Below are 53,740 nucleotides of genomic sequence, written 5' to 3' on the forward strand. Positions count from 1 at the left end.
TCATCAACCCCCTCTCGGGTCAGCGCATGGACAATCTGTTCTCGACCCACCCGGACACGGCCAATCGTATTGCCGCGCTACGTAAGCTTGCAGCTTCGGGCCATGTGGACGATAAGGGCCGCAGGCCTCAGCCTCGCTTTGCCCCGACCAGTACCGGTCGCGACATTGGCGGCGGCTGGCGCGTGCCGACCGTCGGACGGACCGACGAGGATGGCGGACAACGCGGTCCCTGGGGATAGATGCAAGCGTGGCGTACAAACCTGAACCGGCGGGGCTCAAGCTCCGCCTCGTGGCCGCACAGCGGCTGAAATCTGTGCTGGCGGGCGACAATTTCGTCCCCCTGGGGGCTGCCGAGCTTGCCGACGGCCGCGATCGCGCCCTGGCCAACCGGCTGATCACCACCGCCCTGCGGCGCCATGGCCAACTCAATTTCATGCTGCATGCCTTGCTCGACAAGGGCATGCCCGGCAAGTCCGGCACCTTCGAAGCCGTGCTGCGCCTGAGCCTGGCGCAGCTGGTCTTCCTGCCTGACCTGGGCGCCCACAGCGCCCTGTTCCTGGCCGTCGAAGCCACCAAGCGCGATCCCAAGGCGCGTCACCTGTCGGGCCTGATGAACGCCGTGCTGCGCAATGCCCAGGCCAATTCGGCCAAGTTCGGCATGCTCAGCGATGATCTGCTGATCCCCGAAACCTTTGGCGATACCTGGCTGCAGGCCTATGGCGAAGACGCCATCGATGCCTTTTCCGATGCCCTTCTGGCCGGTGCCGCCCTCGATCTCACACTCAAGCACAATGACGCCGGGCTGATTGATTCGCTGGGCGCCGAGCCCGTCATGGCCGACACCGTGCGCATCGAGCAGCGCGACCGCCCGGTCGAAGCCCTGCCCGGCTTTGCCGAGGGCAGCTGGTGGGTGCAGGACGCCGCTTCCGCCATTCCCGCGCGACTGCTTGGCCTTGAGCCGGGAGCACGCGTGCTTGACCTCTGCGCCGCCCCGGGCGGCAAGACGGCCCAGCTGGTCAAGGCCGGCTATGCCGTCACCGCGCTCGATGCCGATGCCAAGCGCATGGAACGCCTCAAGGAAAACCTGGCGCGCCTCGACTACACCGCCGAAACCATCGTCGGCGATGCCGGCAAGTTTGTCCCGGAAGCACCTTTTCAGGGCGTGCTGCTGGACGCGCCCTGTTCGGCCACGGGCACGTTCCGCCGCCATCCCGAAGTCATCTGGCATCGCTCGGTGGGCGACGTGGCCGGACGTGTGCGCCTGCAGCGCGCCTTGCTGACCAACGCCTTTCGCTGCCTTGATCGGGACGGCGTCCTCATCTATTGCGTGTGTTCGCTTGAGCCGGCCGAGGGAGAGGAACAGGTCGACTGGGCATTGCAGACCTTGTCCGGGATAAGCCTTTGGCCAGTGACCGGCGACGAGATGGCGGGGCTGGAAGCCGCCGTTTCGCCGCGCGGTCTGGTCCGCACTCATCCGGGCATGTTGCCTGGTGGCAAGGCCGGCGGCATGGATGGTTTCTTCGTGGCACGCTTTCGCCGCAGCCAGATAGGATGATCGACGGGCGCTGCGGGGGCAAGGCGCCAAACTAGGGACGTGTCATTGACGGGCAGACATTCAGCGACGCAGGCCATGGCCGCGGCGGACGGCAGCAACACCGTGCGGTCCCGGCTGGGTTTCGCCATGCGGCGCCTGGCCTTCGGCCTGGCTGACACCATCGTGACCCTGCCCATCCTGCGCTGGACCTGGTGGGGCCTGGCCGATGATGCCTTTGCCGGTGAACTGCACGAGTTCCGCCCCGCTGACCGGGAGGCCGTGCGCGACATGATGGCAGGGCGCTATCTGCTGGCCAGCAAGCTGATCGAAACCCATGGCCTGTCGCCCTTTGCCATCCCCGTCAACCATGCCGACTGGTGGTTCAACCTGCATGGCTTTTCCTGGCTGCGCCATTTCCGCGATGTGCAGGATAGCGGCGAGCGCCATTTTGCCCGCACCCTAGTGCTCGACTGGATCGGCCGGGAGGGTCGTTTCGGCCGGGAAACCTGGGCCCCGGCCCTGACCGCCCAGCGCGTGCTCAACTGGTTGCGGCATCTGCCCCTCCTGCTCGATGGCGCAACACCCGAGCAGGCCAGGACCATCCAGCGCGTGCTGGGTGCGCAGATCCAGAGCCTCAAGCTGCGCGGTCGTCTTGCCGCCGACCCCGGCGACGCCCTGTTTGCCGCCATTGCCCTCGTGGGCGCGCAATATTGCGAGCAGGGCGAACGGCCCAATATCGGTCCGCGCCTCGAGCGCCTCAATCGCATTCTGGCCGCCCAGCTCGACACCGATGGTCTACATCGCTCCCGCAACCCCAAGCTGCAATTGCAGCTGCTGGTCGAGCTGGTCAGTGTGCGTCGCGTCGCCGGCCAGCTCAAGTCCGATGCTTCCCTTGAATTGGCGGCCCAGATTGACCGCATGCATGAAAGCCTCGATGCCCTGACCCTGTCGAGCGGCGAGCCGGCCTATTTCAACGGCGGCGGTCATCTGCCCCATGACGTGCTGATCGCCATCCAGGCCAATGCTGCCGGTCATCAGCGACGCTCCAAGCTGTTGGGCGGTTACGGCATTCTGCGCGCCGGCGACGCCGTGGTAATCGCCGATTCCGGCCGCATGCCGCCGCCCGGCTTTGCCGAAAACGCCCATGCCAGCGCCCTGTCGCTCGAATTTTCCCATGGCAGCGAGCTGATCCTGGGCAGTTGTGGGCCTGCCCCGGCCGATCTGGCCGCCAGCAAGGCGCTGTTCCGCCAGGGCATCGCCCATTCCGCCCCCACGATCGACTCCGAAAACGCCCCCCCGACGCCGCCAGCCCAGATGACCCTGGCGCCGGCCGACCAGCTGCTATCCATCACCACGGCCGCCTATGCCCGGCGCTTTGGCGTCGATCTGGAACGCCGCATCACCCTGCTCTCGGGCGGCACGACCCTGGTCGGCCAGGACCGCATGATCGCCCACGGTTCCGCCTCGGGCACCATTGCCGTGCGCTTTCACCTCGCACCGGGCGTGCGACTGCAGCGCAATCGCGACGAGAGCATGGTCCGCCTGCACCTGCCCAATGGCGCCATCTGGAGCTTTCTCTGGGAGGGTGCAGCCTGCCGCGACGAGGAAAGTGTGCGCCAGTCGGCCTATGTCGGCCTGCACAAGACGCGCCAGCTGGTGCTCGAAACCAGGGTTGTCGCCGGCAGCGAAATTGCCTGGATCTTAACCCTCGAACAGCCCTAGCCCTTGACCTGCTCTTGGCGTTCCGGCGGCTTCGTGCTAGCGAGCGCGCCAATTCACCACCAAATAGGGCACACACCTCATGGGCAAGACGGTCAAGGTCGGGCGCGCACTGCTTTCGGTATTCGACAAATCCGGCATGGCCGACTTTGCCAGGGGCCTGAGCGCGGCGGGCGTCGAACTCGTTTCCACCGGCGGCACCCACAAGCTGATCAAGGATGCCGGCCTGCCCGTCCGCGAGATCGCCGACCTCACCGGTTTTCCCGAAATGATGGATGGCCGCGTAAAAACGCTGCACCCCAAGGTACATGGCGGCCTGCTGGCAGTGCGCGACAAGCCCGACCATGCCGCATCCATGGCAGAGCACGCTATCAGTGCCATCGACCTGGTCGCGGTCAATCTCTACCCCTTCGAAAAGACCGTCGCCTCGGGCGCCAGCTATGACGAGATCATCGAGAATATCGATATCGGTGGTCCGGCCATGGTCCGCTCGGCGGCCAAGAACCACGCCTTCGTGACGGTTGTCGTCGATCCGGCCGACTATCCCGCCATCCTGGCCGCCATCGCCGAGACCGGCGGCGTGCCCTATCCCCTGCGACAGCAGCTGGCCGCCAAGGCCTATGCCCGGACGGCCGCCTATGACAGCGCCATTTCGACCTGGTTCGCCAGGGCCATTGATTACCCCGAAATTCCCTATCGCAGCTTCGCAGGTACCCTGCGCGAAGTCATGCGCTATGGCGAAAACCCCCATCAATGGGCTGGCTTCTACGCCAATGGCGATACGCGCCCAGGTGTCGCCACCGCCACCCAGGTACAGGGCAAGACGTTGAGCTACAACAATATCAATGACACCGACGCGGCCTTCGAGCTCGTCAGCGAGTTCGATGCCAGCGACGTTGCCGCCGTCGCCATCATCAAGCACGCCAATCCCTGTGGTGTCGGCGTGGCCGGCGACCTGCTGACCGCCTATCAGAACGCCCTGCGCACCGATCCGGTCTCCGCCTTTGGCGGCATTGTCGCCACCAACCGCGAGATTGACGCGGCCACCGCCACCGAAATCGTCAAGGTGTTTACCGAAGTGATCGTGGCGCCGTCGGCGACCCAGGAAGCCCAGGACATCATCGCCGCCAAGAAGAACCTGCGTCTGCTGCTGACCGGTGGCCTGGCCGACCCCAAGGCCGACGGCCTGATGGTCAAGTCGGTGGCCGGGGGCCTGCTGGTGCAGTCGCGCGACAACCGCAATGTCGACGATTGCGAGCTCAGGATCGTGACCAGGCGCCAGCCCACGGCGGCAGAGATGACCGACCTGCGTCTGGCCGCCAAGGTCGCCAAGCACGTCAAGTCCAACGCCATCGTCTATGTCAAGGACGGTGCCACCGTCGGCATCGGCGCCGGCCAGATGTCCAGGGTCGATTCCGCCCTCACCGCCCATCGCAAATCCATCGACGCGGCGCGGGCTGCCGGTCTCGAGGGTGCGCTGACCATGGGCTCTGTAGCTGCTTCGGATGCCTTCTTTCCCTTCGCCGACGGGCTGGAGGCCCTGGTGGCCGCCGGCGCGACCGCCGTCATCCAGCCGGGTGGCTCGATGCGCGATGATGAGGTCATTGCCGCCGCCGATGCCGCCGGCATTGCGATGGTGATGACCGGCATGCGCCACTTCCGCCACTAGGGACGACTGCAACATTACCAAACCGTAATTAGATATGTCCGCGGAAGGTAATGGTTTCTTGAGAATGGCATGACAGATTGCCCGGGCCGCGTTTAAGGCGCGACCCAGAGGCTTTCGATGCGGCTTACCATTCCTTCAGATCTGTCGGCATTGCTCCATGCTGGCCTGTGGCGCGTTATCGGGTCACTGGGTATCAAGGTCGCGACCGCGGGTCTGACCTACCTGACCTATGTCGTGCTCTCGCGCACCATGACGGTGCCGGAATATGGCCATTTTGCCTTTGGCCTGGCTTTGGCCACGGTCCTCGCCATTGCCGCCGGTGTTGGCCAGCCCACCGCCATTCTACGCCTCTGGTCGCAGGAGACGGTGGCCGGCAACCGGGCCGCGGCCACCGCGGCAGTGCAGGCCGGCTCCATGCTCACCATCCTGTCTGGCCTGACCATCGCGCTGGTCCTGTGTCTGGTGGTGTTTCTGTGGGTGCTCCTGCTGCCCCTGCAGGATACGGCCAACCATTTTTATGGCGCCGCCTTCCTGATTCTCCCCATGGCGCTGGCGGAATACAATTCCTCGGCCCTGCGGGCCCAAGGCTCGCTCTGGACCGCCCTGGTGCCGCGCGACATTCTCTGGCGCATCGCCCTGCCCGCCGTGGTTATCGGCCTGTTCAGCGTCGGTATCGTGCTCAGCGGCCCCGACGCGCTTGTGCTCTCCGCCGCGCTGCTGTCGGGCATGCTGGCACTGCAGTTTTGGGGCGCCATCACCCGCCGCTACGTGTTGAGCCCCGTGGTGGGTGTCGTTGGGCCCTACTGGCAGCGCTGGGGCGGCCTCAGCCGCTGGTTCCTGCTCGGCACCCTGATCGAGACGGTCGCTCTCAATGCCGACGTGGTGCTCGTCGGCTTGATGCTCAACCTGGAAAGCTCGGGCCTCTACTTCAACGCCTTCCGCACGGCCGGCCTCATGACGCTGTTCACCTTCGCCATCGAGCTGGTGATCGCGCCGATGATCGCCCAGCATTTCCACGCCGGCGAGATGCGCAAGGCCCAGGCTATTGCGGCCATGGCCTCGCTGGCTGGCTTTGTCTTTTCCCTGCTGGTCTTCGTCGCCTTCTTTGGCTGGGGGGGATGGATCCTGAACCTGTTCGGACCCGCCTATGCCGAAGGCTGGCTGGTGCTGGTGCTGCTGGCCCTCGGGCTGCTGTTTGACGCCGCCACCGGCCCCTCCAAGATCGTCATGATGATGACCGGGCATGAACGCGCCTATGCCATGATATTCGGCGGCATCATGGGCGCCGGCCTGATCGTGCAGATCCTGATCATTCCCACCTATGGGGTGATCGGCGCGGCCGCGGCCAATATGGGCGCCCGTATTCTCGCCCAGCTGTCGATCGCCCTGTGGTGTCGGCTGCGCATCGGCCTCGATACCAGCGTGCTCGGTGTTCTTGCGGTCAGGGGCATCCAGGACCGTCTGCCGCAGTAACTCAAGCGTACCCGCGAGTACGGTAATGCTTGACCCTTCTGCCACTCCGGCTTAGAACCACTCCAAACTTTCCCTGCCGGAATACCGCTATGACCAAGGCCCGTACGCTCTACGACAAGATCTGGGACGACCATCTGGTGCAGAACAACGAGGATGGTACCTCGTTGCTTTATATCGACCGGCACCTGGTGCACGAAGTCACGAGCCCGCAGGCCTTCGAGGGCCTGCGGCTGAACAACCGCAAGGTGCGCCACCCCGAGCGGACCCTGGCCGTGGTGGACCACAACGTCCCCACCACCGACCGCTCGCTGCCCAATCCGGACCCTGAAAGCGCCATCCAGATTGCCACCCTGGCCGAGAATACCGCCGATTTCGGCATCGAGTATTTTGACCCCTTCGACAAGCGGCAGGGCATCGTCCACATCGTCGGGCCCGAACAGGGTTTCACCCTGCCCGGCATGACCATCGTCTGTGGCGACAGCCACACCTCCACCCATGGCGCCTTTGGCGCGCTGGCCCACGGCATCGGCACCTCCGAGGTCGAGCACGTGCTCGCGACCCAGACGCTGATCCAGCAGAAGGCCAAGAACATGCTCGTGCGGGTGGACGGCAAGCTGCCGCCCCATGTCACCGCCAAGGACATCATCCTGGCCATTATCGGGGAAATCGGCACGGCCGGCGGCAATGGCCATGTCATCGAATTTGCCGGCGAGGCCATCCAGGCCCTCTCCATGGAAGGCCGCATGACGGTCTGCAACATGACCATCGAGGGCGGCGCCCGCGCCGGCCTCATCGCCCCCGACCAGACCACCTATGACTACGTCAAGGGCCGCAACCGTGCCCCCACCGGCCAGGCCTGGGACATGGCGCTCGACTACTGGAAGACGCTCTATACCGATGAAGGCGCGGTCTATGACAAGGTCGTGGTGCTCGACGCCGCCAACCTGCCGCCCATCGTGTCCTGGGGTTCATCGCCCGAAGACGTGATCTCGGTAACCGGCGCGGTGCCCGACCCCGATGCAATCGATGATGAAAACAAGCGCGCCTCCAAGTGGCGGGCGCTGGACTATATGGGCCTCAAGCCCGGCACGCCGATCACCGAGATCGGTGTCGACCGCGTCTTCATCGGCTCCTGCACCAATGGCCGCATCGAGGACCTGCGCGCTGCCGCAGCCGTGATCGGCGGCCGCAAGGTGGCCGCCACCGTCAGCGCCATGGTCGTGCCGGGCTCCGGGCTGGTCAAGGACCAGGCCGAAGCCGAGGGCCTCGACGTCATCTTCAAGAATGCCGGCTTTGAATGGCGCGAGCCGGGCTGCTCGATGTGCCTGGCCATGAACCCGGACAAGCTCAAGCCGCAGGAACGTTGCGCCTCGACATCCAACCGCAACTTCGAGGGCCGTCAGGGCTTCAAGGGGCGTACCCACCTGGTCTCTCCCGCCATGGCGGCGGCGGCTGCCATTGCCGGCCACTTCGTCGACATCCGCGAGTGGCAGTGAGCGAGTTCGACTGGGGCGCGCGCTTCGCGCCCACCCTCGACGACATTGAGGCCCTGGCCAGCCGCACGCTGGCGGGCCTGCCCGAGCCGTTCAAGTCGCTCGCCGCCGATGTGACCTGCACCGTCGCCGACTATGCCGAGGACGACGTGCTGGAAGGCTTCGGCATGGAGAGCCCCTTCGAACTGATGGGGCTGTTTTCCGGCGTCGGCCTCACCGAGGACGGCGCCATGCCGCAGACCGGCCAATTGCCCAATACGGTTTTCCTCTACCGCCGCGCCATTCTCGATTACTGGGCCGAGAACGATGACAACACGCTCGGCGACGTTGTTGCTCACGTGCTGATCCACGAACTCGGCCACCATTTTGGCTTGTCTGACAGTGACATGGAAGCCATCGAGGCCGCAGCCGACGCCTCCTGATACCCGGACGTTGCTTGCAATTGATTCAATACTGCATCAAGTCAGCGCGCCCGTTGTTAAGGTAAATATAAAGTAAAGATTGGGATTCCTGTCAATTTGGCTATTACATCACATTAACGTCTGCATGACCCAGATCGGGCCGGCAGATTCAACGATAATGTGGGAAGACCAAATGACCACCCGAGCCAAGATGAACCTGAAGATCGTCCAGCCTGAAATCGAGCAGATGGAAGCCGTGATGCAGGAAGCCGCAAAGCAGACCGCACCCATGGTGCAGCGATTGGCCGCTCACCGCGACCGCATCGACCTGGCCGTCAAGGAACTCGAGAGCGAGCGCTTCGAGCTGCTGTCGCGCCGCGACCTCGTCCGTCGCCAGGCCGAAGCCGTCGAGCAGGGCCTGTCCATGCACATCGCGGACATTGAAGCCACGATGCGCCTGTATGAAGCCGGCCTGAACTCGCTCGCGACGCCTGAGTGAGCCGCCTGACCCCTCTGGAGGCGGCTTCACGCCGCGAGCCGAGCCTGCCTGCTAAAGCCTGATTTGATCTCTGACCAATATCTAGACTTTTTCGACAAACTCGAATTCGGCCTCGCTGCCTCCAGACGGATCATCCGACACCCGCAGGGCAAGATTGTTGGCGTCCAGCGCGTCAAACCATTCGTCCCAGCTGACCAGGTCAAAGCCACCGATCCGGTCCGGACCCTGATTGCCATCGGTATTGATTTCATACTGCCCAAAGGTCAGTTGCAGCAGCGTCCGCGTACCGGTCCCCTCGGGGGTTTCCATCAGCATTGGATTGCCACCCCGCGCTGCGGCCCATTCGCGGATCTCTTCTCGGTCGGTCAGAATCTTGGCCATGGCATGCACTCCTGCTGTAAAACCTATCCGGACAAGCCGTCCGCATCGGGTATGGTTCCGCGACAATTCCCAATCCGGGCATTGCCTGCTAAGAGCACCTTAGACCGCCCGGAGCCGCTATGACCACCCAGAACAGCAATCGCATCCTGCTCGGCCAGATCGGCGCCGCCCATGGCATCAAGGGCGCCGTCCGCATCGCCGCCCATACCCAGGACCCGCTGGCCATTGGCGCCTATGGTCCGCTCGACACCGACCGGCCAGGCCTTGTCATCACCATCGACAAGCTGCGCCTGCACAAGAATGTGGTCGTTGCTCACATCAAGGGCATTGCCGATCGCGACGCCGCCGAAAAGCTCAATGGCGTCAGCCTGTTTGTCGATCGCGACCGGCTGCCCGAACCGGAAGACGAGGACGATTTCTACCATGCCGACCTGATCGGTCTTGAGGCGCGGCTGCAATCGGGTCAGATCATCGGCCAGGTCTCCGCCCTGCCCAATTTCGGCGCCGGCGACCTGATCGAGATCCGCGACCCCCAGAGCGGCGACACCTATCTCTATCCATTCACCCGCGCGGTGGTGCCGGCCATCCGCATTGCCGAAGGCTACCTAGTCATCGAAGTGCCGCTCGAAGCCCCAGAGGGCGAGGAAGAGCCAGATTGAGCTTCTCGGCCTCAATCATCACGCTTTTTCCCGAGCTGTTTCCCGGCCCGCTGGGCGCCTCCGTGCTGGGCCGCGGCCTGGCGGACGGCCTGTGGGCGCTCAACGCCGTGCAATTGCGCAGCTTTGCCACTGATCGCCACCACACCGTCGATGATACCCCATCGGGTGGCGGCGCCGGCATGGTGCTCAAGCCCGACATCCTGGCCCGCGCCATCGACAGCGTGTCACCCCAGGGCGACCACCGCCCACGCATCCTGATGTCGCCGCGCGGCACCCCCCTGACCCAGCAGCGCGCCCGCCAGCTGGCTTTGGGGCCGGGCGCCGTGATCGTATGCGGCCGCTTCGAGGGTATCGACCAGCGGGTCATCGACGCCCGCGGGCTCGAGGAAATTTCGATCGGCGACTATGTGCTGGCCGGCGGCGAAGTCGCCGCCATGGTGCTGCTGGAGGCCGTTGTGCGCCTCATCCCGGGCGTGCTGGGCGGGGCTGACAGCCATGCCGACGAGAGCTTTGAAAACGGCCAGCTCGAATATCCGCAATATACCAGGCCGCAATCCTTCGAGGGTCTCGACATTCCCCCGGTGCTGACATCAGGCGATCACGGCAAGATCGCCAAGTGGCGCGCCGAGCAGAGCCTGGCTCTGACAGAGGCGCGCCGTCCCGATCTTCTGGCGCGCAAGCCACAAAGCACCATCAAACGCTAGACTCTTCGCCCCTTTTCCCCTATAGCCGCGCCACTATCCGCGTGTCGGGCTAATCGGACCTGCCGCGCACCAATAAAAAGACGACCCAACTCCGTTACCAACCAAGACCGGGCGATCGGACCGCAAGGCTCGAATAAACGCTCCTTTGAAAAGATTCAGAACGGAATCGACATGTCCAGCATCATCGAACAGCTCGAAGCCGAGCAGATGGCAGCGGTCGCCGCCAAGCGCACGCTTCCCGAATTTACCCACGGCGACACCGTCAAGGTGTGGGTCCGCATCACCGAAGGCACCAAGGAGCGTCTGCAGGCCTATGAAGGCATTGTGATCGCTTTCAACGGCGGCGGCGTGATGGAATCCTTCACCGTGCGCAAGATCTCCTATGGCGAAGGCGTCGAGCGCGTCTTCCCGCTCTATTCGCCCAACGTGGCGTCGGTGGAAGTGCTCAAGCGCGGCAAGGTCCGTCGCGCCAAGCTGTACTACCTGCGCGATCGTCGCGGCAAATCTGCCCGTATTTTCGAATCGACCAATTCGCGCACCAAGAAGATCGAAGCCACCGAACGCACCGCCGCCGTGGCGGCCAAGGAAGCCCGCGAGGCCGAGAAGGTCGCAGCTGCCCAGGCTTTCGCCGCTGAGCAGGCTGCCAAGGAAGCCGAAGCCGCAGCAGCTGCAAAGGCCGCCGAACAGGCCGCCGCTGCCGAGGCTGAAGCCGCCAGCGCCGAGCCAAAGGCTGAATAATCTGGCCTAAGCCAGCCGCTCCCACCGGAGCGATCACGATCAGAGCCCGGCCCCGCAAGGCGCCGGGCTTTTTCCTGCGCCCTGTCACCGATTCACGTGAAACCCTCCACCGCGACACCGCCATTTCCGGCTTTACCTCGCCTTGCGCCTCCGCGATAAGAGGGGCCCGCAAGCGCAAAGGCCCGTCATGACCGTCTCCATCGTCACCTGGAACATCAATTCGGTACGCCTGCGCCTGCCCATGGTGCTCGATTTCATCGCCCAGTATCACCCCGATGTGCTGATGCTGCAGGAGATCAAGTGCACCAATGACCAGTTCCCGGCCAAGGCCTTTGCCGAGGCCGGCTATCCGCACCAGGCGGTGCATGGTCAGAAGGGCTATCACGGCGTCGCCATCGTCTCGAAATTCCCCCTGACCGATGTCTCGAGCCGCGTGTTCTGCGACATTCCCGAATCGCGCCACGTCTCCGCCCTGACCGATTTCGGCCATGGACCGGTCACGCTGCACGACTTCTATATCCCCGCCGGTGGCGATGAGCCCGACCCGGCCATCAACCCCAAGTTCAGGCACAAGCTGGGCTTTCTGAGCGAGCTGACCAGCTGGTTCAACGAGCCCATCTTCCAGCGGGGCCATCTGATCGCCGGCGATTTCAACATCGCGCCGCATGAAAACGACGTCTGGAGTCACAAGCAGCTGCTCAAGATCGTCAGCCATACCCCGGTCGAAACCGAGGCGCTGGACGCCCTGCTCAATGGCGGCCATGGCTGGATCGATCTGGTGCGCAAGCATGTGCCCTACGACCAGAAACTCTATTCCTGGTGGAGCTATCGCAGCGCTGATTGGGAACTGGCCAATAAGGGTCGTCGGCTCGACCACATCTGGTCGACCGCCGATATTGCGGCGCACTGCATCGGCGCCGAAATCATCAAGCCGGCTCGCGGCTGGACTGACAAGCCGAGCGACCACGTGCCCGTCATTGCCCGCTTCGCCGGCGTCTAGCTCTCGCCAGCCCGCATGCGGCGGCCCACCGGCTCCAGCGCCCCCAGATAATTGCCCAGATCGCGCTCGATCCGCGCGACGGCGCGCTGCGCCAGTTCAGGCGACTGTTGCAGCAGCTTGAGAAAGGCCTGGCGCGGTACGAACAGGGTCTCGCAATCGGTCACCGCCGTGAATGTCACCTGGCGGGGCTTGTCCAGAATCAGCGCCATGGACGACACCACGCTGCCCGGCTCGGAGATCGCATAGGGCTTGCTGGCGCCCTTTCCCTCGGGCTTGGCCTTGAGCGTACCCGAGATCAGCACATGGGCACCCTGCGGCACGCTGCCGGCCTGGTAGAGCACCGCATCGGCGTCGAAATGCCGGCGTTCACCGGCAAACGCCAACATGCGGCGCTGCTCATCGTCGCAGATATCGAAAAATTCGGCTTGCGCCAGTGCGGCGGCCGCCTCGTCCCTGATCATGAGCCCCGTTCCGGATGCACTTTGGCCCTGTCGCAGCAAAGCCATGCCATCCTATAGGGCATTTGACGCGCATTTATACCCGATTTTGTGTTTCCGGGCCGCCGTCCACGGCTTTCACGGCACCAGGCGGTATCCACCCTCCTGAGTCACCAACAGGCGGGCATTGGAGGGGTCGCGTTCGATCTTCTGGCGCAGGCGGTAGATATGGGTTTCCAGCGTATGGGTGGTCACCCGATTGTTGTAACCCCAGACTTCCTTGAGCAGGATATCGCGGGAAATCGTCTTGGGACCCTGGCGATAGAGGTATTTCAGGATCGAGGTTTCCTTGTCGGTCAGCCGCACCTTGATGCCGTCATTGGTCTCGAGCATCTTGACCGATGGCTGGAAACTATAGGGCCCGATGGTGAACACCACATCTTCGCTCTGATCATGCTGGCGCAGTGCCGCATTGATGCGTGCCAGCAGGACGGGAAAGCGGAACGGCTTGGTGAGATAGTCATTGGCGCCCGAATCAAGGCCCAGGATCTGGTCGGCATCGCTGTCATGGCCGGTCAGCATCAGGATGGGGCTGTTATAGCCCTCGGCACGGAGCTGTTTGACGGCCTCGCGACCATCCATATCGGGCAGGCCGACATCGAGAATAGTCAGGTCGATATTGTTTTCGCGCGTCGACTTGAGGGCATCATGGGCCGTGCCCGCCTGAAGAATTTCAAACTCGGGGTGCACTTCGAGCTGCTCGACCAAGGTCTGGCGCAGGTCTGCATCATCGTCCACCAGCAGGATGCGTCGCTTGTTCATTGTTTTCTCCGGTCTTTTCGCATCGACCCGGCCTTGGGCCACACTATTGCAACCAGTTTTTGACCAGCCAATCACAACGGCGTTATACGGAGCAACAACGACGTCCTGCCCCCAGAAGTTGCAGCCATTCCTTCCTGCAATGACTATTTTCCGGTGTGGCGCTTAAGCGGCGGGTGGACGACCGCCGAACAGGGCGGAGCCGAGCCGCACATGGCTTGCCCCCATGCCGATGGCAATTTCGAAGTCGCCGCTCATCCCCATCGATAGTGAGCCCACCCCCGCATCGCGCCCCAGCGCCACCATTTGGGCAAAGTACGGACCCGGGGGCACACCGTCAGGCGGAATGCACATGAGCCCGACAACATTGAGCCCATGCGTGCTGCGGCAGCGCACCACAAAATCCACCGTCTCATCCGGCGCGATGCCGGCTTTTTGCGGCTCCAGCCCGATATTGACCTGCACGAAGCACGGCAATTGCCGCCCGGCTTTGGCCATCTCCTCGGCCAGGACCCCGGCCAGCCGGTCGCGGTCGAGAGTCTCGATCACGTCAAACAGCGCCACCGCTTCGCGTGCCTTGTTGGTCTGCAGCGGCCCGATCAGATGCAGTTGCACATCGGGATAGCGCTCCCGCAGCGCCGGCCACTTCTCCTTGGCCTCCTGCACCCGGTTCTCCCCGAAGACGCGCTGGCCCGCCCTGAGGAACGGCTCGATCGCCTCTGCAGGAAAGGTCTTGGATACGGCCACCAGGGTCACCGTTTCAGATGGCGGGCCAAAGCGCTGCTGCGCCCGGATGATGCGTTCGCGGACGGCGGCGAGTTTGTCGGCGGCACTGACATCCATGCTTTCGCCCTGTTCCTGTTGACCTAGCTTGGTATTTCTGGTGATGGTCCGGTAGACAAAATCCCCCATAAACGCAAGCCGCTCCCCCCTCCCGCGGCGCTTTGCGAGATGCACCCAAGGACGAGCCCAAGTGAGCGTCGAACGCTACAATCCGCGCGAAATGGAACCGAAATGGCAGAAGGTCTGGGACGATGCCCAGAGCTTTGTCACCAGCAATGATGACCCGCGCGAGCCCTATTACGTCCTTGAGATGTTCCCCTACCCGTCGGGCCGCATCCATATGGGCCACGTCCGCAATTATTCCATGGGCGACGTCGTGGCGCGCTATCACCGCGCCAGGGGCAAGAATGTGCTGCACCCCATGGGCTGGGACGCCTTTGGCCTGCCGGCCGAGAACGCCGCTATTGAGCGCAAGACTCATCCCGGCACCTGGACCAGACAGAACATCGCCGCCATGAAGGCGCAGCTGCAGTCCATGGGCCTCGCCATCGACTGGACGCGCGAGATTGCTACCTGCGAGCCGGAATATTACCAGCACCAGCAGGCCATGTTCATCGACATGATGGCGGCGGGACTGGTCACCCGCAAGCAGTCCAAGGTCAACTGGGACCCCATTGACATGACCGTGCTTGCCAACGAGCAGGTCATTGACGGCAAGGGCTGGCGCTCGGGCGCCCCGGTCGAGCAGCGCGAACTGACGCAGTGGTTCTTCAAGATCTCCGATTTCGCCGAAGAACTGCTCGCTGGCCTCGATACGCTGACCGAATGGCCCGAAAAGGTGCGCACCATGCAGCGCAACTGGATCGGCAAATCCGAGGGGCTGCGCCTCCAGTTCGCTCTGATGCCCAATCAGACCGCTGCCACGGCCGTCGAGGTGTTCACCACCAGACCCGACACCATATTCGGCGCCTCCTTTATCGCGCTGTCGGCCGATCATCCGCTGAGCACGCAATTGGCAGCCGACAATGCCGGCCTGGCGAGCTTCATCGCCGAATGCCGGTCGCTGGGCACCGCCACCGAAGCGCTGGAAAAGGCAGAAAAAAAGGGCGTCTTTACCGGGCTTTACGCAAAACACCCGGTTATCGACGGCGCGACTTTGCCCGTCTATGTCGCCAATTTTGTGCTGATGGAATATGGTACCGGGGCGATTTTCGGCTGCCCGGCGCATGACCAGCGCGATCTCGACTTCGCGCGCAAGTATGATTTGCCCGTCAAGCCCGTCGTGCTGCCGGCCGGCGCCGATGCCGTTACCTTTGCCGTGGCTGACGAGGCCTTTACCGATACGGGCACCATTTTCAATTCGGGGTTCCTCGACGGCAAGACCATTGAGGATGCCAAGCACACGATTGCGGCCCATTTTGCCGGGCGTGAGGTCGATGGCCGGGCGCAGGGGACCGTGGAAGTCAACTATCGCCTGCGCGACTGGGGCGTCTCCCGCCAGCGCTATTGGGGCTGCCCGATCCCGGTGATCCATTGCGAGGTCTGTGGCACCCTGCCCGTGCCCAAGAAGGACCTGCCCGTGGTACTGCCCGAGGATGTCAGTTTCGACAGGCCCGGCAATGCGCTCGACCATCACCCGACCTGGAAACACGTCGACTGCCCGCAATGCGGCGGTGCTGCCCGGCGTGAAACCGATACCATGGATACCTTCGTCGATTCGTCCTGGTATTATGCCCGCTTCACCGCGCCGCACGCGGCGACCCCGACCGTGCCCGACATCGCCAACCGCTGGTTGCCGGTCGATCAGTACATTGGCGGCGTCGAGCACGCGATTCTGCACCTGCTCTATTCGCGTTACTTCACCCGCGCCATGAAGGCGACCGGCCATGTCGGTCTCGATGAACCCTTCAAGGGTCTCTTCACCCAGGGCATGGTCACCCATGAAACCTACAAGTCACCCAAGGGCGACTGGGTGGCCCCGGTGGACGTCGTGGTCGAGACCTTCGGCGAGGGCCGCCGCGCACAGCACCTGAAGTCGGGCGAGCCCATCACGATCGGCTCGATCGAAAAGATGAGCAAATCCAAGAAGAACGTCATCGATCCCGACGAGATCGTTGCCACCTACGGGGCCGATACGGCGCGCTGGTTCATGCTCTCCGATTCGCCGCCCGAACGCGACGTGCAGTGGACCGAGGCCGGCGTCGAAGGCGCCAGCCGCTTCCAGCAGCGCGTATGGCGGCTGGTCGGTGAAATCATCGATATCGCGCAACAGTCATCCGGCACTGTTCGTGAAAGTGACGACAGCGAAGCCATCGCGCTGCGCAAGATAGTCCACCGTGCGGTGCACAATGTCGGCAATGACATCGAGGGCCTGCGCTTCAACCGCGCCGTGGCCCAGATCTATGAGCTGACAAATGCCCTGGTCCGCACCGCCGGCATCTGCGCCGTCGCACCTGCTGCACGGCTGGACGCCCTCGAGCTGGGCGTCTCCCACCTGATCCAACTGATCGCCCCGATGATGCCGCACCTGGCCGAAACCTGCTGGGAAGCCCTAGGCAAGCCAGGCCTCGTGGCCGATGCGCTGTGGCCTGAGGTCGATGCAGCGCTGCTGGTTGACGACGAGGTCACCCTGCCCATCCAGGTCAACGGCAAGCGCCGCGGCGAAATCACCCTCGCCAAGGGCACGCCAGCCGCCATAGTGGAACAACTGGTCTTGTCTATGGACGAGATTGTCCGCATGCTCGACGGCAAGGCACCCAAGAAGATCGTCATCGTGCCGGACAGGATCGTCAATGTCGTGGTCTGACGCGCTCCGGCGCACCGTACTGGCAGGGCTGTTGCTCGGCATGGGCGCCACGCTGGGTGCCTGCAGCTTTACCCCGGTCTATAGCGGCGCGCTGGCCAACCAGCCGTCCCTCAACCTCGCCTATGCCAAGCCAACCAGCCGGCTCGAACAGATCATCTACCAGGAGCTATCGCTCCGCTTTGGCAGCTCAACCGCACCCACCGCCCCCTTGGCGACCGTATCGGCCGCCAGCAGCGGGGCAGACATGGTGGTCACCACCACCAGCAACCCGGCCAAGCCCGTCAGCGTCACCGTAACGGCGACGCTGACCATCACTGCCCGCGACGGCAGCGATACCGAGCCCACCGTCCTGGTGCGGACGGCATCGGCAGAATATACCCGGGCTGGCCAGGTTCTGGCTGACAATGCCGCTGCAACTGAGGCGGCTGAACGGGCCGCCCGTGGCGCCGCTGAGTCGCTGAGGCTGGGCGTGCTGGCAGCGCAAAGCCGCTGATGTCGGCGCTCAAGGCCCATGAAGTCGGCCGCTTTGTCACGCGGCCAGACATTGATGAGGGAATTTTCCTCGCCTATGGGCCCGATACCGGGCTGGTCCGAGAGACCGCCCAGCAGCTGATTCGAAAGCTGGCTGGGGATGACCCCGAGGCGGCCAGTATCGTGACCCTGGATGGTGCTGAGGTTGACGCCGACCCCTCCATTCTCGCGGTGGAAGCCAAGACCATTTCCCTGTTTGGCGGCAAGCGCATTGTGCGCGTGCGCGGCGCCGGAAAATCCCTGGTCATGACCCTGACCGAACTGCGTGACGACCTGCAGGGCGCCGCCATCGTGCTCGAAGCCGGCAATCTTACCCCCAAGGATGCCCTGCGGGCCCTGGTGGAGGCCGCCAGGAATGGGCGGGCCCTGCCCTGCTATCCGGACAGCGACGAGGCCCTGCAGGCCCTGATTCGCGAGACCTTCAATCAGCAGGCCATCCGGGTCGACGCCGATGTCGTGGCGACCCTGCGCGAAATCCTCGGCAATGATCGCGAGATCACCCGCCGCGAGCTGGAAAAACTCTGCCTTTATGCCGCCGCCAGCAAGGTGCTGACCCGGGACGACGTATTGTTGTTGTGTGCTGACAATGGCATGCTGGTCATAGACGCTATCGTCGATGCCGCCGCCGGTGGCCACGCCGAGCGTCTGGAACTGGCCCTCAATCGCGCCTTGTCGTCCGCTGTCGATCCACAGCGCCTGCTGGCCATCTGTGCCATGCATTTTGCCAATCTGCGGCGCTGGCGGATCGAGGTTGATGCGGGCAAGTCACCGCGCGCCGTGCTGGATGGCCAGCGGCCAAAGCCGCATTTTTCCCGCGCGAGCGCCCTGGAGCAACAGTTGCGGCTCTGGTCGGACACGGCCCTGGCAGGCGCCAGCGCGCGGTTGCTGCAGACCACGGCAGATACGAGACGCCGTCCCGGTCTGGCCGAAGCCAGCCTGCGCCGGGCCTTGCTGGCCATCTGTATGATGGCCGCCGCCCACTAGCCGCAGCGTTTCACGTGAAACGCGCCTGACCTAGTTGGTACCCGTCAGCTTGAGACAAATCCCGTCAAGCTGTTCGAGCGTCTTGTAGCGGATTTCCAACTTGCCACCGCGATCGCCATGCGCCAACGACACCGACAGGCCCAAGGCGTCCGACAGGCGACGCTCCAGCGCCACGGTGTCGGCATCGCGCTCATTGGCGGAGGCACTGGGCTTCTTGGTGCCGGCAATGTCGCGCTGCTGGCTCATGGCCTCGGCCTCGCGCACCGAGAGACCGCCGGATACGATCTGGCGCGCCAGCGTGGCCGGATCTTCGGCGGTGATCAGCGTGCGCGCATGACCGGCGGTCAGCGTGCCGCTGGCCACCATTTCGCGCACATCTTCAGGCAGGCGCAGCAGGCGCAGCGTATTGGCAACATGCGAGCGGCTCTTGCCGATCACCTGGGCCAAGTCCTGCTGGGTATAGTCGAACTGCTCGATCAGCTGGCCATAGCCCATGGCCTCTTCGAGCGGATTGAGGTCGGCGCGCTGCACGTTCTCGATAATGGCAAGCTCGAGCGCTTCCTTGTCATCCACGTCGCGGATGATAACCGGCACATCATGGAGGCCGGCGCGCTGCGAGGCGCGCCAGCGCCGCTCACCGGCAATCAGCTCGAAGATATTCGGATCATTGCTGGGGCGCACCAGCAGGGGCTGCATGACCCCCTTCTCGCGAATCGAATTGGTCAGCTCCTCGAGCTGCTCGTCATTGAAGGAGCGCCGGGGATTGGAGCGGTTGGCGATGATGAAATCGACCGGCAACCGCTTGATGCCACCCGATTCGGTGACCCGGGCGCCTTCAACCGTAGCCATATCGCCAATCAGCGCGGCCAGCCCGCGACCAAGACGTGTCGGTTTTTCGTTCATGGTCGGGCTCCTATGCCGCGTTGAGCTGCCGCTCGCGGCGGATCACTTCGGTGGCCAGCCGCAGATAGGCCTGGCTGCCGGCACATTTCAAGTCATATAGCAAAGCGGGCTTGCCATAGGATGGCGCCTCCGACAAGCGCACATTGCGCGGGATCACCGTGTCATAGACCAGCGAGCCCATTTCACTGCGCACGTCGGCCAGCACCTGCTCGCTCAGATTGTTGCGCTTGTCGAACATGGTCATGACCACGCCCTGGATCGACAGCCCGGGATTGAGTGTGGAACGGATCTGCTCGATGGTCTGCAACAACTGGCTGAGCCCCTCCAGCGCAAAGAACTCGCACTGCAGCGGCACCAGCACGGCGTCGGCGGCCACCAGAGAGTTGATCGTCAGCAGGTTCAGCGACGGGGGACAATCGATCAGGATATAGCTGACCGGCTTCTCGTTGATCGTCAGATCGCCCAGCTGCTTGAAGGCATTGCGCAGCTTGAACGCACGATCCCCGTGATCGGCTATGGTTAGCTCGACGCCCAGCAGATCCATGGTTGACGGCACGATCGCCACATTGGGCACACTGGTCATGATCGCCGCCTGGGCGACCGTAGCATCGCCCACCAGCAGGTCATAGGACGAGACCTCGCGGTCGTTGCGCGAAATGCCCAGTCCCGTGGAGGCATTGCCCTGCGGGTCGATATCGACAATCAGCACGCGTTCACCGACGGCAGCCAATGCCGTGGCAAGGTTGATGGCCGTCGTGGTTTTGCCCACGCCGCCTTTTTGATTGGCCAGTGTCAGGATACGGGGCGCCACTATCGGCCTCCAGCTCGTTTGCCGCTAACGTACTGTTTTCGCGCTCAGATTCGTGAGCGTGAGCAGAACACCGCTTGGATCGGTGTCGCTGGCTGTTGATACCACGTTAAAGTCCCACCGCGTAACCGTTTCGGCGAGTTCTTCAACATGTTCCCGCCCTTTATGCAGGATCGCCCGTGTGTGGGCGCCAAAGAACGGCGCCATCCACTCACAGAGCTGCGGCAGGCTGGAGAGAGCGCGGCAGGTGATCACGTCGGGCACCGGTGTTTCACGTGAATCAAGCTGATCGCTGCGGCGTCCCTCGACCGCCACCAGCAGGCCCAGCTCGCGCGTTACCGTGCGCAGAAAACTGACCTTGCGGCCATTGGGCTCAACCAGAGTGAACTGTCGATTTGATCCCTTGAGCGCGATCGCCAGAGGCAAGGCGGGGAAACCGCCGCCGCTGCCGATATCCAGAAAGGACTGATCACCCGGCTGCAGCAGACTCAACACCTGCAGGCTGTCGGCAAAGTGTCGTGACCAGACCGCCTCCAGTGTTTCACGTGAAACAAGATTCTGCACCGTCTGCCATTTGACCACCAGGGCAGCATAAGATTCCAGATCGGCGCCAACGGCCGCCAACGGCCGCGTGAAATAGACGGCATAGGGTTCAATGGCAGAATAATCGCTCATCAGCTCGCCTTGCGCAGTTCGCCACGGCGGATAACGGCCAGCAGCAGCGTTACCGCCGCCGGCGTCATGCCATCCATGGCCTGCGCCTGGGCGATGGTTTGTGGACGGTGCTGCGCCAGCTTCTGCCGGAGTTCCATGGAGAGTCCGGGAATGACTGCATAGTCAATCCCGTCCGGAATCGACTTGTGTTCATCGCGGCGGACCGCGGCGATATCATCACGCTGACGCTCGAGATAAACCGCATATTGCGCATCGACCACGAGCTGCTCCATCACCGCTTCCGCTATCGCGGCGATTTCCGGCCAGAGATGCACAACATCAGCCGTGCTCATTTCAGGATAGGACAGCAATTCAAAGGCCGAGCGGGTCTTGCCGTCTTCATTGATGGCAATGCCCGCCTTCCGGGCGGCGCTGGGTGTGGTCGTCAAGCCCGTCAGCATGGCCCTGCCGTGGCTCAAGGCGTCCGCCTTCGCGCCGAACAGTGCTGTACGCTGCGGGCCGACCAGGCCTGTAGCGACGCCCAGCGGCGTCAGTCTCTGGTCGGCATTGTCGGCCCGCAAATGCAGGCGGAACTCGGCCCGTGAGGTGAACATGCGATAGGGCTCGCTGACGCCGCGTGTCACCAAGTCATCGACCATGACACCAAGATAGCTTTCCGTGCGCGACAGCACCAGCGGATCGCGACCCACCGCAGCCAGTGCGGCATTGGCCCCGGCCAGTAGACCCTGCGCCCCCGCCTCTTCATAGCCCGTGGTGCCGTTGATCTGACCGGCCAGATAGAGGCCAGGCTGGCGCTTCACCTCCAGCGTGGGGCGCAGTTCGCGCGGGTCGACATAATCATATTCGATCGCGTAGCCAGGCCGGACAATCCGTACCTGCTCAAGGCCCGGCATAGATCGCAGGAATGCTTCCTGTACGTCAGCTGGCAGCGACGTCGACAGCCCATTGGGATAGATCGTTGTATCATCGAGCCCTTCGGGCTCGAGAAAGATCTGGTGACTGTCGCGATCGGCAAACCGCACCACCTTGTCCTCGATCGACGGACAATAGCGGGGGCCACGGCTGCTGATCTTGCCTGAATACATGGCGGAGCGATGCAGGTTATCGGCGATGATCTTGTGCGTCTCTGCCGTCGTGCGGGTGATATGACAGCTGACCTGCCGCGTGGTAATGGCCGCCGTCAGCGCAGAAAATGGCTCTGGCGGCGTATCACCGGGCTGCTCTTCGAGAACAGAAAAGTCGATGGTGGAACCATCTAGCCGCGCCGGCGTGCCAGTCTTGAGGCGGCCTAAGGCCAGGCCCATGGTCTCCAGGCGCGTCGAAAGGCCGAGCACCGGTGCCTCCCCCATGCGGCCTGCCGGGGTGGTCTCCTCGCCGCGATGAATAAGGCCGCGCAGAAAGGTCCCGGTCGTCAGGACAACTGCTCGGGTCGAGAATTGGCGTCCGTCAAGCAGGCGCACCCCGGACACCAGTCCATCGGTTACCTCGATATCATCGACTTCGCCCTCGATGACTTCAAGGTTTGGCTGGCTGGAAATCGCCGCCTGCATGGCCTGGCGATAGAGCCTGCGATCAGCCTGAGCACGCGGGCCCCGTACGGCCGGACCCTTGCGTCGATTGAGTACGCGGAACTGGATGCCGGCGGCGTCCGCTACATGGCCCATCAGCCCATCAAGCGCATCGATCTCCCGTACCAGGTGACCCTTGCCGAGACCGCCTATGGCGGGGTTGCAGCTCATCTCGCCAATGGTGGCAAAGCGATGCGTCACCAGGGCTGTGGGAACGCCGAGGCGTGCCGAGGCCGCGGCGGCTTCACAGCCGGCATGCCCGCCGCCAACAATGATGACTGCATAGTCGCTCATGGCACTGATCTCCAGATGGGCTCAATAGGCCAATGTTTCACGTGAATCAATTCACGGCTCACGGCAGGTACGGTTCCGTCGGCTGGCACGGCCGCGGCGCAATGTTTCACGTGAATCATTTACCGATACAGAAGCTGGCAAATAGCCGATCCAGCACCCGCTCGGCATCGATCTTGCCGACCAGCCTTTCCAGCGCCTGCGAAGCACTCCGCAGGCTTTCGGCTGCCAGTTCGGGCTGCGCCAGTTGCGCTGCCGTATCGCGCAGCGCGTCCTGCGCACTAAAGAGGGCCAGGCGATCGCGCTCCCGGCTGAGCAGACCGGGCTCGCCACCGATCTTGTTGGCACCAATCGCCGCTATGGCGGCGATCAGTTCGCTCAGTCCCTGCCCGGTCGTCGCCGAGACGTGAAAATCCGCTTGCACCGGTTTTCCCAGGTCGGTCTTCGTGCCGATACGCAGATCGGCCGCAGCTTTCAGCGCCGCGTCATGATCGGCGATCTCAGGTGCTGTTAGCCACAACACGATATCGGCCTGGGCGATCGCGGCGCGCGCTCGCCGTACCCCCTCCGCCTCAGCCTTACTGTCAGCGTCGCGCAGACCAGCAAGATCAAGCAGTATATAAAGCTGTCCGCCAATATCGAGCGGCACTTCGCGCACGTCCCTGGTCGTACCTGCTTCATCAGTGACAATGGCAATGTCTGAGCGCGCGAGGGCGTTGAGCAGGCTCGACTTGCCTGCATTGGGGGCGCCTGCCAGCGCCACTCTTATGCCTTCGCGAATGATGCGACCACTTTCCGCCGCGGCCAGTGCCGCGGCAATGTCGGCCTGCAGTGTCATGATGCTGTCGGCAAAGCTGTCCGGCAGGGCATCGGTAACATCGCCTTCATCAGAAAAATCAAGCCGCGCTTCGATCTCGGCCCGCAAATCGAGCAGCTGATGCCGCCAGTTCGCGACCCGCTGGCTGAGACCTCCTTCGAAGCGGGCCAGTGCCTGGCGCCGTTGATTCTCGGTTTCGGCATCAAGCAGATCGCCCAGCCCTTCGATTTCCACGAGGTCGAGCTTGCCGTTCTCGAAAGCGCGCCGGGTAAACTCGCCCGCCTCGGCCAGACGGGCACCCAATGCTGTGAGCAGCCGCAGGATGGCCCGCACCCCTGCGGGGGAGCCATGCACCTGCAATTCAGCACAATGCTCGCCAGTGAAGCTGTGCGGCGCCGGAAAATAGGCAACCAGGCCGCGATCAAGCAGCGAATCCTGGCCAATGGGGCGGAGGGTCAATCGACGCGGTTCGGGGACCTCGCCCGCGACGGCCCGCAGCAATGCCGGGACCTCGGGTCCGGAAAGGCGGATCACGGCCACGCCGGACGGCGTTGCCCCGGAGGACAACGCCACAATGGTATCGCCCGATCGCATGGCGATCAGGTGGGGCTAGGGGCGTTTGCGAATTGCGACGCGCCCATGCCGGCTAGGTGTTCATCGAATCGAAGAAGTCGGAATTCGTCTTGGTCTGACGGACCTTGTCCATCAGGAATTCCATGGCGTCGATCGTCCCCATCGGATTGAGGATACGGCGCAGCACGTACATCTTCTTGAGGATATCGGGCTCGATCAGCAATTCTTCCTTGCGGGTACCCGACTTGGTAATGTCGAGAGCCGGGAAGATGCGCTTGTCGGCGACCTTACGATCGAGAATGATTTCCGAATTGCCGGTGCCCTTGAATTCTTCAAAGATCACTTCGTCCATGCGCGAACCGGTATCGATCAGCGCCGTTGAAATGATGGTCAGCGAGCCGCCGTCCTCGATATTGCGCGCGGCGCCGAAGAAACGCTTGGGGCGCTGCAGCGCATTGGCGTCAACACCACCGGTCAGCACCTTGCCCGATGACGGAACCACCGTGTTGTAGGCACGGCCCAGGCGGGTGATCGAATCGAGCAGGATGACCACGTCATGCTTGTGCTCGACCAGGCGCTTGGCCTTTTCGATCACCATTTCGGCGACCTGAACGTGGCGGCTGGCGGGCTCGTCAAAGGTCGAGGAGATGACTTCGCCGCGCACCGAGCGCTGCATGTCGGTCACTTCTTCGGGCCGCTCGTCGATCAACAGCACGATCAGATAGCATTCGGGATGGTTGGCAGCAATTGATTGTGCAATATTCTGTAACAGTACCGTCTTACCGGTACGTGGTGGAGCAACAATCAGGGCACGCTGGCCCTTGCCAAGCGGCGCCACCAGGTCCAGCAGGCGCGCCGACCGATCCTTGATGGTCGGATCGGGCATCTCCATGCGGAGACGCTCCTCGGGATAAAGTGGCGTCAGATTGTCGAAGTTGACCTTATGGCGCACCGCCTCGGGATCTTCGAAATTGATGGTATTGACCTTGAGCAGCGCGAAGTAGCGCTCGCCATCCTTGGGAGACCGGATCTGGCCTTCAACCGTGTCGCCGGTGCGTAGACCGAAGCGACGGATCTGGCTCGGGCTGACATAGATGTCATCCGGGCCTGGCAGGTAATTGGCGTCGGGCGAGCGCAGGAAACCGAACCCGTCCGGCAGGATCTCGACAACGCCTTCCCCGGTAATGTCCACTTCCTGAGCGGCCAGTTCCTTGAGGATGGCAAACATCAATTCCTGTTTGCGCATGGTCGAGGCGTTCTCGACCTCGTGTTCTTCGGCGAACACCAGCAATTCGGCCGGAGATTTGGCCTTGAGCTCGCTGAGCTTCATATTCTGCATGTAAACGATAAACCCTTGAGGGAAATCTGGACGCTAGTCGATTGGGGAGGGCAGGCACCGCGCAGCGACCCGGGCGGGCCAGCTTGTGAAATGGGATGCGTGGCAACCCACATAACGCGAACCCGCGGCCGTTTCAAGGTTGAACCGGTATGGCTGTTGCAGATTCACGTGAAACCGTGCGCCTAGAAAGGCTTCACGATGACCATGATGACGATGATGATGGCTATGACGAAGGGGATTTCATTGATCGCCCGGAAGAATTTGTGGCTGCGCGTATTGCGATCCTCGGCAAAGGCCCGCCGCAGCGAGCCATAAAACCCCTGCATCCCGGTCAGCGCAATGACCATTGCTGCCTTGACCCACATCCAGCCCATGGAAAGATCCACCAGCCCAAGGCCAAAAGCCAGCCACAGCCCGAAGATCCAGGTCGCGATCATGGCCGGCACCATGATGCCGCGATAGAGCTTTCGTTCCATGATCTTGAAGGTCTCGGAGGCCTCCGAACCCACCGCCACACCCGCGTGATAGACGAACAGCCGCGGCAGATACAGCAATCCCGCCATCCAGGCGATTACCGAGAGCACATGCAGTGCCGTAACCCATTCAATCATTCCAAAGCCCCATCAACGCGCCGCCTAGCCGTTTTTGACCCGGTCGATCAGGCGCGCGACATGCTCGATCGGGGTTTCCGGCACAATGCCATGGCCCAGATTGAAAATGTGCGGGCGATCGCTGAAGGCGGCGATAATGGCATCGACGCGCTCATCCATCTGCGCTCCGCCGGCCACCAGCCGCAGCGGGTCCAGATTGCCTTGCACCGGCAGAGACTTGGGCAAATGCCCGGCCACAAAATTGAGCGGCGTTGCATAGTCCAGCCCCAGTGCATTGACCCCGGTCTGCGCCGCATAGCGCGCCAGATTGCCGGCGGCACCGCGCGGAAAGCCGATGATCGGCGCATTGGGCACCCGCGCGCGCACGCCCTCGACGATACGGCGATTGGGCCCGATGACCCTTTCATCAAAAGCCAGGTCATCGAGGTTGAGCGCCCAGCTTTCAAACAATTGCACCACATCGGCGCCGGACTCGAACTGGGCCACCAGATAGTCAATGCTGGTATTGACCAGGATATCCATCAGCTTTGCGAAGGCCTCAGGATGGCGCACGGCAAACAGCCGCGCCGCCGCCTGATCGGTCGATCCCCGACCACCGATCATATAGGTCGCCACAGTCCAGGGAGAGCCACAGAAGCCGATCAGGGTCTTTTCCGGTGCCAGCGCAGCTTTGAGACCCTTGAGCGTCTCCAGCACCGGCGCCAGGTGATCCAATGCCCGTTCGGGCTGCAGTTGGGCGATGCTGGCCTCGTCCACCGCATCCAGGATCGGTCCCTCGCCTTGTTCAAAGCGAACTTTCTGACCGAGCGCGTCGGGGATCACCAGAATGTCCGAGAACATGATCGCAGCATCGAGGTCGAAGCGGCGCAGCGGCTGCAGCGAAACCTCAATCGCCAGTTCGGGCGTATAGCAGAGCTCGAGGAAGTTCTTCGCCTTGGTCCTGGTTGCGCGGTATTCCGGCAGATAACGACCAGCCTGTCGCATGATCCAGATCGGCGGCCTGGCTTGGCGCTCGCCGAGCACGGTGGCGAGCAGAGGTTTATGGGTCACGTCCGACTTCCCTTCCAAAACCCCAAAGAGTCTTTCTGACTTCGTATTTGTATTATCATGACGGTGTTTTGGGGCAATTCATGCCAATCCACAATCACCCTGCCTCGTGGCACAAGCGCGCAGCTACATGCTTAACGCCCTGTTAACAGAGTCTGGCAGCCCAGCGCTTCACCTCTGCTTAACACTCCTTAACGAAGCCTTAACGGGCCGACTCCGGAGTCAACGATTCGCTTTTGCATGTGCATAAGCGCTTGGCCGCAGCAGCAGCGCCTCCAGCACTTATCCCCATAGCTATCAGTTGCCCGACGGAACCGGGCTACGGGGTCGACGTGTTAACAGTTCGGTAACCAAGTCGAACAAGTTTGCCGATCGACCAAAGTCATGAGTCATTGTCACAGCTTGGGCTTGAGCTGTGCATGACAGTGTGGAAAACATGCTAGCCATGTTGATCCTCGCCTCCCAGAGTACCACGCGCAAAGCCTTGCTGGAGCAGGCCGGATTGCGCTTTTCCACCGCCCCCGCCCGGCTGGACGAGCGGGGGCTGGAATCGGCCGCTTTGGCGGCCGGCGGCGACGGTCGTGACGTCGCTGCCGTACTGGCCCGGCACAAGGCCGATTGGGTGGCCCGCGACCATCCCGGCGCGATTGTGATCGGCGCCGACCAGACCCTGAGCCTGGGCACCGAACTTTTACACAAGCCGGTGGACCGCGCCGACGCCGTCGCCCAGCTTGAGCATCTGCGCGGCAAGACCCATCGGCTGCATGCCGGCATTGCCCTGGTGCGCGACGGCCAGCTGCTGTGGTCCGATGTGCAGACCGCCGAACTGACCATGCGGGACTTCACCCCCGCCGAGCGCGACGACGTGCTCGACCGTGAGGGCGACGCCGTTCTGGCTTCGGTCGGCGGCTATCGGCTTGAGGGCCCGTCGATTCACCTGTTCGAAAAGGTCGTCGGCGACTATTTCACCATTCTGGGTCTGCCGCTGCTGCCGCTCCTGGCCGCCTTGCGCGCCATTGCCCCCGAGACCCTGACGTGACCCGCAAAGCCTTCGTGATCGGCCACCCGATCAAGCATTCCCGCTCCCCGCTGATCCATGGCCAGTGGCTGGCTGAGCACGCCATTGACGGCAGCTACGAAGCCATCGATGTGGCGCCAGACGCCCTGCCTTCGTTTTTCGAGCGCTTGCGCCGCGGCGAATTCGTCGGCGGCAATGTCACCATTCCGCACAAGGAAGCCGTGTTTGCGCTCTGCGACAGCGTTGACCCGCTGGCCGCCACCATTGGCGCGGTCAACACCCTGGTGGTCACCGATGGCAGGGTGCACGGCACCAATACCGACTATCTCGGCTTTCTCGGCAATCTCGACGCTGCTGCGTCCGGCTGGGATCGCCCCGACCGCCCCGCCATCGTCCTGGGTGCTGGTGGCGCCGCGCGTGCCGTGCTGGTGGCGCTGAAAAGCCGTGGCCTTGCTGTCCGCCTGCTCAACCGCACTTTGGTCACCGCCGAGGCCTTGGCCCATGAGTTTGGTGGCGACATTACAGCCAGCGAGCTCGATACATTCAATAATGTGGCCCCAGGCGCCGGCCTGGTGGTCAACACCACCTCGATTGGCATGCAGGGCAGCCGCTTTGATGGGCTGGACCTGGCCATTCTGCCCGCCGATGCACTGGTCACCGATATCGTCTATGTGCCGCTGCAGACCCCGCTGCTGGCCGATGCCCGGGCGCTGGGTCTGGCCACGGTGGATGGCCTGGGCATGCTGCTGCACCAGGCCGTGCCCGGCTTCGAGGCCTGGTTTGGCGTTCGGCCCACGGTGACGCCGGTGCTGCGGGCGCGCATCCAAGCCACGCTGGAGTCCTGACATGTGGCGCATCGGTCTCACCGGCTCCATTGCCACGGGCAAGTCCACGGTGCTCAAGGCCTTTGCCGATCTGGGCGTGCCGGTTTTTTCCGCTGATACTGCCGTGGCCGAGCTCTATGCCGGTGATGCTGTCGAACCCGTCGAGGCCCTGTTCCCCGGTGTGGCCCGGGATGGGGTAATCGATCGGGCCATCCTCTCGCAACGGCTGGCCGCCGATCCGTCCGGCTTTGCCCGGCTTGAGGCCGTCGTTCATCCCCTGGTGCGGGCGCGCATCGCCGCCTTTCTCGAGGAGGCCGAGGCACAGGGGCACCCCCTGGCCGTGGTGGAAGTGCCGCTGCTGTTCGAGAGCGGCTTTGACTATGGCTTTGACGCCGTGGGCGTCACCTGGGTCGATCCGGCCATCCAGCGTCAGCGCGCCTTGGCCCGGCCGGGAATGAGCGGGGAAAAACTCGACACTATCCTTGCCCGCCAGCTGTCGCAGGACCACAAGAAGGCCCGGGCCACCTATCTTTTCAATACCGGCCTGCCCCTTGCCAGAACGGTGGAGATGGTTGCCGCGCTGGTGGCGGCCATCCGCGCCAGAGAGCTAAAAAAATGAACCGTGAGATTGTGCTCGATACCGAGACGACCGGTCTGTCGCCGGCCTCAGGCGATCGCCTGGTGGAAATCGGCTGCGTCGAGCTGATCAATCACATCCCCTCCGGCCAGCACTTTCACGTCTATGTCAATCCGCAGCGCGCCATGCCCGAAGAGGCGTTCCGGGTGCATGGGCTGAGCGACGAGTTCCTGGCCGACAAGCCATTGTTCGGCACCGTGGTGGACGATTTCCGGGCCTTTATCGGCGACGCGACGCTGGTCATCCACAATGCGCCCTTCGACATGGGTTTTCTCAATGCCGAGCTCGAACGGGCCGGGCACAAGCGGCTGGCCAATCCGGTGATCGACACCGTAATGCTGGCGCGCCAGAAGCATCCTGGTGCCCGGGTCAGCCTTGATGCCCTGTGCAAGCATTACGGCATCGACAATGGCCGCCGCACCCTGCACGGCGCCCTGCTCGACAGCGAGATTCTGGCCGAAGTCTATCTCGAGCTGATCGGCGGCAAGCAGGTCAGCCTGGCGCTGATCGCCGAAAATACCGTCTCGGGCGCCGATGCCATCGCCACCAGGACCACCGTCCTGCAACGGCCGACCGCGCTGCCGCCGCGGCTGACCGCGGACGAGGCCGCGGCCCATGGCCTGTTCATTGCCGCCATGGGTGAAGCAGCGCTGTGGCAACGTTATCCTGATGAGACCAGCGCAGCGCCTTAGGCAGGCATGAAAAAACCCCGGATCGCTCCGGGGTTTTGTTTTCGGTATCAAACAATCAGTTCGGCTTGCCCGAGCCATCGGTAGGCGCTGTCAGTGGCGCGGCGCCCTGCTGGGCGGCCAGCTTGGCCAAGTTCTGCCGGTAGATGGCGGCAAAATCGACGGGCTCCATCATCAGCGGCGGGAAGCCGCCCTGTTGGGTCACGCTGGCCAGCACCTGGCGGGCAAACGGGAAAATCAGCCGCGGGCACTCGATCATCAGCAACTGGCTGAGCGTCGCTTCGGGCACGTTCTTGAGGCGGAAGACGCCGCCATAGATCAGCTCGACATTGAACAGCACGACCGCTTCGCGATTGGCCTTGGCGTTCAGCGTCAGCTCGACCGCGTAGATATCGTCGGCCTGCTTCTTGACCGCGACCGAGATCGAGACATTGAAGGCCGGATTGCCGCCGCCCGCCATGATCGAGCCGGGCGCGCCGGGATTTTCGAACGACAGATCGCGGATATACTGGCCCACCATGTTCATGCTGGGCGGGTTTTCCTGGGCTGTTGCGCCGCCCTGGTTCTCGTCGGTCATAGACGGTTCCTTTGTCGAAAAAGCGTTGCTGCTGGCTACCATCTTTGCCGGTGGGCCACAAGCACGGCCCCGGTCGGCCGGCTAGTGTGGCCGGTAATCGTCTTCATCAAGATCAATGGTTCCCGGACCGCCGACGCGCGGATCATCCGGCTGGCGCGGCGCGCGATAGCTGGTCGTGGCGCTGACCACGGTGACCCGGCTGGCGAGCCTGGCATAAATCCAGCCGCGTACCGGCGGCAGCAGCAGCGCCAGCGCCACCGCATCGCTCAGAAAGCCCGGCAGCAGCAGCAGCAGCGCCGCCAGCCCGATCATCATCGCATCGGCAATGGTGCGGCCGGGCAATTGGCCGCTGCCCATATTGCTGCGCAGCTGGCCGATCACCTGTATTCCTTGCGCGCGCAGCAAGAGGCCACCGGCCAGCGCGGCGCCGATGATCAGCGCCAGCGTCGGCAGCAGGCCGATGCTTTGCCCCACCTTGATGAAGATGGCGATCTCGACCAGTGGCAGCAGGAGCAGGCTCAGAACAAAGATTCGGGCCAAGATCGGGTATCCTTCTCGCAAAAAGCGCGGCAAAACGGCATTGACCCCATCGTGAACTGGTTTTGGGGTGAGGCTTTGCCTATATATAGGGTAAATCGCGCGCTCCACGAGCGTTCCCGCGTCATTTTCCGACGTAGCCGACCGTAAGGTGCTTGCCCAATGGACGAATTCTTCGATCTGCCTACCCTCATCGTCATTGCCATCGCGGTTTTCGTACTGTTCCGCCTGCGCTCGGTGCTGGGCACAAGGACCGGCACGGAACGGCCGCCGCTCGAGCGCCGCAAGCCCGCCGATGCGCCGGCCAATGAGGATACCGTGGTGCCGCTGCGCCCGCGCAGTGCCGCGGCTCCCGAACTGGACGACGATCGTCGGGCCCGCAAGGTCGAGGCCGAGATCGAGCAGTTTGCCCATGGCGACGCCGAACTGGCCGCCGGCTTCCGCGATGTTGCCGAGGCCGACGTGACCTTCACGCCCAAATCCTTCCTCGAAGGCGCCAAGCAGGCCTATGAGATGATCGTCACTGGCTACGCCACCGGCGACCGCACCACGCTCAAGAACCTGCTGGAAAAGGATGTCTTTGACGGCTTCCAGCGCGCCATCAGTGAACGCGAGGCCGCCGGCCAGACCGTCGACTTCACCTTTGTCGGCCTGCCCAAGGTGGAATATGCCGACGCCGAATATGACAAGAAGAATGTCATGCTCACGGTCCGATTCCATGCCGAAGTGGTTTCGGCCACCCGTGACAAGGATGGCAATCTGGTCGAAGGCAATGCCGACCAGGTCCAGACCATCGCCGATGAATGGACCTTCGCCCGCAATCCCAAGTCGCGCGATCCGAACTGGAAGGTCGTCTCCACCAGCCAGCTCGACTAGGTCCGGCTGCGCCGCGCCCGGTTCATTGCCATGTCCAAGCGCGATCCCAGGCGCCTGCCGCACGATTTTCACCTCTGGACGACCGTCGCCGCGACGGTCGATCCTCTGCGCCGCAAGGGCCTGCTCAAGCTGAGCCATGGGCCCTTGCCGCTGCCAGCACCGGAAGAGGCCCCGGCGCCGCCGGCCAAGCCGGCGCCCAAGCGCCAGCCGCCGCGCCAGCCCTTCCTGCCACCCTATCAGGCACCGGCCCCGGGCACCGCCGCGCCGGACAAGGCGGTCGATCCGGCCATCCGCAAGAAGCTCGGCCGCGGCAAGATCGAGATTGATGGGCGGATTGATCTGCATGACATGACCCAATTGGAAGCGCGGGCGGCGCTGCAGCGCTTTGTCCACGCCAAGGCCGGCCAGGGTGCCCGCACCATCCTCGTCATTACCGGCAAGGGCCTGCGGACCGATGACGATTATATCGCCGCCATGACTGGGCGGGGAATATTGCGCACCATGCTGCCGATCTGGCTCAACGAGCCATCGCTCGCCGCGCTGGTATCCGGCTGGTCCATGGCCAGTCGTGGCCATGGTGGGGAGGGGGCGTGGTATGTGCGCCTGCGCCGCCGATGACCCCGCTCGGCGCCAAGATCCGACAATTGCGCGAGGAGCGCGGCATCTCGCTCAAGGACATGGCCAAGGCGCTCAATATTTCGAGCGCCTATCTCTCGGCGCTCGAGCATGGCCGCCGCGGCAAGCCCACCGGTTTTCTGCTGCACCGGATGATCACCTTTTTCAACGTGATCTGGGACGAGGCCGAGGAATTCCAGCGCCTGGCTGAAATCAGCGACCCCAAGATCACCATCGACACCGCCGGGCTGCTGCCCGAAGCCACCGAGTTGAGCAACCGGCTGGCCGCCGATATCGGCAAGCTCGATGCCGAGGACCTGCGCGCCTTGCGCGACGATCTGGTGCGCCGCAGCGGCAAGACACGGTAATCTCCCTCCCCGAGGGGAGGGAGAACCAGGGCTACAAGACGAACTTGCTCAGATCGGTATCGCCGGCCAGCTTGCCCACCTTGTCGGCGACGAAGGCCGCGTCGATGGCGATGGTCTGGCCCTGCTTGTCGGGGGCGTCAAAGCTGATGTCTTCCACCAGCCGTTCCATCACCGTCATCAGCCGGCGGGCGCCGATATTTTCCACCGTGTCATTGACCAGCACGGCCGCATCGGCAATCGCCTCGATGGCGTCCTGGCTGAACGCCAGCGTCACCCCTTCGGTCGCCATCAGCGCGATATACTGCTTGATCAGGCTGGCCTCGGTATCGTTGAGGATGCGGATGAAATCGCGGCGCGTCAGCGCTTTGAGCTCCACCCGGATCGGTAGCCGCCCCTGCAGCTCGGGCAAGAGGTCACTGGGCTTGCTGACATGGAAGGCACCCGAGGCGATGAACAGGATATGGTCGGTATTGACCGGGCCATACTTGGTCGCAACGGTGGTGCCCTCGATCAGCGGCAGCAGATCGCGCTGCACGCCTTCGCGGGACGGACCGCCCTGCGCCCCGCCTTCGCGATGGGCCACCTTGTCGATCTCGTCGATGAAGACGATGCCGTGGTTTTCCACCAGGTCGATGGCTTCGCTCTTGAGCTGGTCCTGGTCGAGCAGCTTGTCGGCCTCCTCGGCGATCAGCGGCGCATAGGCATCCTTGACCTTGACCTTGCGCTTGACCCCGCGCCCGCCCATGGCCTGCTTGAACATGTCCGAGAGGTTGATCATGCCGATCCCGCCATTGGGCATGCCGGGCATTTCAAAGCCGCCGGTATTGCTGGCCGGCTGCATTTCGATCTCGATCTCGCTGTCATCGATGTCGTTGTTGCGCAGCTTGCGGCGGAACGAATCGCGCGTCGAGGGCGTGGCGGAGGTGCCTACCAGGGCGTCGAGCACCCGGTCCTCGGCATTCTGGTGCGCCTGCGCTTGCACATCGGCGCGCCGCTTTTCACGCAGCACGGCAATGCCGGCTTCCACCAGGTCGCGGATGATCTGTTCGACATCGCGGCCGACATAGCCCACCTCGGTGAACTTGGTGGCTTCCACCTTGATGAACGGGGCCTGGGCCAGCCTGGCCAGGCGACGGGAAATCTCGGTCTTGCCGACGCCGGTCGGCCCGATCATCAGGATGTTCTTGGGGCTGACCTCGCGCCGCAATTCCGGCGGCAGCTGCTGGCGGCGCCAGCGATTGCGCAGGGCAACGGCCACGGCGCGCTTGGCGTCGTTCTGGCCGACGATGTGCCGATCCAGCTCGCTGACGATTTCGCGGGGGGAGAAGTTGGTTTCAGTCATTTGCTTGCTTTCCTGGTGCCTTGTCGAGGAAGCGCACCATCAAATGTTCGTCGATAAAGCGATCGTCCACTTTCATGAAACGCGGATCGGTCCCGTAAATCTCAAAGCCGGCTTGTCTGTAGAGGCGCAGCGCCGGCGCATTGTCCGCGGCCACGCCCAGATGCACCTGCAGCACGTGGACCCGGGCATGCTTGAGCACGGCGTCGAGCAGCGCCTGGGCACAGCCGGTGCCGCGCCATTCCGGCCGCACATAGACCTGCAGCAGCCAGCCCCGATGCGCCTCGCGCTTGCTGCCCTGGTCGAAGGCCATGATGCCCACCAGCTGCCCGTCGGGACTTTCGGCGCCAAAAAAGGCCAGTTTGTCGAGCACTGCCGAAAGGTCGATCACGGCCTGCAGGGCAAAGTCCTCCGCCGTGCGGGTAAAGGCTTCCGGATGCAGGGTCAGCGCCTCGAGCCGGATGGCGCGATAGGCGTCGACGTCATCGCGGGTCAGGCGCCGGACGGAAAAGCTCATGCATCGAGCTCGATGGTTTCGACCGTCACATTGCCATTGGTATAGACGCAGATTTCTTCGGCGATCTTCATGGCGCGGCGCGCCACGTCCTCGGCATCGAGCTCGGTTGCCTGATGCAAAGCCAGGGCGGCGGAATGCGCATAATTGCCGCCCGAGCCGATGGCGATGACGCCATGATCGGGGGTCAGCACATCGCCATTGCCGGTCAGCACCAGCGTATCCTTCTTGTCGGCGACGATCATCATGGCTTCGAGCTTGCGCAGGTAGCGGTCGGTGCGCCAGTCCTTGGCCAGTTCGACGGCGGCCCGCATCAACTGGTCGGGATATTGCTCGAGCTTGGCTTCGAGCCGCTCAAACAGCGTGAAGGCGTCGGCGGTGGAGCCGGCAAAGCCGCCGATCACCTTGCCGCCGGCGAGGCGCCGGACTTTTCTGGCGGTGTGCTTCATGACGGTCTGGCCCATGGAGACCTGGCCGTCGCCGGCAATCACCACCTTGTTGCCCTTGCGCACGGAAACGATCGTCGTCCCGTGCCAGCCGGGGAATGCTGAATCACTCATGAGGGGAAATACTCCAGAACTGTTGAATGATATTTAGGTGGTGACGACGCGATTGCAATGCGTGCAAAGGCGCCGCGCGGTCGCAGGACCGGGCGGTTTGGGCAGGTGAGCGGACCCCGAAGCGGCCATCGCCCCTGAGTAAGTTAAATAGTGAGACGGTAACCGCCTCGGGGTGCCGGTTTTTGGAACTGTCCGGTCCTAGGGGTCGCTCGCCCTGTCGCAACCGAAGCGTGGAACCTGTGGCGGAGGCAAAGCCGCCACCCGGCTCACCCCGCCACTGTTCGCCTGCAGGCCGCCCATGCGGGATGATGGGTATAAGTATGCGCGCAGGTTTCGGGGGCGGGGATAAGAAGCACAAGTCGCACTGCCTTGCTTGGCGGCCGTCCGGCAACGCAATCTTTATGCGTTTGGCCTTATCTGCTAGGACAGCGCCGAACTTTGACAAAAGAGCCGCCCATGCGGACTGCCAGCATTGCCCGCAAGACCAACGAGACCGAGATCGCCGTGACGATCAATCTCGATGGCACGGGCGCCCATACCATGGCGACCGGCATCGGCTTTTGAGCCGCAAGATCATCTTACGCCGAGCTCATTTTTCCTAAAGTAATTTCCAAACGCCTGCTTGTCCTGAGCACTCATCGCCAGCCACTTGTCCCGTGCAGCCGGGTGGACGTGTTCGACGATCTCTCGATCCAACTCCTGGTCACGCAAACCTTGCGCGCGCGCCAATTCGACAAAGCTGAATATGTTCGCGGCGCGCACGCGCCGATAGATTTCGAGATGCCGCCCCAAAAATCGGTTCACCAGCAGCTCTTCCGCCTCCGGCGATAACTCCTCGCCACTCAACTGCTTGTTGAAAAAGCGCCAGCCCCGCCTGAACGCATCCTCAGTCCCCAACACAAGGTACATGGGACGATATTTCCTCAACATCACATAGGCGAATAATAGATAGCAAATTCCCAGCAGGACCAGGACAGTTGCCAGGCTCATGAGCCATTGAACGCTAACCGACATTTTCCCGACCAACAGTTGCGTGGGTTGCCATATCTTTAGCGCTTGGGATCGACCAGGCAAAGAGGAGATCAACCCAATCTTCACGCGCTCATGCCTATCTGCTACTGAGCGGCCGCATTCCCGGAGACCACCATGCGTAAAGCCAGCATTGCCCGCAAGACCAACGAGACCGAGATCACGGTCGCGATCAATCTCGACGGCACGGGCGCCCATACCATGGCGACCGGCATCGGCTTTTTCGACCACATGCTCGACCAGCTCAGCCGCCACTCGCTGATCGACATGGACGTAGCCTGCAAAGGCGACCTGCACATCGACTTTCACCACACCGTGGAGGATGTCGGCATCGCGCTGGGCCAGGCCGTGGCCAAGGCGCTCGGCGACAAGAAGGGCATTGTCCGCTATGCCTCGTCCGACCTGCCCATGGACGGCACGCTGACCCGAGCCGCGCTCGACGTCTCGGGCCGGCCGTTCCTCGTGTTCCGGGCAGAGTTCAGCCGCGACAAGGTCGGCGAGATCGACACCGAGCTGTTCCGTGAATTCTTCCAGGCCTTTGCCATGAATGCCGGCATCACCCTGCATATCGAGAACTTCTACACCGACAACAACCACCATCTGGCCGAGTCGATGTTCAAGGCGGTGGCAAGGGCGCTGCGGATCGCGGTGGAAATCGATCCGCGCGCGGGCGACCGCGTGCCCAGCACCAAGGGCACGCTCTAGGCTTTTGTTTTCGCCCCGTTTGCACTAGATCGTCCCCATCTACGGAGTCACCCCGGCTCAGGCCGGGGTCCATCCTGAGATCTCAAGATGGATTCCGGCCGGAGCCGGAATGACATTGAGGTGTTGGAGAAAACTGTGACCCTTTATGCCATCTTCGATCCCAAGCCGGGCCACACCGCCCTGCCCGCGGCGATTCCGGAACAATTCTCCTGGTTGGCCGCCATCTTGCCGCCGCTCTTCCTGCTGCGCCATGGCCTCTGGCTGGAGCTGATCGGCTTCGCGCTGGCCGTGGTGGCGCTGGTGCTGGTGGCGTCGGTTATCGGCGATGATGTCGCCTTCCTGCTCTATCTGCTCGGCGCGCTCTGGCTCGGCTTTGCGGCGCCCGATCTGCGGCGCTGGGCCCTGCGCCGGCGCGGCTGGAATGGACGCGGTCCGCGTGTTGCCGCCAGCGCCGATCTGGCCCAATTGGAGGCGCTGTCATGAGCCTGGTCACCATCGTGGATTACGGCGCGGGCAACCTGCACTCGGCAGCCAAGGCCTTCGAGCGTATGGCTGCTGTCGTCGGCGACATCACCATTGAGGTGACCGCCGATCCCGAGCGCGTCCGCCAGGCCGACCGCATCATGCTGCCCGGCGTCGGCGCCTTTGCCGATTGCAAGGCCGGGCTCGATGCCGTGCCCGGCATGGTCGAGGTGCTCAACGAGCGCGTCATTGGCGGCGGCACGCCGTTCCTGGGCGTCTGCGTCGGCATGCAGCTGATGGCCTCGGAAGGCCGCGAAAAGGCCGTGACCCCCGGTCTGGGCTGGATCCCGGGCGCGGTACAGTTCATCACCCCGTCCGATCCGGCGCTCAAGGTGCCGCATATGGGCTGGAACACCATTGCCATTACCCGGGCCCATCCCCTGTTCGACAGGATCCAGGATGGCCCGGATGGGCTGCACGCCTATTTCGTGCACTCCTATCACCTGGTGCCCGAGGACCCCGGTCACCTGCTGGCGACCACCGATTACGGCGGACCGCTCACCGCCTGTATCGGCCGCGACAATATGTTCGGTGCCCAGTTCCACCCCGAAAAGAGCCAGGCGCTGGGCCTGCAACTGATCGAGAATTTCCTGAGGTGGACGCCGTGATCCTGTTTCCTGCCATCGACCTGAAAGACGGCCAGTGCGTGCGGCTCAAGCTGGGCGACATGGACCAGGCCACCGTGTTCAACGACAACCCGGCGGCCCAGGCCAGGAGCTTCGAGGACCAGGGTTTCGAGTATCTGCACGTGGTCGATCTCAATGGCGCCTTTGCCGGCGAAAGCGTCAATGGCGCGGCGGTTGATGCGATTCTGGCGGCAGTGAAATTCCCGGTGCAGTTGGGTGGCGGCATCCGCACAATGGCCCATATCGAAGGCTGGCTCGACAAGGGCCTGGCGCGGGTGATCCTGGGCACCGTCGCCGTGCGTGATCCGGCTCTCGTGAAGGAAGCGGCGAAAAAATGGCCCGGCCAGGTCGCCGTCGGCATCGATGCCCGCAAGGGCATGGTGGCGGTGGAGGGCTGGGCCGAGACCTCCGAGCTCAGCATCATCGAGCTGGCCAAACGCTTCGAGGGCGCCGGCGTGGCGGCCATCATCTATACCGATATCGACCGCGACGGCGTGCTGGCCGGCATCAACTGGGAGTCCACCATCGCGCTGGCTCAGGCGACATCCATTCCGGTGATCGCCTCGGGGGGCCTGGCCTCCATGGCCGATATCACTCGCCTCACCCAGCCGGACTGCGCCGTGCTCGAAGGCGCCATTTCCGGCCGCGCGCTTTACGATGGCCGCATTGATTCACGTGAAGCACTGGCTTTGCTGAGACGCGCGGCATGACCCTGGACCCGTCAGGCGCGGTACAGCGCCGCTTTCCCTGGCTGGGCTATGGCATCATCTGTGCGGTAATTCTGCTGTTGACGCTGTTGCCGCTGTTCTCGGTACTGTTCACGGCCGCGGTCGCCGAGGCCAATGGCTGCCAGGTGGACGAGGGCAGTGCCCATGTCTGCATGGTCATGGGCCAGGACTGGGGCGAGCTGCTCTACTTTACCGGCGTCATGGGCTGGCTCATGCTGGCCACCTTCCCGCTGGGCGGTGGCGCCCTTATCGTCTCGCTCATCGTGCTGACCATTCATCGCCTCGCCTGGCGGCGGGCACAGACCAGGCCCTCGTCATGACGGGCAATTCCAAGCGCAAGGACTCCCGCCGGTGACCCTAAAGATCCGTCTCATTCCCTGCCTCGATGTCATGGACGGCCGCGTCGTCAAGGGCGTCAACTTTGTCGACCTGCGCGATGCCGGCGACCCGGTCGAGGCCGCCATGGCCTATGACGCGGCCGGCGCCGACGAGCTGACCTTTCTCGACATCACCGCCAGCCATGAGGGCCGCGACACCATTTTCGACGTTGTCTCGCGCACCGCCGAACACTGCTTCATGCCGCTGACGGTGGGCGGTGGGGTGCGCAGCATTGAGGACATTCGCAAACTGCTGCTGGCCGGCGCCGACAAGGTGGCGATCAATTCGGCAGCGGTGAACGATCCGGACTTCATCGCCCGCGCCGCCGACAAGTTCGGCAATCAGTGCATTGTCGTCTCGGTCGATGCCCGGCAGCGCCTGAGCCAGGCCCTGGGCGGCGACAACCGCAGCCAATGGGAAGTGTTCACCCATGGCGGTCGCAAGGCCAGCGGGCTCGATGCGGTGGAATTTGCCGTTCGTATGGTCGAGCGCGGCGCCGGCGAACTGCTGGTGACCTCGATGGATCGCGACGGCACCAAGTCCGGCTTCGACCTCAAGCTGACCCGCGCCATTGCCGATGCCGTGGCCGTGCCGGTCATCGCCTCGGGCGGCGTCGGCAGCCTGCAGGATCTGGTCGACGGCGTGGTCGAGGGCCATGCCAGCGCCGTGCTGGCCGCCTCGATCTTCCACTTCGGCACCTTCACCATTCCCCAGGCCAAGGCCTATCTAGCGGCCCATGGGGTTCCCGTGCGCCAGGACCGCCCGGCTTAGGTCGTAGTGACGGCGACGAAAAATTTTGCTCTAAGCCAATCCAAACTGAGGTGTTACCCCGGCGAAGGCCGGGGTCCATCCCGAGATCTCAAGATGGATCCCGGCCTGCGCCGGGATGACATCGTGGATGAGGAGCCGTGACTGCCATGACCTTGGACGACCTCGACCTGCGCCTTGCCGAGCGCGCCGCCGCGTCACCCGACGACAGCTACACCGCCAAGCTGATTGGCCGCGGCGTGGAAAAATGCGCGCAGAAACTGGGCGAGGAAGCCACCGAGGCGGTGATCGCCGCGGTCACCGGCAACCGGCCCGAACTGGTCAAGGAAAGCGCCGATGTGCTCTATCACCTGCTGGTGCTGCTGCGCGCGTCCGGCGTGCCATTGAGCGACGTCATGGCCGAACTCGATTCCCGCACCGCCCAGTCGGGCCTGGCCGAAAAAGCCACCCGCTCGGACCCGTCCTGATGAGCAAGCGCAACCCGGTCCTGGCGCCCTATCACCATTTCACCAAGGCCCAGTGGGGCGCCCTGCGCGCCGACGAACCCATGACGCTGACGCGCGAGGACATCGCCCGGCTGCGCACCCTCAGCGATCCCATTTCGCTCGAAGAGGCCGAACAGACCTATCTGCCGCTGACCCGCCTGCTCTCGTTCTATGTCGAGGCCATCCAGAACCTGCACTCGGTCTCGACGCGCTTTCTTGAAACGCCCGACCAGCGGGTGCCCTTCATCATCGGCGTCGCCGGCTCGGTGGCGGTGGGCAAATCCACCACGGCGCGCATCCTGCAGGCCCTGCTGCAGCGCTGGCCCGCCAGCCCCAAGGTCGATCTGGTGACCACGGACGGCTTTCTTCATCCCAATGCCGAGCTGGAAAAGCGCGGCATCATGACCCGCAAGGGCTTTCCCGAAAGCTATGACCGCCAGCGCTTCGTGCAGTTCCTTGCCGACATCAAGTCGGGCAAGTCCGGCGTCAAGGTGCCGGTCTATTCCCACCTGGTCTATGACGTGGTGCCCGGCAGCGAGGTGGTGATCGACCGCCCCGACATCCTGATCGTCGAGGGGCTCAATATCCTGCAGCCGGGCGAACTGCCCAAGACCGGCGCGCCGATCCTGTTCGCCTCCGACTTCATCGATTTTTCCATCTATATCGACGCCGATGTCGACGATCTGGAAGTCTGGTTCATGGAGCGCTTCTTCCGCCTGCGCGAGACGGCCTTCAAGGACCCCAGCTCGTTCTTCCGCCGCTTTGCCGAAATGAGCGAGGCCGAGGCCGGCGAGTTCGGCCGCATGGTCTGGCGCACCATCAACCTGCCCAACCTGCTCGACAATGTGCTGCCCACCCGCGGCCGCGCCGACCTGATCCTCAAAAAGGGCAAGAGCCACCTGATCGAGGAGGTCCAGCTGCGCCGGGTCTAGAGCATTTCGCCGTTTCGCCGAAACGGCTCAATGACTCTAGGTCTTTGATTTGTCGCGTTTTTGAACCGCAAAAGTGGGGCCACTTTTGCTGAAAACCCTCTAATAGGTCCCGTGCTGGGGCTGGCTGAGCACGATCTGGTTGCCGTCGCCGTCGCGGAACTTGGCGGTCTTGAAGAAATCGCCCATCGATTTGGCCACCGGCGTCAGCCCGTGCAGGCTGAGCCGCCCCAGCTCTTCGGCCAGGTCATCCACGATCAGGGTCAGCACGGCGGCGCCGGCGCGATCGCTGTCGGTCACCACCTGGACCCAGCCGCCGCCCGGCAGTTTCCATTCGGCGACATCGCTCATCGGCCGCGCATCGGCGGTGCGGCCGAACAGCCGCTCGTAGAAGTCGAGCGCCTCGGTCATGTCGTCCACCGCGATACCGGCCAGCGCGTTGGTGATGGTCAAATCAGCGTCCTTGGTTCTGGTGCCAGCTCAACCCTACCATGTTGACGGCAATGGGGCACGCTGTTGGCGTTTTGTCACGGCGCTGCTATAGCCCAGACCAAAGCGGGAGAGCAGAATGGCCGAACTCAAGGTGGTGGTAGCCGGTGCTGGTGGGCGCATGGGCGCAGCCAATATCCGTGCCGTGGCGGCCCAGTCGGGCCTGGTCCTGCATGGCGCCCTGGCCAGTCTGCGCCTGCATGCGGCGGTCGACCGTCCCGGCAGCGCCGCCATCGGCCAGGATGCCGGACTCTTTGCCGGCATTGCCGCGCTCGGCGTCACCATTACCGACGATATCGATGTCGCGCTGTCCGGCGCCGATATCATCATCGACTTTACCGCACCGCAGGCCACGCTGACGCTGGCGGCGCGCGCCGCGGCTTTGGGCCTGGTCCATATCGTCGGCACCACCGGCTGCTCGGAAGCCGATGACGCGGCCATTGCCCGCTCGGCCAGTGAGGGCGCCCGCATCGTCAAGTCCGGCAATTTTTCCATGGGCATGGTGGTGCTGGCCAATCTGGTCGAAAAGGCCGCCGCGGCACTGGCCGATTACGACATCGAAATCCTCGAAATGCATCACAACCGCAAGGTCGATGCGCCTTCGGGCAGCGCCCTGCTGCTGGGCGAGGCCGCGGCCAAGGGGCGGGACATTTCCCTCAAGGCCCATTCGGTGCGTGTCCGCGACGGCCATACCGGCCCGCGTGAAGCCGGCAGCATCGGCTTTGCCACCCTGCGCGGCGGCACCGTGGTGGGCGATCATTCGGTAATCCTGGCCGGGCCGGGCGAACGGCTCGAACTCAACCACCGCGCCGAGGACCGCTCGATCTTTGCCAATGGCGCCGTGCGCGCCGCAATCTGGGCTGCCGGCCAGGCGCCGGGGCTTTATTCCATGGTCGACGTGCTCGGCCTCAACGACTGAACAAGGACCCTATTGATGACCGGAATCCTGATCCTCGTCCGCCACGGCCAGAGCGAGTGGAATCTCAAGAACCTGTTTACCGGCTGGCGCAACCCGAACCTGACCGAGCTCGGCATCGAAGAGGCCCGGGCCACTGGCAAGGCGCTCAAGGCCAAGGGCATCGTCCCCGACCTTTACTACACCTCTTCGCTGCGCCGCGCCCAGCACACGCTTGACCTGATGCTCGAGGAAATGGGTATCGCCAATGTCACCATCATCCGCAATACCGCGCTCAACGAGCGCGACTATGGCGACCTCAGCGGTCTCAACAAGGATGACGCCCGCGCCAAGTGGGGTGAGGAGCAGGTCCATATCTGGCGCCGCAGCTTCGACGTGCCGCCGCCCGGCGGCGAGAGCCTCAAGGACACCGCCGCCCGCACCCTGCCCTATTACGAGAGCGAGATCCTGCCCCGGCTCGAGGCCGGCAAGACCGTGCTGATCGCCGCGCATGGCAATTCGCTGCGCGCACTGGTCATGGCCATCGAGGGCCTGACTCCCGAGCAGATCCTGGCCCGCGAAATCGGCACCGGCGAGCCGACGGTCTACAAGATCGGCCCGGACGGCAAGCTGGTCGAGCGCGTGACGCTCTGAGGCCTGCCGGTTCCCAGCAGGACCGGATGCTCTTCGCGCGGCTCGACATAGAGCTTGAGCACCAATGTGCGCACCACCGCAAAGATCGGCGTCGCCAGGGCGACGCCCATCAGCCCGAACAGGCTCCCCAGCACCGCCATGACGCTCAGTGACCAGGCGGGCGACAGCTTGATGATGTGCTGCTGCAGCATGGGGGTCAGTATATAGCCCTCCAGATTCTGGATCAGCAGCAGGCCGATGGCGCCGATCAGCAGGGTATTGCCGTCCTCGGCCGCCAGCACCAGCAGCACCGGCACGGCGGAGATGATGGGGCCCAGGAACGGGATGAAGTTCAGCGCGCCCGCCAGAATACCCAGGATCAGCGCATTGGGGACATTGAGCACCCAGAGCATGGTGCCCACCAGCGTGCCGATCAGCACCATCAGCGCCAGCTGGGTGACCATCCAGCCGCGCAGCGATTCGCCGGTGGCGCTAAGGGCATCCTGGATCCGCGCGCGATGCTGGGGCGGCATCAGCAGCAGAAACCCGTCGCGATAGCCGGCCGGATTGATGGCGAAGAACAGGCCGAGAAAAAGCACGACCACCAGATCGCCGATAATGCCAAGCGTGCTGCCGAACAGCGAGCTGGCCTGGGTGAACAGGCCTGTCGGGTCGGGCAGCATCTCGCGTATGGTGGTTTCGAGTTCGGTCTGGTCGACGCCGCCCACCAGCCCCTGTTCCTTGAGCTGGCCATAGAGCTGGGCCGTTTCCGTACTCAGCAGATTCCACAGATCAAGCACACTGCGCCACAGGCTGACTCCACCGAGGCTGAAGGTGAGAGCCAGGATGGCAGCAATGACGATGGTCACGATCGTCAGCAGAATTGGGCGGGGCAGGGGAAGCACGCGGCGCAGCCCTCGCACCGCAGCGTCAAGCACGGTGGCGATCAGGATGCCGGAAAAGATCACCAGCAGCGAATGCGACACATGCCAGGCCAGCATCAGCGCTGCCGCCACGAAAACGGCAATGATCAGGGAATGGGCGCTGATGGGCATCGGGTCTCCGGGGCTGGGTTGTGTATGACCAAGCCGCCGGACCCCCGTTTGTTCCAGGCCTTTACCGATTCACGTGAAACTTCGCGCCGTGCCAAAGGCAATTTTGCGCCGGTGGAGCGAAATTCGGTGCGAAGGCCATGCGAACTACGCTCGAATGGCAGGAACCCTCGGCCTCAATGCGCCGCCGAGATCACGCCAGCTTCCCAGCCCAGGATCGCCCGCTTGCGCGGCACGCCCCAGTGATAGCCGGTCAGCGCCCCTGCCGTGCCCACCACGCGATGGCAGGGCACCACGAAGCTGATCGGGTTCTTGCCCACGGCCGCGCCCACGGCGCGCGACGCCGTGGGCCGCCCGATATGATTGGCCACGGCCGAATAGGTTGTCGCCTGGCCAACCGGAATCCGCAGCAGCGTTTCCCAGACCTTGACCTCGAAATCGGTGCCGATCAGCACCACCCGCACCGGCTGCTCGGCCGACCAGCGGCCCGGATCGAAAGCCTGCGCCACCAGCGGGGCGATTCGCGCATCGTCGCGGGTGAAGCGCGCCCGCGGCCAGCGATTGGCCAGGTCGGCAAAGGCCTGCTCGATCGTGGTCTCGGCATCGGCAAAGCCCAGCCCGCTCATGCCATAGTCGGTGGCCGTGACCACCGCCATGCCAAAGGGCGAGGGCGCGGCGCCCCAGATCATGTCGAGCCCCGCCCCGCCGGCGCGGAAAATGCCGGGCGGCATGGCCTCATAGGCCACAAACAGATCATGCAGCCGCGAGGTCGAACTCAGCCCCACCGCATAGGTGGTATCGAGCACGCTCTGGTTGGCGCGTAGCAGGCTCTTGGCATGGTCGAGCGCCACCGCCTGGGCAAAGCTCTTGGGGGAAAGGCCGCACCAGCGGCGGAACAGGTCGGTCAGCTGCCGTTCAGTCAGGCCCAGCGCCCGGGCAAAGCGGTTGAGATCGGCAATATCGGGACCGTTTTCGCTGAGATAGCGAATGGCGGCGCGAATCGTGTCGTAGTCGCCATCCAGGGTCATCTGTGCCATCTGGTTCATCGCCACCCCCATTGTCAGCAGGTTGTCCTGGCGTCTGTTTAGAACCGATTGCGGCGCAGTGCGACCCGGTTTTTACCGGCGTCTAGCTGCGCGCGCGCCGCAGCGCGGTGCCCAGCGCCTTGGCAAAGCTCGACTTGTCTTCCGGGCTCATGAACGCGCCCAATTCGCAGACCTCGGTCCCATCGCGCAGCTGCACGGCGATGGTTCTTTCATAGGCGTCACGGGTCAGCATCAAGCGCGCCGTGGCCGGGGCGAAGCGGCGCAGCGTCCTGGCGCCGGTCCGGTCGGTCACCTGCCATTCGATCTGCTCGGCCCAGACGGTGATCCGTTCGCGCCGCTTGCCCTGGCGCAGGCCGAGATAAAGCCCGGCGGCGATGCCACTTGCCGCCAGGGCCAGCAGGATCATGACCGCAATTGTGCCCGGCGCCAGCAGCAGCAGGCCCGGCGCGGCAAACAGCAGGACCGCCAGGCCGGCCAGCAGCCAGATGCCGCCCGCGCCCATCTGGCGGTGGGGCGTCAGTTCGGCAACGAACAGCGGCGCGGTGGTCGTAGCTTGCATTGGCATGGCGGTCTCTTGGAGACTAACTATAGGCCCAGAATCAGAGGCGAGAAAATGCCCGTACCCAAAAAAGTGAAGACCCTGCCCAGGGCCGATGTCGAGGCTATCTTTGCCCGCTTCGCGCAGATCGAGCCCGAGCCCAAGGGCGAGCTTGATTTTTCCAGCGCCTTTACCCTGCTGGTGGCGGTGGTGCTGTCGGCCCAGGCCACCGATGTGGGGGTCAACAAGGCGACCAGGATGCTGTTTCAGCTGGCCCCGACACCAGCCGCCATGGTGGCTTTGGGCCCCGAGCGGATCGAGGAGCTGATCCGCACCATCGGCCTGTTCCGCACCAAGGCCAAGAACGTCTATGCCCTGAGCCAGCTGCTGCTCGAGCGGCACAATGGCGAGGTGCCGGCCGATCGCGCGGCGCTCGAGGCCCTGCCCGGCGTCGGTCGCAAGACCGCCAATGTGGTGCTCAATATCTTCTTCAAGCAGCCGGCCATCGCGGTGGACACCCATCTGTTCCGCGTCAGCAACCGCACCGGCCTGGCCCCGGCCAAGACGCCGCTGGCCGTCGAACAGATCCTGCTCCGGGTCATCCCCGCGCCCTATCTGCTGCACGCCCATCACTGGCTGATCCTGCACGGCCGCTATATCTGCAAGGCGCGCAAGCCCGAATGCTGGCGCTGCCCGATCGCCCAATGGTGCCGCTTCACCCCCAAGACGCCCCAGCCCAGCGTGCCGGCCACCCGGCATCAGGGCTAGCGCCTAGCCGCGCGCCATGATGGCGGCAAAGATCGGGATCAGCAGCAGGAAGCCGGCCTGGATATGCAGGAAGCGTCGATTGCGGCCGATCGCGGCTGCGTGGGGACTGTAGCCGGCATCGGCCTGGAAAGCCGCCTGCCATTTGCGGATCGCCAGTGTTGGCGGAATGGTCAGCAGGCCCATGATGAGGAAAGCGCCCATCTTGCTCCAGAAGGCGTGGCTGGACACATAATATTCCCAGCCCGCCGCGCCGAAGATCACCCGCAAGACGCCGACCACGACAACCAGCCCGGCCACGCCGCCATAGGCCGCGTCGAGCCTGGCCAGCTGGCCGATGCGCGCTCCGCTGAGGCCCGGCCGCAGCAGCGCGAATTCGGCGGCAAAGATGCCCACCAGGGTAAAGACCGCCAGATGGTGGGCAATGGTCAGCAGCAGATCGATCATCATTGGCCGGCCCTCAATGTCATGTTATCAGTGATCACATCATGCCAGCCAGAAGTAAGCAATGTCAACATCCATCGCCAATGCCCCCTATCACCACGGCAACCTGCGCCAAGCCCTGTTGCAGGCCGCCCTGGTGATTCTGGAGAAGGAGGGGGAGGCTGGCCTGGGCCTGCGCGATCTGGCGCGGGCGGTGGGGGTGTCGCCGGCAGCGCCCTATCGCCATTTCGACAGCCGGGCCGCCCTGCTCGAAGCCCTGGCGGTGACCGGCTACCAGCGCTTTACCGCGCTGATGCAGGCCGTGACCAGCAGTGACACGCTCGACCCGATGACGGCCATGGGGCGCATCTATGTCAAGTTCGCCCTCGACAACCCCAACCTCTTCCGCCTGATGTTCTCGCCGGTGCTGCGGCGCGACAATCGCCCCGGCCTGCAGATGGCCGCGCATGCCGCCTACCAGACCCTGCGCCACGTCACCGGCCAGGATCTGGCCAGCGGCCGGGTGGTGGCCCTGGCCGCCTGGGCGCGGGTGCATGGCCTGGCCGTGCTGCTGCTCGACGGCCAGATCGCCATCGAGGCCGGCGAGGATATCGAGGCCCTGGTAACCGCCATCATCGAGCAGCGCTGAATGGCAGGCGTTGCGCCGAGCCCGGCCTTGCTCTAAACCGGCATCCGGCTTTCTCACCCCGGATCCGTTCATGACCCAGACCCGCTTTGACGTCCTCACCATCGGCAATGCTATCGTCGATATCATTGCCCCGGTCGAGCCGGGCTTCATCGAGCGGGAGGGCATGCAGGAAGGCATCATGCACCTGATCGATACCGATCGGGCCGAGGACCTCTATGCCAAGATGCCGATCAGCCGGCAGCAGATCTCGGGCGGCAGCGCCGCCAATACCGCCGCCGGCATCGCCTCTCTGGGCGGCCGCGCCGCCTTTGTCGGCAAGGTGGCCGATGACGTGCTGGGCGATGTCTTTGCGGTCGATCTCGACGCCATCGGCGTGCATTACAATACCAGCCGCCTCAAGAACGGCGCGCTGACCGCCCGCTCGATGATCTTTCTCAGCGAAGATGGCGAGCGCACCATGAACACCTATCTGGGCGCCTGCCACCAGCTGACCGAGGCCGATATCCATCCCGACGAGATCGGTGGCGCCGCCATCACCTTCATGGAAGGCTTTCTCTGGGATCCCGTGGAAGCCAAGAAGGCCTTCGTGCTGGCCGCCCATTATGCCCACAAGCATGAGCGCGCCGCCGCGCTGACCCTGTCCGATCCGTTCTGCGTCGACCGCTTCCGCGCCGAATTCTTGGATCTGATTCGCTCCAAGACCATCGACTATGTCTTTGCCAATGTGCATGAGCTCAAGTCGCTCTACGAGACCGATGACCTGGGCGAGGCCGTGCGCCAGATCGCCAAGGATGCCGAAGTCGCCGCCATCACCATGGGCGCCGATGGCGCCATGGCCGTGTTCAACGGCGAGATCACCTCGGTCCCCGCCTTTGCCATCGACAAGGTGGTCGATGCCACGGGCGCCGGCGACCTCTTCGCCTCCGGCTTCCTGCTCGGCCTGGCGCGCAACCAGTCCATGGAATCCGCCCTCAAGACCGGGTGCCTCGCCGCGCACGAAGTCATCAGCCATATCGGCGCGCGGCCCCAGGTGGCGCTGGATGGCTTGGTGGAGAAGCATGGGCTGGCGGGCTAGTCAGCCCGCTTATCCCCGCACCGCCCAGCCATGAGATTCTTGTCCCGGAACCTATCCGGGGCGAGGCATGGGACAGCGCGCAGGGCATTATGGGACAAGTTCACGCCAGCAAATATGTCGCTTCAAAGTCCGGGAAGTTTTGCACTGCTGCTCACTATGAGATTTTGAGGTGTGCCGCCGTCTAACAGCTGGGGGTATGGCTCTGGCGTTCCCTTGTAGTAGTATAGATTTAACACCAATAGGCCTGACAACGCCTCTAGCGCGTTTCGTTGATTTGCTTTTGGAAAGTTCACCACACGATCGTGCTTTATGGAATTGTAGGCTCGCCACCAAGCTGGAGACTGATTGGCCCCGTTAGGGTCCCAACTGGTCCACGGCAGCACGCGGTCGCCGTTACGAACGACGGCTATTTCAACGGTATGCAATCCGGGATAGGCGCCGGTCAAAACACCCTGATAATGCAAGATGTTTTCGGCGGGCGATTGCGGCGAGACACTTTACATAGCGCCTTGGCAAGAACATCCACTTCGCTACCTACGGCGAGGATGAGCTTTGCAAAATTGTCGCTATAAGTGGGCTGGTTTGCAGGCTCCAAGGCCACAAAATCTATTGTTCTTATGAAGTCGCGCTCAAGCGAGATGAAGTAGTTCCAGTAGGCAGTGGTCATTCTACGTCCCTTGCCGGCATTGGGCAGCTGATCAGTTTTAGCGCTTACTGACCAAAATACCCAAGGACATTGCGAAGCGCCTCGCTGATAATTATCCTAGAATGATCATATTCATCATCGAGGTCCGACCCAGGCCATGACGACGGTTGCAGAGGTGAAGCGCTGGACGCGGCCAATTCTTGCCGAACATGCCGATCTGGCTTTGAAGCCGCGCAAGCTCTATCTGCGTCCTGTTCATCACATTTATCGGTACATCCATTTCCTTGGCTCTTCTGACCGGACCTTTTCCAAGCCAACGGCTCATTTCAGCATCCTGTTCGCTCCGCCCACGGGGCGCCTCGACAATAACTGGTGGCGGGAATTGATTGTCGGCTGGTCCACCGACGCCGGTTTTCAGGACACGCTGGCCGCAGCCATCCGGCAGACATTGGACCACCCGTTTCGGCCGCTGGCCTCGATCGAGGACTTGTACCGCCTGATGCAGGAGGACCGCCTGCACTGGCAGCACCAGAATGAATTGCTATTGGAGCACGACGCTTTCCTCTACGCCTCTGTGCTCGCCGCCCTGGGGCGATTATCGGAGGCCAGCGCGGTGGCACAGGCCTATATCGACAAAGACGAAGGCCAATGGCTCGCGATAAAGGCGAGGGGCGAAGCCCTCCTTGAAAAGCCCCGAAAGCGATGGGAGGGGGAAATGGATATCCGGCTGGCGAACAATTTTCTGAAGCCGATGGACCACATGCGGCAGCTTATCGCACTGGCCAGTGCCAATGATCGTCCTGCCGTCGCGGGCCTTCTGCGTGATTGGGAAAAGCAGAATGCCAAGCGATGCGACATCGAAGACGTTTGGGAGCCGACGCCCTTCCCGCTTGAACAAGATCTTTAGGCGCGGGGCCTAGCCGAGCGTCCCCCGCATCATCGCCAGTGCATCCGCAGTCGTCCCCGTCGGCCGGAATTCCAGGCCCACCGCGCGGGCATAACCCTGCGCCTCGAGCCAGGCCAGTTTCTGCCTGATGGGCAGCTCCCCGCTGCCGGGCTGGTTGCGGCCGGGATGGTCGGCGATATGCACGTGGAACACCCGGTTCAGCCGGCCCGAGAGGACCGTCTCGGGGTCCTCACCCATCACCATGGAATGATAGAGGTCATAGGTGAGGCCGATCTCGGGCCGGTCGACGGCGTCGACAATGTCGAGAGCCTCGGCGGTGCTGGTGAGGTAATAGCCGGGATGGTCGACGCGGTCATTGAGCGGCTCCAGTGCCAGTCTGACGCCCGAACCGGCCAGCACCTCGGCCGAGCGGGCCATGGCGGTGACCAGGGCGTCATGCTGACGCGCCCGATCAATGCCCGCCAGCAGCGGCCCCGACTGGCAGATCAGTATCGGCGCGCCCAGGCGCAGGGCAACGTCGCGGCTTTGTTCGAGGCCGGCGAGGAACCGGTCATGATCGCTCTCTCGCGTCAGCTCGGCAAACGGCTCGGCGACAATGCCGGCCAGTTTGACGCCGGTCTCTGCCAGCGCCCGCTCGACAGCGTCGAGATCCTTGTTGGACCAGAGCCAGAATTCGGCCAGGTCGAAGCTCGCTGCCTTGGCCAGCGCGATGCGGCGCGGGATATCATCCGTCTCGGGGACGAACAGCATCTCGATGCAGGCGGAATATTGGGTCATGCCAGGCGGGTCCCGCCGGCCATTTCAGCCAGGATCGCTCTTGCTGCTGCGGCCGGATCGGCCGCCTCGATGATCGGCCGCGCCACCACCAGATGGCTGGCGCCGGCGCTGAGCGCTTCACCCGGGCTCATCACCCGCTTCTGATCGCCCAGGGCGCTGCCCGCCGGGCGGATACCGGGGGTCACCACGGCCATTTTGGGCCCGACAATGGTCCGCACCATCTGTGCCTCATGCGCCGAGGCGACCAGCCCGCCAATCCCGGCATCGCGCGCCTGCTGCGCCCGCAGCGCTACAAGGCCGGCGGTGTCGCGGGCAAAGCCGGCTTCCTTGAGGTCGGCATCATCCATCGAGGTCAGCACCGAGACGCCCAGGATGGTCAGATCCGAGCCGGCGGCGCCCTTGACCGCGGCGCGCATGCATTGCGGATAGGCGTGCACGGTCAGCATGGTGGCGCCGGTCTCGGCGATGGCGGCGACACCCTGTTCAACCGTATTATCGATGTCGAGCAGCTTGAGGTCGAAGAACACCTTCTTGCCGGCGGCGAGCAGCGCCTTGCCCAGGGCAAAGCCGTCAGCGCCGTAAAAGCACTGATAGCCGATCTTGTAGAAGTCGACATCATCGCCCAGCAGCGCCACGATCTCCTCGGCGCGCGCGCGTGACGAAACGTCCAGACCCACGATCAACTGGCCAGCCATGGTCTTCCTCCGATGTGTTTGATGGGCCCGGACTAGAGCAAAAGACCACAGTCGGCAAGCCATGAGGTCTCAGGCAGCCTGGAACTTGTCGGCCGTTGGCGGGACTATCCTCTGCCCATTGCCACCACAGGATATTGCTGATGTCCAAGCTGTTGCTCACCCATCTCAACCACGACCTGACTAACAACACGTCCTATGTGCATGTCGTCTGGTCCGACGATCCGAACCGGCGGCTGGGCATGGTTGTGCCGTTCGGCACCACGCTGGCCGATGCCGAGCGCGAGGCGATTGCCGCCGTGCGGGCTCTGTCGGCTGAACTGGCCGGGGCCGAGATCGAGGCGCCCTCGTCAAAAACCTAGCCGAACCAGCCGGGCGCAAAGTCTTCCATGGCCACCCATTCGCCGCCCAGCCGCGGCGGGTCGAGGTCAAAGGCAAAGCAGTTGCCGCCGCCTGTGTTGCCGTGCCGGCTCTGGTCTTCGACCCGGGCAATCGGCCTTCCCGCCAGATGGCATTTGAGCAGCGTGCCCACCGCGCCATGGCCGCAGAATACCGCGGGCGTGTCAGCCGGGACGCTGGCCAGGACGGTGGTGACCGTGTCGACAATGCGCCGTTGCGCGTCCACCGCCCGCTCCCAGCCCTCAGCACTGACCTTGGGTTCGGCAAAGAAGCGGTCCGCCATGGCCTCGAACAGGCTTGGCGGCAGAAAGCCGGTGGCGCTGCGGTCGTTCTCGCCCATCAGGTGGTCGCTCAGCACCAGCGTGCCGGCCGCGGCGGCCAGGATATCGGCCAGCTCCATGGCCTTGGTTTCCCGGCTGGAAAAGATCATCGCTCCCGCCGGCACCACGCCGCGCGCGGCAAAGGCCTGCGCCCGCTGCCGGCCCAGTTCGGACAGGCGCCACAGCGGCACCGGAATCTGCGCGTCCATCTCTACCTGCGGATGGGTGACATAGAGCGCGCGCATCCTAGCCTCGGCTGAAATGGGTCAGTTCATGCACCATCTGCTCGACCTTGCGGATGATGGCGGGCTCAAGAAAATCGCCATTGACGTCAAAGGCGTCCTCGGCCGGGCCGATGCCCAGCAGCGTCGGCACCACCAGCGCTCCCACCTTGGTCAGCGATTCGCGCAGGTGGCTCAGCGACCAGATGGTGCCATATTTGCCCGAG

65 protein-coding genes and 1 pseudogene (2 of these 66 cut by a window edge) are annotated in these 53,740 nt (G+C 63.6%); 38 read left to right on the forward strand and 28 right to left on the reverse strand.

All coding sequences use genetic code 11. The features are described 5' to 3' along the window. From htpX to AC4NN3_RS10490, 8 genes are all read left to right on the forward strand, one after another. Positions 1 to 239: the 3' end of a zinc metalloprotease HtpX gene (htpX, locus tag AC4NN3_RS10455; RefSeq protein ID WP_491927039.1), read on the forward strand. It extends 745 nt beyond the left edge of the window; 239 of the gene's 984 nt are visible here — the last part of the coding sequence; the start codon falls outside the window, past its left edge; its stop codon occupies positions 237 to 239. 8 nt (positions 240 to 247) lie between these two features. Further along, positions 248 to 1,555: an RsmB/NOP family class I SAM-dependent RNA methyltransferase gene (locus tag AC4NN3_RS10460; protein ID WP_491927040.1), complete on the forward strand. Its 1,308-nt coding sequence runs from the start codon at positions 248 to 250 to the stop codon at positions 1,553 to 1,555. Between the two features lie 45 nt (positions 1,556 to 1,600). Then, entirely contained in the window at positions 1,601 to 3,256 is a 1,656-nt protein-coding gene (locus tag AC4NN3_RS10465; protein ID WP_491927041.1) for a heparinase II/III family protein, read from the forward strand. Positions 3,257 to 3,335: 79 nt separating this feature from the next. After that, positions 3,336 to 4,922: a bifunctional phosphoribosylaminoimidazolecarboxamide formyltransferase/IMP cyclohydrolase gene (purH, locus tag AC4NN3_RS10470; RefSeq protein ID WP_491927042.1), complete on the forward strand. Its 1,587-nt coding sequence runs from the start codon at positions 3,336 to 3,338 to the stop codon at positions 4,920 to 4,922. A gap of 117 nt (positions 4,923 to 5,039) precedes the next feature. Then, on the forward strand, positions 5,040 to 6,395 hold the full coding sequence (locus AC4NN3_RS10475) for a lipopolysaccharide biosynthesis protein (RefSeq protein ID WP_491927043.1): 1,356 nt from the start codon (positions 5,040 to 5,042) through the stop codon (positions 6,393 to 6,395). 89 nt (positions 6,396 to 6,484) lie between these two features. Next, positions 6,485 to 7,891, forward strand: coding sequence for a 3-isopropylmalate dehydratase large subunit (gene leuC, locus AC4NN3_RS10480; RefSeq protein ID WP_491927044.1), 1,407 nt, complete (start codon positions 6,485 to 6,487; stop codon positions 7,889 to 7,891). Further along, complete coding sequence (locus tag AC4NN3_RS10485; RefSeq protein WP_491927045.1) at positions 7,882 to 8,310, forward strand: metallopeptidase family protein; 429 nt, start codon at positions 7,882 to 7,884, stop codon at positions 8,308 to 8,310. The genes leuC and AC4NN3_RS10485 overlap by 10 nt, the downstream gene beginning before the upstream one ends. Before the next feature lie 172 nt (positions 8,311 to 8,482). Further along, entirely contained in the window at positions 8,483 to 8,788 is a 306-nt protein-coding gene (locus AC4NN3_RS10490) for a hypothetical protein (protein WP_193337746.1), read from the forward strand. Between the two features lie 81 nt (positions 8,789 to 8,869). Here AC4NN3_RS10490 and AC4NN3_RS10495 read toward each other — a convergent pair whose 3' ends face one another. Next, positions 8,870 to 9,169, reverse strand: a complete 300-nt coding sequence (locus AC4NN3_RS10495; protein WP_193337745.1) for a hypothetical protein — start codon at positions 9,167 to 9,169, stop codon at positions 8,870 to 8,872. A 119-nt stretch (positions 9,170 to 9,288) separates the two neighbouring features. Here AC4NN3_RS10495 and rimM point away from each other — a divergent pair, with 119 nt between their 5' ends. The 4 genes from rimM to AC4NN3_RS10515 all read left to right on the forward strand — a co-directional run bounded on the left by rimM (position 9,289) and on the right by AC4NN3_RS10515 (position 12,270). Next, the gene (rimM, locus tag AC4NN3_RS10500; RefSeq protein WP_491927046.1) at positions 9,289 to 9,828 is read left to right on the forward strand and encodes a ribosome maturation factor RimM; all 540 of its coding nucleotides are present in this window, start codon (positions 9,289 to 9,291) and stop codon (positions 9,826 to 9,828) included. After that, positions 9,825 to 10,532, forward strand: coding sequence for a tRNA (guanosine(37)-N1)-methyltransferase TrmD (trmD, locus tag AC4NN3_RS10505; protein ID WP_491927047.1), 708 nt, complete (start codon positions 9,825 to 9,827; stop codon positions 10,530 to 10,532). Before rimM ends, trmD begins: the two co-directional genes overlap by 4 nt. Positions 10,533 to 10,703: 171 nt before the next feature. Then, positions 10,704 to 11,270, forward strand: a complete 567-nt coding sequence (rplS, locus tag AC4NN3_RS10510) for a 50S ribosomal protein L19 (protein ID WP_491927048.1) — start codon at positions 10,704 to 10,706, stop codon at positions 11,268 to 11,270. Positions 11,271 to 11,457: 187 nt separating this feature from the next. Next, entirely contained in the window at positions 11,458 to 12,270 is an 813-nt protein-coding gene (locus tag AC4NN3_RS10515) for an exodeoxyribonuclease III (RefSeq protein ID WP_491927049.1), read from the forward strand. Here the strand turns inward: AC4NN3_RS10515 and AC4NN3_RS10520 are convergent. The 3 genes from AC4NN3_RS10520 to AC4NN3_RS10530 all read right to left on the reverse strand — a co-directional run bounded on the left by AC4NN3_RS10520 (position 12,267) and on the right by AC4NN3_RS10530 (position 14,369). Beyond that, entirely contained in the window at positions 12,267 to 12,731 is a 465-nt protein-coding gene (locus AC4NN3_RS10520; RefSeq protein WP_491927050.1) for a Crp/Fnr family transcriptional regulator, read from the reverse strand. The genes AC4NN3_RS10515 and AC4NN3_RS10520 overlap by 4 nt on opposite strands. Before the next feature lie 114 nt (positions 12,732 to 12,845). Further along, positions 12,846 to 13,529, reverse strand: coding sequence for a response regulator transcription factor (locus tag AC4NN3_RS10525; protein WP_491927051.1), 684 nt, complete (start codon positions 13,527 to 13,529; stop codon positions 12,846 to 12,848). 162 nt (positions 13,530 to 13,691) lie between these two features. Beyond that, positions 13,692 to 14,369, reverse strand: coding sequence for a YggS family pyridoxal phosphate-dependent enzyme (locus AC4NN3_RS10530; RefSeq protein WP_491927052.1), 678 nt, complete (start codon positions 14,367 to 14,369; stop codon positions 13,692 to 13,694). Between the two features lie 130 nt (positions 14,370 to 14,499). Here AC4NN3_RS10530 and leuS point away from each other — a divergent pair, with 130 nt between their 5' ends. The 3 genes from leuS to holA are packed head-to-tail and all read left to right on the forward strand — an operon-like array spanning position 14,500 to position 18,630. Beyond that, complete coding sequence (gene leuS / locus AC4NN3_RS10535; protein WP_491927053.1) at positions 14,500 to 17,115, forward strand: leucine--tRNA ligase; 2,616 nt, start codon at positions 14,500 to 14,502, stop codon at positions 17,113 to 17,115. Continuing rightward, entirely contained in the window at positions 17,102 to 17,608 is a 507-nt protein-coding gene (locus AC4NN3_RS10540; RefSeq protein ID WP_491927054.1) for a hypothetical protein, read from the forward strand. Before leuS ends, AC4NN3_RS10540 begins: the two co-directional genes overlap by 14 nt. Then, entirely contained in the window at positions 17,608 to 18,630 is a 1,023-nt protein-coding gene (gene holA, locus AC4NN3_RS10545) for a DNA polymerase III subunit delta (protein WP_491927055.1), read from the forward strand. Before AC4NN3_RS10540 ends, holA begins: the two co-directional genes overlap by 1 nt. Positions 18,631 to 18,660: 30 nt before the next feature. Here the strand turns inward: holA and AC4NN3_RS10550 are convergent, their stop codons facing one another. From AC4NN3_RS10550 to hemE, 8 genes are all read right to left on the reverse strand, one after another. Further along, on the reverse strand, positions 18,661 to 19,533 hold the full coding sequence (locus AC4NN3_RS10550; RefSeq protein WP_491927056.1) for a ParB/RepB/Spo0J family partition protein: 873 nt from the start codon (positions 19,531 to 19,533) through the stop codon (positions 18,661 to 18,663). Positions 19,534 to 19,543: 10 nt separating this feature from the next. Beyond that, positions 19,544 to 20,344 carry a ParA family protein gene (locus AC4NN3_RS10555; protein ID WP_193337733.1) on the reverse strand — a complete coding sequence of 267 codons (801 nt, stop codon included), beginning with the start codon at positions 20,342 to 20,344 and terminating at the stop codon, positions 19,544 to 19,546. Positions 20,345 to 20,368: 24 nt separating this feature from the next. Continuing rightward, positions 20,369 to 21,016, reverse strand: a complete 648-nt coding sequence (rsmG, locus tag AC4NN3_RS10560) for a 16S rRNA (guanine(527)-N(7))-methyltransferase RsmG (RefSeq protein WP_491927057.1) — start codon at positions 21,014 to 21,016, stop codon at positions 20,369 to 20,371. Beyond that, positions 21,016 to 22,878, reverse strand: coding sequence for a tRNA uridine-5-carboxymethylaminomethyl(34) synthesis enzyme MnmG (mnmG, locus tag AC4NN3_RS10565; protein WP_491927058.1), 1,863 nt, complete (start codon positions 22,876 to 22,878; stop codon positions 21,016 to 21,018). The genes rsmG and mnmG overlap by 1 nt, the downstream gene beginning before the upstream one ends. Before the next feature lie 115 nt (positions 22,879 to 22,993). Next, a complete protein-coding gene (gene mnmE / locus AC4NN3_RS10570; protein ID WP_491927308.1) occupies positions 22,994 to 24,292 on the reverse strand; it encodes a tRNA uridine-5-carboxymethylaminomethyl(34) synthesis GTPase MnmE in 1,299 nt (432 codons plus the stop codon). A gap of 46 nt (positions 24,293 to 24,338) precedes the next feature. Next, on the reverse strand, positions 24,339 to 25,604 hold the full coding sequence (gene rho, locus AC4NN3_RS10575; protein ID WP_193337729.1) for a transcription termination factor Rho: 1,266 nt from the start codon (positions 25,602 to 25,604) through the stop codon (positions 24,339 to 24,341). 182 nt (positions 25,605 to 25,786) lie between these two features. Then, positions 25,787 to 26,215 carry a protoporphyrinogen oxidase HemJ gene (gene hemJ / locus AC4NN3_RS10580; protein ID WP_491927059.1) on the reverse strand — a complete coding sequence of 143 codons (429 nt, stop codon included), beginning with the start codon at positions 26,213 to 26,215 and terminating at the stop codon, positions 25,787 to 25,789. Positions 26,216 to 26,239: 24 nt separating this feature from the next. Continuing rightward, positions 26,240 to 27,265 carry a uroporphyrinogen decarboxylase gene (gene hemE, locus AC4NN3_RS10585; protein ID WP_491927060.1) on the reverse strand — a complete coding sequence of 342 codons (1,026 nt, stop codon included), beginning with the start codon at positions 27,263 to 27,265 and terminating at the stop codon, positions 26,240 to 26,242. Between the two features lie 433 nt (positions 27,266 to 27,698). Between hemE and AC4NN3_RS10590 the strand changes: the two genes are divergently transcribed. The 4 genes from AC4NN3_RS10590 to dnaQ are packed head-to-tail and all read left to right on the forward strand — an operon-like array spanning position 27,699 to position 30,433. After that, entirely contained in the window at positions 27,699 to 28,301 is a 603-nt protein-coding gene (locus AC4NN3_RS10590) for a Maf family protein (RefSeq protein ID WP_491927061.1), read from the forward strand. Then, positions 28,298 to 29,125 (forward strand): shikimate dehydrogenase, encoded by an 828-nt coding sequence (locus tag AC4NN3_RS10595; RefSeq protein ID WP_491927062.1) that lies wholly within the window; start codon positions 28,298 to 28,300, stop codon positions 29,123 to 29,125. The genes AC4NN3_RS10590 and AC4NN3_RS10595 overlap by 4 nt, the downstream gene beginning before the upstream one ends. Position 29,126: 1 nt before the next feature. Beyond that, a complete protein-coding gene (coaE, locus tag AC4NN3_RS10600) occupies positions 29,127 to 29,723 on the forward strand; it encodes a dephospho-CoA kinase (RefSeq protein WP_491927063.1) in 597 nt (198 codons plus the stop codon). Continuing rightward, complete coding sequence (dnaQ, locus tag AC4NN3_RS10605; protein WP_491927064.1) at positions 29,720 to 30,433, forward strand: DNA polymerase III subunit epsilon; 714 nt, start codon at positions 29,720 to 29,722, stop codon at positions 30,431 to 30,433. The genes coaE and dnaQ overlap by 4 nt, the downstream gene beginning before the upstream one ends. Positions 30,434 to 30,488: 55 nt before the next feature. Here dnaQ and secB read toward each other — a convergent pair whose 3' ends face one another. Beyond that, positions 30,489 to 31,007, reverse strand: a complete 519-nt coding sequence (gene secB / locus AC4NN3_RS10610; protein WP_491927065.1) for a protein-export chaperone SecB — start codon at positions 31,005 to 31,007, stop codon at positions 30,489 to 30,491. 81 nt (positions 31,008 to 31,088) lie between these two features. Continuing rightward, positions 31,089 to 31,547 (reverse strand): FxsA family protein, encoded by a 459-nt coding sequence (locus AC4NN3_RS10615; protein ID WP_491927066.1) that lies wholly within the window; start codon positions 31,545 to 31,547, stop codon positions 31,089 to 31,091. A 159-nt stretch (positions 31,548 to 31,706) separates the two neighbouring features. Between AC4NN3_RS10615 and AC4NN3_RS10620 the strand changes: the two genes are divergently transcribed. Genes AC4NN3_RS10620 through AC4NN3_RS10630 form a run of 3 tightly spaced genes read left to right on the forward strand, consistent with a single transcriptional unit; the run spans position 31,707 to position 33,403 of the window. Next, positions 31,707 to 32,420, forward strand: coding sequence for a Tim44/TimA family putative adaptor protein (locus AC4NN3_RS10620; protein ID WP_491927067.1), 714 nt, complete (start codon positions 31,707 to 31,709; stop codon positions 32,418 to 32,420). A 30-nt stretch (positions 32,421 to 32,450) separates the two neighbouring features. Continuing rightward, complete coding sequence (locus tag AC4NN3_RS10625) at positions 32,451 to 33,038, forward strand: Smr/MutS family protein (protein WP_491927068.1); 588 nt, start codon at positions 32,451 to 32,453, stop codon at positions 33,036 to 33,038. Further along, on the forward strand, positions 33,035 to 33,403 hold the full coding sequence (locus tag AC4NN3_RS10630; RefSeq protein WP_491927069.1) for a helix-turn-helix domain-containing protein: 369 nt from the start codon (positions 33,035 to 33,037) through the stop codon (positions 33,401 to 33,403). The genes AC4NN3_RS10625 and AC4NN3_RS10630 overlap by 4 nt, the downstream gene beginning before the upstream one ends. Positions 33,404 to 33,434: 31 nt before the next feature. Here the strand turns inward: AC4NN3_RS10630 and hslU are convergent, their stop codons facing one another. From hslU to hslV, 3 genes are read right to left on the reverse strand one after another with little or no spacing between them, the layout of a single operon-like run. After that, entirely contained in the window at positions 33,435 to 34,745 is a 1,311-nt protein-coding gene (gene hslU / locus AC4NN3_RS10635) for an ATP-dependent protease ATPase subunit HslU (protein ID WP_491927070.1), read from the reverse strand. Then, the gene (locus AC4NN3_RS10640) at positions 34,738 to 35,259 is read right to left on the reverse strand and encodes a GNAT family N-acetyltransferase (RefSeq protein ID WP_491927071.1); all 522 of its coding nucleotides are present in this window, start codon (positions 35,257 to 35,259) and stop codon (positions 34,738 to 34,740) included. Before AC4NN3_RS10640 ends, hslU begins: the two co-directional genes overlap by 8 nt. Further along, complete coding sequence (hslV, locus tag AC4NN3_RS10645) at positions 35,256 to 35,816, reverse strand: ATP-dependent protease subunit HslV (protein ID WP_491927072.1); 561 nt, start codon at positions 35,814 to 35,816, stop codon at positions 35,256 to 35,258. Before hslV ends, AC4NN3_RS10640 begins: the two co-directional genes overlap by 4 nt. 456 nt (positions 35,817 to 36,272) lie before the next feature. Here hslV and AC4NN3_RS10650 point away from each other — a divergent pair. Further along, positions 36,273 to 36,377 (forward strand): annotated as a pseudogene (locus AC4NN3_RS10650) (imidazoleglycerol-phosphate dehydratase); the annotation flags it as partial. A gap of 12 nt (positions 36,378 to 36,389) precedes the next feature. Here AC4NN3_RS10650 and AC4NN3_RS10655 read toward each other — a convergent pair. Next, on the reverse strand, positions 36,390 to 36,806 hold the full coding sequence (locus tag AC4NN3_RS10655) for a hypothetical protein (protein ID WP_491927073.1): 417 nt from the start codon (positions 36,804 to 36,806) through the stop codon (positions 36,390 to 36,392). Between the two features lie 156 nt (positions 36,807 to 36,962). Between AC4NN3_RS10655 and hisB the strand changes: the two genes are divergently transcribed. The 8 genes from hisB (at position 36,963) to coaA (ending at position 41,989) form a co-directional block, all read left to right on the forward strand. Beyond that, complete coding sequence (gene hisB / locus AC4NN3_RS10660; protein ID WP_491927074.1) at positions 36,963 to 37,550, forward strand: imidazoleglycerol-phosphate dehydratase HisB; 588 nt, start codon at positions 36,963 to 36,965, stop codon at positions 37,548 to 37,550. A gap of 135 nt (positions 37,551 to 37,685) precedes the next feature. Further along, positions 37,686 to 38,033 carry a DUF2628 domain-containing protein gene (locus tag AC4NN3_RS10665; protein WP_491927075.1) on the forward strand — a complete coding sequence of 116 codons (348 nt, stop codon included), beginning with the start codon at positions 37,686 to 37,688 and terminating at the stop codon, positions 38,031 to 38,033. Further along, positions 38,030 to 38,680 carry an imidazole glycerol phosphate synthase subunit HisH gene (hisH, locus tag AC4NN3_RS10670; protein ID WP_491927076.1) on the forward strand — a complete coding sequence of 217 codons (651 nt, stop codon included), beginning with the start codon at positions 38,030 to 38,032 and terminating at the stop codon, positions 38,678 to 38,680. Before AC4NN3_RS10665 ends, hisH begins: the two co-directional genes overlap by 4 nt. Next, positions 38,677 to 39,408, forward strand: a complete 732-nt coding sequence (gene hisA, locus AC4NN3_RS10675; RefSeq protein ID WP_491927077.1) for a 1-(5-phosphoribosyl)-5-[(5-phosphoribosylamino)methylideneamino]imidazole-4-carboxamide isomerase — start codon at positions 38,677 to 38,679, stop codon at positions 39,406 to 39,408. Before hisH ends, hisA begins: the two co-directional genes overlap by 4 nt. Continuing rightward, a complete protein-coding gene (locus AC4NN3_RS10680; protein ID WP_491927078.1) occupies positions 39,405 to 39,746 on the forward strand; it encodes a hypothetical protein in 342 nt (113 codons plus the stop codon). The genes hisA and AC4NN3_RS10680 overlap by 4 nt, the downstream gene beginning before the upstream one ends. Before the next feature lie 31 nt (positions 39,747 to 39,777). Next, positions 39,778 to 40,575, forward strand: coding sequence for an imidazole glycerol phosphate synthase subunit HisF (hisF, locus tag AC4NN3_RS10685; protein ID WP_491927079.1), 798 nt, complete (start codon positions 39,778 to 39,780; stop codon positions 40,573 to 40,575). Positions 40,576 to 40,712: 137 nt separating this feature from the next. Continuing rightward, positions 40,713 to 41,039, forward strand: coding sequence for a phosphoribosyl-ATP diphosphatase (locus AC4NN3_RS10690; protein ID WP_491927080.1), 327 nt, complete (start codon positions 40,713 to 40,715; stop codon positions 41,037 to 41,039). Next, entirely contained in the window at positions 41,039 to 41,989 is a 951-nt protein-coding gene (gene coaA / locus AC4NN3_RS10695; protein WP_491927081.1) for a type I pantothenate kinase, read from the forward strand. The genes AC4NN3_RS10690 and coaA overlap by 1 nt, the downstream gene beginning before the upstream one ends. Positions 41,990 to 42,088: 99 nt before the next feature. Here coaA and AC4NN3_RS10700 read toward each other — a convergent pair whose 3' ends face one another. Continuing rightward, the gene (locus AC4NN3_RS10700) at positions 42,089 to 42,439 is read right to left on the reverse strand and encodes a VOC family protein (protein WP_491927082.1); all 351 of its coding nucleotides are present in this window, start codon (positions 42,437 to 42,439) and stop codon (positions 42,089 to 42,091) included. Between the two features lie 115 nt (positions 42,440 to 42,554). On the opposite strand from AC4NN3_RS10700, the gene dapB reads away from it, so the two are divergent. Further along, the gene (gene dapB, locus AC4NN3_RS10705) at positions 42,555 to 43,394 is read left to right on the forward strand and encodes a 4-hydroxy-tetrahydrodipicolinate reductase (protein WP_491927083.1); all 840 of its coding nucleotides are present in this window, start codon (positions 42,555 to 42,557) and stop codon (positions 43,392 to 43,394) included. Positions 43,395 to 43,409: 15 nt separating this feature from the next. Next, a complete protein-coding gene (locus tag AC4NN3_RS10710; RefSeq protein ID WP_491927084.1) occupies positions 43,410 to 44,024 on the forward strand; it encodes a 2,3-bisphosphoglycerate-dependent phosphoglycerate mutase in 615 nt (204 codons plus the stop codon). On the opposite strand, the gene AC4NN3_RS10715 is transcribed toward AC4NN3_RS10710, so the two are convergent. The 3 genes from AC4NN3_RS10715 to AC4NN3_RS10725 form a co-directional block, all read right to left on the reverse strand. Continuing rightward, positions 43,976 to 45,058: an AI-2E family transporter gene (locus AC4NN3_RS10715; RefSeq protein WP_491927085.1), complete on the reverse strand. Its 1,083-nt coding sequence runs from the start codon at positions 45,056 to 45,058 to the stop codon at positions 43,976 to 43,978. The two genes, AC4NN3_RS10710 and AC4NN3_RS10715, sit on opposite strands and share 49 nt — an antisense overlap. Positions 45,059 to 45,231: 173 nt before the next feature. After that, positions 45,232 to 46,101: a methylated-DNA--[protein]-cysteine S-methyltransferase gene (locus AC4NN3_RS10720; protein ID WP_491927086.1), complete on the reverse strand. Its 870-nt coding sequence runs from the start codon at positions 46,099 to 46,101 to the stop codon at positions 45,232 to 45,234. Positions 46,102 to 46,183: 82 nt separating this feature from the next. Beyond that, on the reverse strand, positions 46,184 to 46,666 hold the full coding sequence (locus AC4NN3_RS10725; protein ID WP_491927087.1) for a DUF2244 domain-containing protein: 483 nt from the start codon (positions 46,664 to 46,666) through the stop codon (positions 46,184 to 46,186). A gap of 48 nt (positions 46,667 to 46,714) precedes the next feature. On the opposite strand from AC4NN3_RS10725, the gene nth reads away from it, so the two are divergent. Beyond that, positions 46,715 to 47,407 (forward strand): endonuclease III, encoded by a 693-nt coding sequence (gene nth, locus AC4NN3_RS10730; protein WP_491927088.1) that lies wholly within the window; start codon positions 46,715 to 46,717, stop codon positions 47,405 to 47,407. A gap of 3 nt (positions 47,408 to 47,410) precedes the next feature. Here nth and AC4NN3_RS10735 read toward each other — a convergent pair whose 3' ends face one another. Next, complete coding sequence (locus AC4NN3_RS10735) at positions 47,411 to 47,854, reverse strand: DUF2214 family protein (RefSeq protein ID WP_491927089.1); 444 nt, start codon at positions 47,852 to 47,854, stop codon at positions 47,411 to 47,413. Between the two features lie 58 nt (positions 47,855 to 47,912). Between AC4NN3_RS10735 and AC4NN3_RS10740 the strand changes: the two genes are divergently transcribed. After that, a complete protein-coding gene (locus tag AC4NN3_RS10740) occupies positions 47,913 to 48,476 on the forward strand; it encodes a TetR/AcrR family transcriptional regulator (protein ID WP_491927090.1) in 564 nt (187 codons plus the stop codon). Positions 48,477 to 48,546: 70 nt separating this feature from the next. Continuing rightward, the gene (locus tag AC4NN3_RS10745) at positions 48,547 to 49,551 is read left to right on the forward strand and encodes an adenosine kinase (protein ID WP_491927091.1); all 1,005 of its coding nucleotides are present in this window, start codon (positions 48,547 to 48,549) and stop codon (positions 49,549 to 49,551) included. Between the two features lie 442 nt (positions 49,552 to 49,993). Here AC4NN3_RS10745 and AC4NN3_RS10750 read toward each other — a convergent pair whose 3' ends face one another. Then, positions 49,994 to 50,218 (reverse strand): hypothetical protein, encoded by a 225-nt coding sequence (locus AC4NN3_RS10750; RefSeq protein WP_491927092.1) that lies wholly within the window; start codon positions 50,216 to 50,218, stop codon positions 49,994 to 49,996. Between the two features lie 136 nt (positions 50,219 to 50,354). Between AC4NN3_RS10750 and AC4NN3_RS10755 the strand changes: the two genes are divergently transcribed. Next, entirely contained in the window at positions 50,355 to 51,104 is a 750-nt protein-coding gene (locus tag AC4NN3_RS10755; RefSeq protein ID WP_491927093.1) for a hypothetical protein, read from the forward strand. 9 nt (positions 51,105 to 51,113) lie between these two features. On the opposite strand, the gene AC4NN3_RS10760 is transcribed toward AC4NN3_RS10755, so the two are convergent. Together AC4NN3_RS10760 and pyrF are read right to left on the reverse strand one after the other, a co-directional pair. Then, positions 51,114 to 51,881, reverse strand: coding sequence for a TIM barrel protein (locus AC4NN3_RS10760; protein ID WP_491927094.1), 768 nt, complete (start codon positions 51,879 to 51,881; stop codon positions 51,114 to 51,116). Continuing rightward, complete coding sequence (gene pyrF / locus AC4NN3_RS10765; protein ID WP_491927095.1) at positions 51,878 to 52,576, reverse strand: orotidine-5'-phosphate decarboxylase; 699 nt, start codon at positions 52,574 to 52,576, stop codon at positions 51,878 to 51,880. Before pyrF ends, AC4NN3_RS10760 begins: the two co-directional genes overlap by 4 nt. A 140-nt stretch (positions 52,577 to 52,716) precedes the next feature. On the opposite strand from pyrF, the gene AC4NN3_RS10770 reads away from it, so the two are divergent. Next, positions 52,717 to 52,935, forward strand: coding sequence for a hypothetical protein (locus tag AC4NN3_RS10770; RefSeq protein ID WP_491927096.1), 219 nt, complete (start codon positions 52,717 to 52,719; stop codon positions 52,933 to 52,935). On the opposite strand, the gene AC4NN3_RS10775 is transcribed toward AC4NN3_RS10770, so the two are convergent. Further along, the gene (locus AC4NN3_RS10775; protein WP_491927097.1) at positions 52,932 to 53,537 is read right to left on the reverse strand and encodes a histidine phosphatase family protein; all 606 of its coding nucleotides are present in this window, start codon (positions 53,535 to 53,537) and stop codon (positions 52,932 to 52,934) included. The genes AC4NN3_RS10770 and AC4NN3_RS10775 overlap by 4 nt on opposite strands. Before the next feature lies 1 nt (position 53,538). Beyond that, positions 53,539 to 53,740: the final stretch of an NADPH-dependent FMN reductase gene (locus tag AC4NN3_RS10780; protein WP_491927098.1), read on the reverse strand. 344 nt of this gene lie beyond the right edge of the window; only the last 202 of its 546 coding nucleotides appear in the window; its start codon lies off the right edge, out of view; its stop codon occupies positions 53,539 to 53,541.

It is taken from the genome of Devosia sp. MDV22-iso42, from assembly GCF_058629155.1.

Bases quoted from the DNA above. Each gene is read 5' to 3' on its own strand.
- AC4NN3_RS10760 (WP_491927094.1), bottom strand. From the start codon at position 51,881: ATGACCCAATATTCCGCCTGCATCGAGATGCTGTTCGTCCCCGAGACG.
- AC4NN3_RS10530 (WP_491927052.1), bottom strand. From the start codon at position 14,369: ATGGATGTCAGTGCCGCCGACAAACTCGCCGCCGTCCGCGAACGCATC.
- pyrF (WP_491927095.1), bottom strand. From the start codon at position 52,576: ATGGCTGGCCAGTTGATCGTGGGTCTGGACGTTTCGTCACGCGCGCGC.
- AC4NN3_RS10775 (WP_491927097.1), bottom strand. From the start codon at position 53,537: ATGCGCGCGCTCTATGTCACCCATCCGCAGGTAGAGATGGACGCGCAG.
- AC4NN3_RS10755 (WP_491927093.1), top strand. From the start codon at position 50,355: ATGACGACGGTTGCAGAGGTGAAGCGCTGGACGCGGCCAATTCTTGCC.
- AC4NN3_RS10520 (WP_491927050.1), bottom strand. From the start codon at position 12,731: ATGATCAGGGACGAGGCGGCCGCCGCACTGGCGCAAGCCGAATTTTTC.
- AC4NN3_RS10540 (WP_491927054.1), top strand. From the start codon at position 17,102: ATGTCGTGGTCTGACGCGCTCCGGCGCACCGTACTGGCAGGGCTGTTG.
- rimM (WP_491927046.1), top strand. From the start codon at position 9,289: ATGACCACCCAGAACAGCAATCGCATCCTGCTCGGCCAGATCGGCGCC.
- hslU (WP_491927070.1), bottom strand. From the start codon at position 34,745: ATGACTGAAACCAACTTCTCCCCCCGCGAAATCGTCAGCGAGCTGGAT.
- AC4NN3_RS10710 (WP_491927084.1), top strand. From the start codon at position 43,410: ATGACCGGAATCCTGATCCTCGTCCGCCACGGCCAGAGCGAGTGGAAT.
- AC4NN3_RS10525 (WP_491927051.1), bottom strand. From the start codon at position 13,529: ATGAACAAGCGACGCATCCTGCTGGTGGACGATGATGCAGACCTGCGC.
- nth (WP_491927088.1), top strand. From the start codon at position 46,715: ATGCCCGTACCCAAAAAAGTGAAGACCCTGCCCAGGGCCGATGTCGAG.
- AC4NN3_RS10590 (WP_491927061.1), top strand. From the start codon at position 27,699: ATGCTAGCCATGTTGATCCTCGCCTCCCAGAGTACCACGCGCAAAGCC.
- AC4NN3_RS10630 (WP_491927069.1), top strand. From the start codon at position 33,035: ATGACCCCGCTCGGCGCCAAGATCCGACAATTGCGCGAGGAGCGCGGC.
- leuC (WP_491927044.1), top strand. From the start codon at position 6,485: ATGACCAAGGCCCGTACGCTCTACGACAAGATCTGGGACGACCATCTG.
- rho (WP_193337729.1), bottom strand. From the start codon at position 25,604: ATGCAGAATATGAAGCTCAGCGAGCTCAAGGCCAAATCTCCGGCCGAA.
- coaE (WP_491927063.1), top strand. From the start codon at position 29,127: ATGTGGCGCATCGGTCTCACCGGCTCCATTGCCACGGGCAAGTCCACG.
- dapB (WP_491927083.1), top strand. From the start codon at position 42,555: ATGGCCGAACTCAAGGTGGTGGTAGCCGGTGCTGGTGGGCGCATGGGC.
- hslV (WP_491927072.1), bottom strand. From the start codon at position 35,816: ATGAGTGATTCAGCATTCCCCGGCTGGCACGGGACGACGATCGTTTCC.
- AC4NN3_RS10715 (WP_491927085.1), bottom strand. From the start codon at position 45,058: ATGCCCATCAGCGCCCATTCCCTGATCATTGCCGTTTTCGTGGCGGCA.
- rplS (WP_491927048.1), top strand. From the start codon at position 10,704: ATGTCCAGCATCATCGAACAGCTCGAAGCCGAGCAGATGGCAGCGGTC.
- AC4NN3_RS10735 (WP_491927089.1), bottom strand. From the start codon at position 47,854: ATGATGATCGATCTGCTGCTGACCATTGCCCACCATCTGGCGGTCTTT.
- AC4NN3_RS10515 (WP_491927049.1), top strand. From the start codon at position 11,458: ATGACCGTCTCCATCGTCACCTGGAACATCAATTCGGTACGCCTGCGC.
- AC4NN3_RS10620 (WP_491927067.1), top strand. From the start codon at position 31,707: ATGGACGAATTCTTCGATCTGCCTACCCTCATCGTCATTGCCATCGCG.
- AC4NN3_RS10680 (WP_491927078.1), top strand. From the start codon at position 39,405: ATGACCCTGGACCCGTCAGGCGCGGTACAGCGCCGCTTTCCCTGGCTG.
- coaA (WP_491927081.1), top strand. From the start codon at position 41,039: ATGAGCAAGCGCAACCCGGTCCTGGCGCCCTATCACCATTTCACCAAG.
- AC4NN3_RS10655 (WP_491927073.1), bottom strand. From the start codon at position 36,806: ATGAGCCTGGCAACTGTCCTGGTCCTGCTGGGAATTTGCTATCTATTA.
- dnaQ (WP_491927064.1), top strand. From the start codon at position 29,720: ATGAACCGTGAGATTGTGCTCGATACCGAGACGACCGGTCTGTCGCCG.
- AC4NN3_RS10745 (WP_491927091.1), top strand. From the start codon at position 48,547: ATGACCCAGACCCGCTTTGACGTCCTCACCATCGGCAATGCTATCGTC.
- hemJ (WP_491927059.1), bottom strand. From the start codon at position 26,215: ATGATTGAATGGGTTACGGCACTGCATGTGCTCTCGGTAATCGCCTGG.
- rsmG (WP_491927057.1), bottom strand. From the start codon at position 21,016: ATGAGCGATTATTCTGCCATTGAACCCTATGCCGTCTATTTCACGCGG.
- AC4NN3_RS10475 (WP_491927043.1), top strand. From the start codon at position 5,040: ATGCGGCTTACCATTCCTTCAGATCTGTCGGCATTGCTCCATGCTGGC.
- AC4NN3_RS10770 (WP_491927096.1), top strand. From the start codon at position 52,717: ATGTCCAAGCTGTTGCTCACCCATCTCAACCACGACCTGACTAACAAC.
- AC4NN3_RS10740 (WP_491927090.1), top strand. From the start codon at position 47,913: ATGTCAACATCCATCGCCAATGCCCCCTATCACCACGGCAACCTGCGC.
- holA (WP_491927055.1), top strand. From the start codon at position 17,608: ATGTCGGCGCTCAAGGCCCATGAAGTCGGCCGCTTTGTCACGCGGCCA.
- AC4NN3_RS10725 (WP_491927087.1), bottom strand. From the start codon at position 46,666: ATGCCAATGCAAGCTACGACCACCGCGCCGCTGTTCGTTGCCGAACTG.
- AC4NN3_RS10750 (WP_491927092.1), bottom strand. From the start codon at position 50,218: ATGACCACTGCCTACTGGAACTACTTCATCTCGCTTGAGCGCGACTTC.
- AC4NN3_RS10625 (WP_491927068.1), top strand. From the start codon at position 32,451: ATGTCCAAGCGCGATCCCAGGCGCCTGCCGCACGATTTTCACCTCTGG.
- hisH (WP_491927076.1), top strand. From the start codon at position 38,030: ATGAGCCTGGTCACCATCGTGGATTACGGCGCGGGCAACCTGCACTCG.
- AC4NN3_RS10640 (WP_491927071.1), bottom strand. From the start codon at position 35,259: ATGAGCTTTTCCGTCCGGCGCCTGACCCGCGATGACGTCGACGCCTAT.
- purH (WP_491927042.1), top strand. From the start codon at position 3,336: ATGGGCAAGACGGTCAAGGTCGGGCGCGCACTGCTTTCGGTATTCGAC.
- AC4NN3_RS10490 (WP_193337746.1), top strand. From the start codon at position 8,483: ATGACCACCCGAGCCAAGATGAACCTGAAGATCGTCCAGCCTGAAATC.
- hisB (WP_491927074.1), top strand. From the start codon at position 36,963: ATGCGTAAAGCCAGCATTGCCCGCAAGACCAACGAGACCGAGATCACG.
- AC4NN3_RS10495 (WP_193337745.1), bottom strand. From the start codon at position 9,169: ATGGCCAAGATTCTGACCGACCGAGAAGAGATCCGCGAATGGGCCGCA.
- mnmG (WP_491927058.1), bottom strand. From the start codon at position 22,878: ATGAGCGACTATGCAGTCATCATTGTTGGCGGCGGGCATGCCGGCTGT.
- secB (WP_491927065.1), bottom strand. From the start codon at position 31,007: ATGACCGACGAGAACCAGGGCGGCGCAACAGCCCAGGAAAACCCGCCC.
- AC4NN3_RS10550 (WP_491927056.1), bottom strand. From the start codon at position 19,533: ATGAACGAAAAACCGACACGTCTTGGTCGCGGGCTGGCCGCGCTGATT.
- AC4NN3_RS10720 (WP_491927086.1), bottom strand. From the start codon at position 46,101: ATGAACCAGATGGCACAGATGACCCTGGATGGCGACTACGACACGATT.